Genomic DNA, 55,034 nt, shown 5'->3' on the forward strand with positions numbered 1-55,034 from the left:
TTCGAACTGGCGCATCCGACGGGGTGGGCGACGCACGGCAAGCTGATGGAACTGGCTAGCGACGACAGCGCCTGTTTCGCGGCCTTCGATCGCGCGGAAGCGGGCTATCTGCGGCGGCCGGCGATCGGCAGCGGTTCGTGCCGCGCGAGCCAGCGCATGATCCTGACCAGCAACCGGTTCGCGCCGACGATGCGTCCCGCGGGCGCCGCGCCCGGGTGCGCGGTGACGGCGGGCCTGATTCTGTGGGACCGCGACGTCGTCCAGCCGCTCGCGCAGGAATATTTCGGGCAAAAGGTCGTCGAGATCGAAAATCTCGGCGCCTATAATTGTCGCAAGATCGCCGGGCAGCAGGGGCAGAGCCAGCATTCGACCGCCAATGCGATCGACATTTCGGCGTTCGTGCTTGCCGACGGCACGCGCATCACGCTGGTCAACGACTGGACGCCGGGCGACCGGCGCAGCGAGTTCCTGCACGCGGTCCGCGACGAAACATGCGGGCTGTTCAGCACCGTGCTGTCGCCCGACCATAATGCCGCGCACGCCAATCATTTCCATTTCGATATGGCGGCCCGAACGGCGGGCTGGACGGTCTGTCGCTAGACGGTAAAGCTCTCGCCGCAGCCGCACGCGCCCTTGGCATTCGGATTTTCGAACACGAAGCCCGCGGCGAAATCATCCTCGACCCAGTCCATCGTGCTGCCGATCAGATAGAGCACCGACGCGCCGTCGATGTAGAAGATGCCGCCGGGGGTCTCGATCTTCTCGTCGAACTTCTGCTCTTCGGTGACATAGTCGACCGAGTAAGCGAGGCCCGAGCAGCCGCGGCGCGGGGTCGACAGGCGCACGCCGATCGCGCCCTCGGGCGCCGACATCATCAGCTTCGCGATGCGCTCCTCGGCGTTCGGCGTCAGTGCGACGGCCGCGGGGCGGGCGCGGGTTTTCGTTTCGGTCATCACAGCATTCCCAGTTCGAGGCGCGCTTCGTCGCTCATATTCTGCGGCGACCACGGCGGATCCCAGACGAGATTGACCTCGGCATCGCCGACGCCGGGGACCGCGCCGACGCGCAGTTCGACCTCGGCGGGCATCGATTCGGCGACCGGGCAGTGCGGCGTGGTCAGCGTCATCGTGACCATGACATGGCCTTCGTCGATCTCGACATTGTAGATGAGGCCGAGGTCGTAGATGTTCACGGGGATTTCGGGGTCGAAAATCTCCTTGAGCGCGTCGATCACGGCTTCGTAGAGGTCACCGCCGACCGCGCCGGGCGCAACCTCGGCAGGCTTGGCCGCGAGGAAGCCTTCGAGATAGTCGCGCTTGCGCTCGAGCTTTTCGGGCGCGCTTTCCACGTCCTCGACGCGCGCCTTGGGCGGCGCTTCGACGCTCGTGACTTCTTCCACCTTGATCATGCGATCCTCGCTCATCCGAAAATCCTCTCGACACGGGCGAGGCCGTCGATCAGCGCCGCCACATCGTCGTCATTGTTGTACACACCGAAGCTCGCGCGCGCGGTCGCGGGTACGCCCAGATGCTCCATCAGCGGCTGTGCGCAATGGTGCCCGGCGCGGATCGCGACCCCGCTTTCGTCCAAGATAGTGCCGATGTCGTGCGGATGAACCCCCGCCATCGAAAAGCTTACGATTCCGGCACTGTTTTCAGGGCCATAGAGCGTGATGCTGTTCTTGCGGGCAAGGGCGTCGCGTAAGGTGCTGACCAGTGCGACCTCGTGCGCGTGGATCGCGTCGATGCCGATGTGGTCGACATAATCGACTGCCGCGGCGAGCCCGATCGCCTCGATGATCGCGGGCGTGCCCGCCTCGAAGCGGGTGGGGGCGGGGGCGTAGGTCGTGCGCTCGAAGGTCACGCGGTCGATCATCGATCCGCCGCCCTGCCACGGGGGCAGCAGATCGAGCTTGTCGCTCCACAGCACGCCGATCCCGGTGGGGCCATAGAGTTTGTGGCCCGAGAAGGCGTAATAGTCGCAGCCGAGTGCCGCGACATCGACGGGCAGGCGCGGCACCGCCTGACAGCCGTCGATCAGCAGTTCGGCGCCGACGCGGTGCGCGATCTCGGCGGCGCGCGCGACGTCGAGCGGGCTGCCGAGCACGTTCGAGACGTGGGCGAAGGCGACCATCCTGTGTTCGGGGGTGAGCAGCTTTTCGGCGGCGTCGAGATCGATGCAGCCGTCGGCGGTCAGCGGGCAGACATCGACCTGCCAGCCTGCAAGCTGCCAGGGCACGATATTGCTGTGATGTTCGAGCATCGACAGCAGCACGCGGCCTTTCTTCGGATGCGAGTAGGCGACAAGGTTGATCGCCTCGGTCGCGCCGCGCACGAAGGTCACGTCATTCTCACGCGCGCCGATGAAGGCCGCGATCCGCCGCCGCGCGGCCTCATAGGCGAGCGTCATGTCGGCCGAGCGCGCATAGACGCCGCGGTGCACGGTCGCATAATCGCGGCCCATCGCGTTCACCGTCGCATCGATCACCGCCTGCGGCTTCTGCGCCGTCGCGGCGGTGTCGAGATAGTGCCAGCCGGGGGTGAGACCGGGGAAATCGGCGCGTACGTCGGGGAAAGTGCGGAGGGCGGTCGCGGTGCTCACACCAGCTCTCCGAGCTTCGCGAGCGCGAGTGCTTGGAGCTTTTCCTCATCCTCGGCGCCGTCGAAGACGCCCGCGACGAAGGCCTGCAGCAGGATCTTCTTCGCCTCGGCGGGCGGCAGCCCGCGCGACTGGAGGTAATAGAGGCTCATCGCGTCGAGCTCGCCGATCGCGCAGCCGTGTGCGCATTTGACGTCGTCGGCGAAGATTTCGAGCTCGGGCTTGGCGTTGGCGGTCGCGCTGCGGTCGAGCAGCATCGCCTTCACATCCTGCTCGCTGTCGGTCTGCTGCGCATCGCGCGCGACGGCAACCTTGCCGAGATAGGTGCCCGTGGCCGTGCCGCCGAGGACCGAACGCACCATCTGCCGCGACGTCGCGCCGGGTTCGGCGTGGGTGACCGTGGTGACGATCTCGAGATTTTGTTCGCCGCCGCCGATCTGCGCCGCGCCGAGGGTGAAGTCGGCGCCTTCGTGGAGCGTCACGGCGAGTTCGATGCGGCCATAGGCGCCGCCGATGTTGAGGACGTGCAGCGATGCGGTCGCGCCCTTGCCGATGCTCATCTCGATCTGATGGATGGCGCCTGCATCCTGCACGATCGCGCGCTTGAAGTCGCCGCCCGCGGGTACGACGATGCTCTCGGGCGCGGGCAACGGCCACGCCGCGGTCACCGCGTCGATGTCGCTATAGCGCCACGCTTCGTCGCGCCGGGTAGGGAGGGTGGCGGTATTCACGCCGCAGCCTCCCCCATTTCGTCACCCCGGACTTGATCCGGGGTCCATGCGGTCATGGATGCCGGATCAAGTCCGGCATGACGAGGAAAGGGAAGGCGTGTGGGAATGCTCACGCCGCGATCTCCGCATAGCCTTCGCGTTCGAGTTCGAGCGCGAGTTCGGGGCCGCCCGACTTGACGATGCGACCGGCGGCGAGGACGTGGACGAAATCGGGCTGCACATAGTCGAGCAGGCGCTGATAGTGGGTGATCAGCAGCACCGCCTTGTCGGGGCGGCGCATGATGCTGTTGATCCCGTCGCCGACGACGCGCAGCGCGTCGATATCGAGCCCCGAGTCCGTCTCGTCGAGGATCGCGAGCTTGGGATCGAGGATGCCCATCTGCACCATCTCGTTGCGCTTCTTCTCGCCGCCCGAAAAGCCGACGTTCACCGGGCGCTTGAGCATGTCCATGTCGAGCTTCAGCAGCCCGGCCTTCTCGCGCGCCAATTTCAGGAAATCGCCGCCCGACAGCGGCTCTTCGCCGCGCGCCTTGCGCTGGGCGTTGAGGCTTTCGCGCAGGAACTGGACGTTCGACACGCCGGGAATCTCGACCGGATATTGGAAGCCGAGGAACAGGCCCGCCGCGGCGCGCTCGTGCGGGTCCATGTCGAGCAAATCCTGCCCGTCGAACGTCGCCGAACCCTCGGTGACCTCATAGCCGGGCCGTCCGCCGAGGACATAGGAGAGCGTCGACTTGCCCGCACCGTTGGGCCCCATGATCGCATGGATCTCGCCCGCATTGATGCTGAGCGACAGGCCCTTCAGGATCGGCTTGTCGGCGACGGTGGCGTGGAGGTTATTGATTTGGAGCACGATGCCCTCCGTCAAGAAATGATGTGTGAAGCGTTCTGAATCCCTGTTCCTTTTTTTCCTTCGTAAGGTCCAAGTGATGCATTCCCGCAAACGACGTTTTGTTGTTTTCGACCGACGCGTGAAGCTCCGTCATCAGCGCGCGTTCCTCGGCAAATTGAGGGTCAATCTCATAGAGATAGTCTCTGAGGCCGCTGAAATTTTCTAGGACAAGATCGAGCTTCTCGTGGACCCGCTTTAGTCGCTCATTGAGATACCATCCGGTCGCGAACCAGAGCGTGACCGCAATCCCAATGGCTCCCCAGAACGTAATCATCCCACGCTCCCCTCAAGGCTGATGCCAAGCAATTTCTGCGCCTCGACCGCAAATTCCATCGGCAATTGCTGCAGCACTTCCTTGGCGAACCCGTTGACGATCAGCGCCACCGCTTCTTCCTGCCCCAGCCCGCGCTGCATCGCGTAGAAAAGCTGGTCGTCGCTGATCTTGCTCGTCGTCGCTTCATGCTCGACGGTCGCACTCGGGTTGCGGACCTCGATATAGGGGACGGTGTGCGCACCGCAGGTGCTGCCCAGCAGCAGGCTGTCGCATTGGGTGAAGTTGCGCACGCCCTCGGCATTGGGCGCGACGCGGACGATGCCGCGATAGGTGTTGTTCGACTTGCCCGCGCTGATCCCCTTCGAAACGATGGTTGAGCGCGTGCGCTTGCCATTGTGGATCATCTTGGTGCCGGTGTCGGCCTGCTGGTAATTGTTCGTCACCGCGACCGAATAGAATTCGCCGACGCTGTCGTCGCCGTTGAGCACGCAGCTCGGATATTTCCACGTGATCGCCGAGCCGGTCTCGACCTGCGTCCAAGATACCTTGCTGCGCTTGCCCTGGCAGAGCGCGCGCTTGGTCACGAAATTATAGATGCCGCCGAGACCCTCTGCATTGCCGGGATACCAGTTCTGGACCGTCGAATATTTGATCTCGGCATCGTCCAAGGCGACGAGCTCGACCACCGCAGCGTGGAGCTGGTTCTCGTCGCGCATCGGCGCGGTGCAGCCTTCGAGGTAGCTGACATAGGCGCCCTTGTCGGCGACGATCAAAGTGCGTTCGAACTGTCCCGTATTTTCGGCATTGATGCGGAAATAGGTGCTGAGCTCCATCGGGCAGCGCACGCCCTCGGGCACGTAGACGAAGGTGCCGTCGGAGAAGACCGCGCAGTTCAAGGTCGCGAAATAATTGTCGTGCATCGGCACGACCTTGCCGAGCCACTTCTTCACCAGCTCGGGATATTCGCGGATCGCCTCCGAAATCGAGAGGAAGATCACACCCGCGCGCTTCAATTCCTCGCGGAAGGTCGTCGCGACGCTGACGCTGTCGAACACCGCGTCGACCGCGACCTTGCGCGCGCCTTCGACCCCCGCGAGCACCTTCTGCTCCTCGATCGGGATGCCGAGCTTCTTATAGACTTCGAGGATCTCGGGATCGACCTCGTCGAGGCTGCCGAGCTTCGGCTTCGCCTTCGGCGCCGCGTAATAGTACGCGTCTTGGTAATCGATCGGCGGCACGTTGAGCTTCGCCCAGTCGGGCGTCTCCATCGTCTGCCAGTGGCGAAAGGCCTTCAGCCGCCAGTCGAGCATCCATTCGGGCTCGTTTTTCTTGGCGCTGATGAAGCGGACCGTATCCTCGGTCAGCCCCTTGGGCGCGAAGTCGGTCTCGATGGCGGAAGACCAGCCATGCTCATAATCGGCGACCTTGGCAGCGGCGTCGTGCGCGGCCTGATCCTTGACGGGGGCTTGGGTATTGTCGGTCATAATCTGATCTCGTCGCCGGCGAGCGCCGGGGCAGGCCGGGTGAAGGAAGGTTTGGGGGCGGCCGCAAGGCTCGCGAGGCTGATGTCCGCGAGCGCGCCGCGCACTGCGCCGTTCACGACGCCCCAGTGCGGCTGCACCTTGCAGCTGCCTTCGAGCGAGCAATCATGGCGCCCTTCCGACACGCAGGCGGTGAGGGCGATCGGGCCTTCGACCGCTTCGATGATGTCGGCGACGTTGATCGCTGCCGCGGGGCGCGCGAGCCGCACACCGCCGCCGCTGCCGCGCGAGGCGACGAGCAGGCCGGCGCGCGCGAGGCTGCTCACCAGCTTCTGCGCGGTGGGGCCGGGGATGCCGGTCTGTTCGGCGAGCATGCCGGCGTGAATCGGCACCGACCCGCACTGGCGGGCGGCGGCGCTCATCAGCACCACGGCATAGTCGGCAAGGTTGGACAGGCGCATATAATTTTCCGTCGCAATTGCGAACGATTCTTAACTGGAGTAAATCACTCCACTTACATAGGCGCGCGATCGCTGCGGCGCAAGCAAGCCGTGGTTGGGCGGGGTAAAGAAGAGGGTGGGGTGACGGGTTGCGGCCGGAAGCGGCCGTCAGGCAATTATAAGTTTCGCGCAGAGGCGCAGAGAACGCAGAGAGTATCGCGCTGGCTCTCTGCGTTCTCTGGGCCTCTGCGCGAAATCTTAGAACTGCGGCATCCGACCGGTTGCGGACGCTCATTCTCCCCTCCCGCTTGCGGGAGGGGTCGGGGGTGGGCAGCAACACCGCGATCAGCCCACCCCGCTGCGGCTAGCGAGCAAGCTCGCAAGCCTCGCTGCCCCTCCCGCAAGCGGGAGGGGAAATCAGTTCACAATCTTAACGTCCGCTCCTCACCCCAAAGCGGCTGCCCGATACGCGCAAAAAAAGGCACCCATCCGGCCGGAGCCAAATGAGTGCCAAGATGAAGGTCTCAAGTCCTCGTCAGAGGATGAGCTCTTCTGGGTCGCAGGGACGGATTATGCCCCCGCGACGATTCGCGATTGGACGAAAACGCCAAAACGACGCGGCGGCCGATTTTTGATGGTTAACCGGCGTCTCAGGTTTCGGAGACGAGCGGGCTGACCTTGCCGGCAAGCTGTTTGCGGCCCTTGGTGGTCGCCTCGGTGTAGGTGGTCGGCTTGCCGAGCTGGCCGGGGGTCGCCCCGGCAAAACGCTTGATCTCGCGGATCAGGTGCGACTGATCGTAAAAGGCGTCGCCAAGCTGTGCCGCATCTAGCCCTTCGCCGCGTGCGAGCGCCGAGGCGGCGCGCACCGCGCGATATTTGCGCGCGAGCATCCGCGGCGAGAGCCCGTAATAATGCTTGGTCATGCGCTCGACCGAGCGGATCGACATGCCGGTCGCCTCGACCAGCTCGGGCACCTGCGGCGATGGCGATTCGGTCAGCCAGCCGTCGACGGTACGGATGAACCACATCGGTGCGGGCTCGTTGCGTTTCAGCACTTCGCGCGCGAAATTATTGCCGATGACCAGCTTTTCTTCGACGGTCGCGGCCTTTTCCAGCGCGATCGCGACCTCGTTGATCCACGGGCCGAACAGGTCGGCGGCGTCCATCGCGCGGTCGGTCAGCTTGTCGGCGTCGTCGCCCATCAGCGTCGCCCAGCCCGCGGGCAGCATGCCGAAACCGAACAATTGCGCCGGACAGTTGCTGATCGCGCGAACGCGCGCGCTTGTCGGGCCGATGATGTTGGCGCGGCACACCGTCGAGCGATGGCCGTCCTCGAAAACATATTCGCCGTCGGCGTCGGTCACGAAACGGAATTGCGGGCGGTCGGCGCGCTCATATTCGTCGAAACGCGGCATGTTGAGTCGCGCGAAATAGAAGCTCGACACCATCTCCGCCAGATCGGGATCGGGCGGAAAATAATGTAGTTCGAACGGCGCATTGCCGTCCACGCCAGCCGGCGAGGAAGATGGTTGCGACATGAGACCCAGACCCCAACAGCCTTTTGCGGCTGCCTTCTTATGGGCCTGTCATTTGCCTTTCGGCGGCGTGCGTCAAGCCGTAATCGTCAATTTGCTTAACCCTTTTGCGCCGCGATCCACGCATCGACGCGGCGTTCCAATATGTCGAGCGGCACCGGGCCCGTTTCGAGCACGACGTCGTGGAAGCTGCGGAAATCGAATTTATCGCCGAGCGCGGCCTGCGCGCGGCCGCGCAATTCCATGATCTTGAGCTTGCCGATCAGATAGGCGGTCGCCTGTCCGGGATAGACCACATAGCGCTCGATCGCCTTTTCGATGTCGCCCTGCGGGTTCGGCGTATTGTCCTTGAGATACTGGATCGCCTGTTCGCGGGTCCAGCGCTTGTCGTGGATGCCCGTGTCGACGACGAGGCGGCACGCGCGCCAGAGTTCCATGCCGAGCCGTCCGAAATCGCTGTAGGGGTCGGTATAGAAGCCCATGTCCTTGCCAAGTTCCTCGGTATAGAGGCCCCAGCCTTCGGTATAGGCGGTGAAGCCGCCGAAGCGGCGGAAGGGCGGCAAGCCGGTGAGCTCGGTCTGCACCGCGCGCTGGAGGTGATGCCCCGGGACGCCCTCGTGATAGGCGAGCGCCTCGAGTTCGGTCTTCGACATGTCCCTGAGGTCGTAGAGATTCACATAATAGATGCCGGGGCGCGACCCGTCGGGCGAGGGCGAAGAGTAAAAGGCCTTGCCCGCCGATTTCTCACGGAACGCCTCGACCGCCTTCACCTGCAACGCGGCCTTGGGCAGCGTGTTGAAGAAGGCGGGCAGGCGTGCCTCCATCGCCTTCACCTTCGCATCGACGTCGGCGAGATAGGCAGCGCGGGTGGTATAATAATATTGCGGGCCGGAGCGCAGGTGCGCGAAAAACTGCTGCAGCGTGCCCTTGAAACCGACCTTTGCCATGATCGCCTTCATCTCGCCATGGATGCGCGCGACTTCGGCGAGGCCGAGGTCGTGGATCTGGGCCGCGGTCATGTCGGTCGTCGTATAATTGGCGAGCAGCGCTTCATAATAGGCCTTGCCGTCGGGCAGGCGCCAGACGCCGTCCTGCGTCGGCGCAGTCGCCTGCTGGCGCTTCATTTCGGTCAGCAGGCGGCCATAGGCGGGGCCGGCGCTCTCGGCCCAGGCGGCTTTCGCGGCCGCGATCAGCCGCGCCTTTTCGGCCGGGTCGACGTCGAGCTTGCCGACCTTGGCGACGATATCCTCGACCACGGCATTGTCGGGCCCCTGAAGGTTTCCGATGTCGGAGATCAGATAGGGATAGACCCACTTCGGCGGCTGGATGCCTTTGCGCGCGCGCTCCGCGGACTGCGCCGACAGCGCATCGAGGACGGGGCCGAGCCCGCGCATACGCTCGATATAGGCTTCGGCTTCGGCGACGTTGGCGACGCGGTGCATGTTGATCAGAAAGGCGGGCATCTGGCTCTGCGCGCCGTTCATCTGGTCGAAGATATAGCCATGGTCGCGGAACGGGAACAGGCGTTCGGCACGCGCCGCCTGTGTGTTGAAGAGCTCGAACGAGAGGGCTTCGTCGGGGGTCAGTTTTGCGGGATCATAGCTGCCGCGCATCGCGGCGGCGGTCGCCTGTTGCAGCTTGTGGCTCGCGACCGCGGTCTCGTCCGACACATCGTTCCACTTGCCGTAATCGCCGTCGCGAATCCCGCGGCGCGCCTTGGTCTCGGGCGAGAGCGACAATTGCGCCGCGTCATAATTGTCGAAGAATTGCCCGAGGTTCGCGCCGGCGGGCGCGGCTTCGGGCGCGGGCGCCGCCGCGACGGTGGCGGGGGCGTCCTGCACCGCGGCCGGGGCGCAACCGGCGGCGGCGAGAAGCACGAGGCCGGTCGACAGGCGAGCGAGGATGCGAAGGTGCGACACGTTTTTCTCCCGGATTTTCCGATGGCTTTTGCCGATGGCGGGGGGCTTGCCATAGCGCCCCGGCGCGCGCAATGGCGTGGGGCATGTCGCTCTTCGCCTCCCTGACCGACGCCGCCTATGCGCTCGTCCGCCCGATCGTCCACGCCACCGATGGCGAGGCGGCGCATAATCTGACGCTGAGCGCGCTCGAACCGCTGCCGCGCGCGCGCCACGCGCTGACCAGCCCGATCCTCGCGACCGAGCTGGCGGGCATAAGCTTTCCCAATCCCGTCGGACTCGCGCCCGGCTTCGACAAGGATGCGCGCGTCGCCGCGGTGATGCCGCGCTTCGGCTTCGGCTTCGTCGAGGTCGGGACGCTGACGCCGCTGCCGCAGGACGGCAATCCGCGTCCCCGCCTGTTCCGGCTGGTCGAGGATGGCGCGGTGATCAACCGCATGGGGTTCAACAATGGCGGGCAGGCGGCCGCGGCCGAACGGATCGCACGGCTGCGCGCGTGCGGGATCGCGGTGCCGCTGGGCATCAACATCGGCGCGAACAAGGACAGCGCCGACCGCATCGCCGATTATGCCAAGGGCACGGCGGCGATGGCGCCGCTCGCCGATTATCTGACGGTCAATATCAGTTCGCCCAACACGCCGGGCCTGCGCGCATTGCAGGACAAGGGCGCACTGGAAGCGTTGCTCGATGGCGTGGCCGCGGCGCAGCCGGCGGGGGCGGCCAAGCCCGTCTTCCTGAAGGTCGCGCCCGACCTCGAACCCGCCGACATCGACGATATCGTCGCGGTGGCGATCGACAAGGCGCTGGCGGCGGTGATCGTGTCGAACACGACGATCGTGCGTCCCGCGCTCGCGTCGCGCCACGCGGGCGAGGCTGGCGGCCTGTCGGGTGCGCCGCTTGCCGATCTCGCGCTCCAGCGGGTCCGCGATTTCCATGGTGCGAGCGGCGGCAAGGTGCCGTTGATCGCCGCGGGCGGGATCGCGTCGGCGACCCAAGCGTGGGAGCGCATCCGTGCAGGCGCCAGCCTGATCCAGATCTATTCGGCGATGGTCTATGCCGGGCCGGGTCTTGCCGCCCGGATCGCGCGCGGGCTGGAGGACCTTGCGGTCCGCGACGGCTTCACGCGCGTCGCCGATGCGGTGGGGACCGCGCACTGACAGGGTTGCGCTGGCCCGAGGCGCGGGCCACAGTCGGCGCATGTTGAAAAGATTCCTCCCGTTTGCCGCTGTCCTCGTCCTCACCCTGCCGGCGCCGGCATTTGCGCAGGGCGTCACTTCTTCGGCGGATTCGCGGGCGACCGAGGCAGGACGCGAGATATTGCATCAGGGCGGAACTGCCGCCGATGCCGCGGTCGCGATGGTCGCGGTGCTCACGCTGGTCGAACCGCAATCGAGCGGGATCGGCGGCGGCGGCTTTATGGTCCATCACAATGCGGGCGACGGCAGCATTTCGACGATCGACGGCCGCGAAACCGCGCCGGCCGCGGCCAAGCCCGAGCGCTTCCTCGGCGCCGACGGAAAGCCGCGCGGCTATATGGAAGTCATTCCCGGCGGCCTGTCGGTCGGGGTCCCCGGTAATATGCGCCTGATGGAGATGGCGCACAAGAAATGGGGCAAGCTCGAATGGAAGGCGCTGTTCCAGCCCGCGATCAAGCTCGCCGAAGAAGGGTTCGAGGTCACCCCCGCGCTCTATAACTGGCTCGACCGGTTCCAGGGGATGTGGAAGGATTTCCCGGCCGCGCGTGCAATCTATTATGTCGACGGCAAGCCGGCCCCCGTGGGAACGCGGCTGAAGAACCCGGCCTATGCCGCGCTGCTGCGCGATGTTGCCGCACGCGGACCCGAAGCGTTTTACAGTGGTGCCAATGCCCGCGCGATCGGCGAAGCGGTCGCGAAGGCGCCGCGCAATGCGACGACGCTGACGGCGAAGGACCTCGCTGCCTATAGGGCGAGGGAGCGCCCTGCGGTTTGCACCACCTATCGCATCTACAAGGTCTGCGGCATGGGGCCGCCCTCGTCGGGCGCGACCACCGTCTTCGGTATCCTCGGCATGGTCGAGGGCTGGGACATGAAGGCGATGGGCAAGGATAATCCGATGAGCTGGCACTTGCTCTCGGAAGCGATGCAGCTGTCCTACGCCGATCGCGCCGCCTATCTGGGCGATGGCGATTTCGTCGAGGTTCCGGTGCAGGGACTGCTCGACAAGGCCTATCTCGCCGAACGCCGCCAGCTCATTTCGCCCTATGGCGCGGCGGGCCGCTACGAACCCGGTACGCCGCCCGGCGCGAAGCCGCGCGCCGCCGCGCCGCCGGTCGAGGAACAGGGGACGACGCATTTCGTCGTCGCCGACCAGGCGGGCAATGTCGTGTCGATGACCTCGACCGTCGAGAGCATTTTCGGCAGCCAGCTGATCGCGAACGGCTATTTCCTCAACAACGAACTCACCGACTTCGACCTCGCGCCGACGAAGGACGGGGTGCCGACCGCGAACCGGGTACAGGCGGGCAAGCGTCCTTTGTCATCGATGTCGCCGACGATCGTCTACGGCCCCGATGGCAAGGTCGTGCTTGCCGTCGGCTCGGCGGGTGGCAAGCGTATCATCATGCATGTGACGAAAGTGCTGGTTGGCGTGCTCGACTGGGGGCTGACCGCCAAGGAGGCGATGGAATTGCCCAATCTCTATTTCGGCCAGTCGGGCGTGATCATAGAGGACAATGATGCGGGCAAGGCGATTGCCGCAAAGATGCAACCCTTTGGCTACAGCATCACGCCGACCGATCTCGGCTCGAAGCTCAACGCGATCGAGCGCGTCGGCGACGGCTGGCGCGGCGCAGCCGACCCGCGCGGTCCCGGCACCTCGGCCGTGGATGGCGCGCCGCCGCAGGGCTAAAGCGACGAACAACGATAAAAATATGCAGTGAACACTCCCTGGAGAGAGGCAGAATGAAGCTCGTAAATCCCCATCTCGACCATTTTCCGAGTCTGGTCGCGATGTTCTTTGACCGCGCGGGGCGCGGCGGCGAAGATCCTTTCCTGTGGCGCAAGGCCGACCGGGCATGGCAACCGCTGAGCTGGCGGCAGGTCGCGAACCAGGTGTCGGCGCTCGCGCACGGCCTGCGCGAACTCGGCCTCAAGCCAGGCGACCGCGTGGTGCTGGTCAGCGAGAACCGGCCCGAATGGTGCATCGCCGACCTCGGCATCATGGCCGCAGGCTGCATCACCGTGCCGACCTACACGACCAACACCGAACGCGATCATCAGCATATCCTCGACAACAGCGGCGCGAAGGCGGTGATCGTATCGACCGCCAAGCTTGCGCGCACACTGATGCCCGCCGTGATGCGCTCCGACGCGAATATCGTGATCAGCATGGAAAGCCTGCGCGTCGGCCAGCAGGGCGATGTCGCGGTCCACGACTGGGAGCCGCTCGTCACCGGCGGCGAAGCGTATCTGGAGGAAGCGAAGACGCGGGCCGCCGCGATGACGCGCGAAGACACTGCCTGCCTCATCTACACCAGCGGCACCGGCGGCGCGCCGCGCGGGGTGATGCAGCATCATGGCGCGATCCTGCACAATGCGGCGGGCGCGGCCGAAGTGCTCGTCAATGATTTCGGCATCGGCGACGAGGAGGTGTTCCTGTCGTTCCTGCCGCTCAGCCATGCTTACGAACATTCGGGGGGCCAGTTCCTGCCGATCATGGTCGGCGCGCAAATCTATTATAGCGAGGGTCTCGAAAAGCTCGTCTCGAACATCGAGGAGACGCGCCCGACGATCATGGTCGTCGTGCCGCGCCTGTTCGAGGTGATCCGCGCGCGGATGATCAAGTCGGTCGAAAAGCAGGGCAAGCTTGCCAACTGGATGCTGCGGCAGGCGCTGCGCGTCGGCGAGAAGGATTATGAGCGCCGCATGGGCGTGCTCGACCGCCCAGTCGACCTGATCCTCGACAAATTGTTCCGGCCCAAGATCGGCAAGCGTTTCGGCGGCCGGATGAAGGCGCTGGTGTCGGGCGGCGCGCCGCTCAACCCGGAAATCGGCGTCTTTTTCCACTCGATCGGGCTGACGCTGCTGCAAGGCTATGGCCAGACCGAGGCGGGGCCGGTGATCAGTTGCAATCGTCCGGGCGCGGGGATCAAGATGGACACCGTCGGCCCGCCGCTGATGAACACCGAGGTCCGCATCGCCGACGATGGCGAAATCCTCGTGCGCGGCGAACTCGTCATGAAGGGCTATTGGCGCAACAAGGCCGAGACCGAGCGCGTGCTCGTCCCGAATCCGGCGGAGCCGGACAAGGGCCCGTGGCTCCACACCGGCGATATCGGGCATATCGACGACAAGGGCCGCATCGTCATCACCGACCGCAAGAAGGACCTGATCGTCAACGACAAGGGCGACAATGTCTCGCCGCAGCGCGTCGAGGGCATGCTGACGCTCCAGCCCGAAATCCTGCAGGCGATGGTCTATGGCGACAAGCGTCCGCACCTTGTCGGGATCATCGTCCCCGATCCCGAATGGGCGGCCGAATGGGCCGAAGCCGAAGGGCTTCCCAAGGATATCAAGCTGCTGCGCGAGCATGAAAAATTCCGCGCGGCGCTGCGCGCGGCGATCGACCGCGTGAACGGCCAGCTTTCGGTGATTGAAAAGGTGCGCAAGTTCGACTTCGCCGACGAAGCCTTCACCATCGAGAATGAGCAGATGACGCCGTCGATGAAGATCCGGCGCCATATCCTGCGGCAGGTTTACGAGGACAAGATCGCGGCCCTCTACAAGGGCTGATCGTCATAGCAGGCGGGGGTGCGACCCGAAGAGCTCGGCGCAAACCGGACCCCGCCTGCGGCTGAACCCCTGGGTTCAGCCCTTGTCCCCCGCCGGTTTGCGATAGGGGACAAATTCGCCGAACACGCACGTCGGCCCACGAATACCGCTCGACCGGTCGACCAGATGGAAGAAATCGCCTTCGCAGGTCGACGATCCGAATTGCCGCACGACCATGATGTCGCTGTCGCGGGCGAGGCCGGGGCAACTGCTCTTGAGGTCGTTGCGGTAAACGAGACTGCCGCCCGAACGATAGAGCAGGATGCTGTCCGACACGCGGATCGTGTCGGAGGCGCGATAATTGGGCAGGCATTTCATCGGTGCGCCGGGCACTTTGCCCGCGAGCTGCTTGTCGAGCCTTTCCATCTGCTTTGGCGTGAGCGCGGCGGCGCCGGGTTCGCTCGACCCCGCAGGCGTGCAGCTGACGACCAGCGGCGCGGCTGCGATCGACAGCGCGGCCCCCATCAGGTTCAGCTTGGCCATGAAATTGCTCCTTGAGATTGTCGGGATAAGGGACGGCGTATGAATAGGCGCTGAAGCATCGGCGTCAGGCCGCGTCCTTCAATGCGCGGATGCGGCCCAGCTCGGCCGCGCTCGGCGCGCGGAGGAAGGGATTGGTCGCGCGTTCTTCGCCGATGCTCGTCGGCACAGTCGCCTCACCCGCAGCGCGCGCCGCCTCGACCGCCGCGAGACGCGTGGCCAGCGCTTGATTGTCGGGGTCGACGGTCACCGCGAAGCGCGCGTTCGACAGCGTATATTCGTGCGCGCAATAGACGCGCGTCGCGTCGTCGAGCGTCGCGAGCTTCTGCATATTGGCGAACATCTGGTCCGCCGTGCCCTCGAACAACCGGCCGCAGCCCATCGCGAACATCGTGTCGCCGACGAAGATCGCGGCGTCCGCCGCGAAATGATAGGCGATGTGCCCCGCGGTATGCGCGGGCACGTCCCATACGTCGGCCTGTATATTGCCGAGCCGGACCGTGTCGCCGCCCTTCACCTGGACGTCGAGCGTCGGAATGCGCGCAAATTCTGCGGCCGGGCCGGTGATCGTGCAGCCCGTCGCTTCCTTGATCGCGGCATTGCCGCCGGTATGATCGGGGTGCCAGTGGGTGTTCCAGATATCGGTGATCGTCCAGCCGCGTTCCGCCGCCGCCGCCAGCACGGGATCGGCGACCGCCGGGTCGACCACCATCGTCGCCTTGCTGGCGGGTTCGTGCACCAGCCAGACATAATTGTCGCTGAGGACGGGGATGCGAATGATTTCCAGCGCGGTCACCTTGTCTCCTTTCCAGCGTCCAGCCCCTTCAAGACGGAGCGGGAGCCAGCGGGCCTTGGTCGCAGGGTCAACGCGCAAGGGCGTCATAGCCCTGTTCGTTGAACTCGATCAGGCAGAATCCGTTGCCGAAGGGATCGGCGAACATCGCCTGTCTGCCATAGGGCAGGTCCAATGTCTCGCCCTCCTGCACCGCGCCGGCCGCAATCGCCCGCCGGATCGCGGCGTCGAGGTCGTCGACCGAAAAGTCGGGGTGGACTGGCGTCCAGTGCCGATTGTAGCGGCGGAAATCGCCGCCGCCGGGGCCGATCGCGGAGCCCGCGGGCTTGACGATCAGGTAGAGGGGAACCTCGCAGCCGGTCAGTTCGACGATATCGTCGTCGAACCGCCGCGCGGCGGTCAGTCCCAGCGCATGGGTATAGAAGCGCTCGCCAGCGGCGAGGTCGGGCACGTCGATATTGATCAACAGGCCCGGCATCGCGCGGCTCCTACCAGGCGCCGGTGTTGGGCATCGATGCCCAGGGTTCCTGCGGCGGAAGATGGCCTTCCTGCAGCAGCTCGACCGAAATGCCGTCGGGCGAACGCACGAACGCCATATGGCCGTCGCGCGGCGGGCGGTTGATCGTGACGCCGGCGTCCATCAGCCGCTGGCACGTCGCATAGATATCGTCGACCCTGTAGGCGAGATGTCCGAAATTGCGGCCGCCGCCATATTCCTCGGGCGCGCTGCCGTCGGCGGGCGGCCAGTTATAGGTCAGTTCGACCTCGGCGACGTCGCCCTGTCCGGGGGCCGCCAGGAAGATAAGGGTGAAGCGGCCGCCCTCATTATCGAAACGGCGCGTTTCTTCGAGCCCGATCAGCTTGAAGAAGTCGACGGTCGCGTCGGGGTTCGACACGCGGATCATCGTGTGAAGATATTTGGTCATCCGCCCATATTAGGCGCGAAGGGACCGATCTTCAAACGCTTCGAACAGGAATAGGAATTCGTCGGGCACTGGAGCCGGCGCGCCCTGCGCCTCGGCAACATGGACGTTGATGAGCTGCCCGTCCGCACGCAGGTCGTCCTTGCCCGCGCCATGCAGTTCGAACAGGAAGGTCATCGAACTTTTGCCGACGCGCGAAGCGCGCACGCAGATGTCGATTTCCTCGTCGAGCAGGATCGGCACCTTGTAATCGACCTCGGCGCGCGCGACGTGAAATTCGGGGCTGTCGTTCGCGGACCAGCGATCGTAAACCCCCGCAGCGCGCCAATATTCGGTGATGCCGATATCGAAATATTCGAGGTAACGGCTGTTGAACACCACCGCCTGCGCGTCGATCTCGGCATAGCGGACACGCTTTTTGACGCTGAATTTGAAATCGCTGCGAGCCATGATGATCCTCTAGTTGGTCGCGAGCCGCGCGACGGTATCGATCAGCAGCGCGATATCGGTATCGCGCGACAGGCGGTGGTCGCCGCCCTTGACCAGTGTCACCTGCACATCGTCGCTCGCGAGTGCGGCCGACAGGCGCAGGCTGATGTCGGGCGGCACATCGCCGTCCTTTTCGCCGTGGAGCAGGCGAACGGGGCAGGTGAGGGGGATTTCGGTATCGAGTAGCCGGTTCGCCTCACCCGACTGGAAAAAGCCGCGCGTCGTCACATAGGGCTGGTCGCTGTAGGGTGTCTCTTCGACCAGCGCGCCCTCGGCAAGGATGATCGCCTTTTCGGCTTCGCTGAAACCCCAGTCGGTGAAATCGGGCGCTGCCGCGATCCCGACGAGCCCCGCGACGCGGCCCGGCCCGTCGCGCTTGGCAAGCGCCAACGCGGTCAGCAGCATCAGCCAGCCGCCCATCGACGATCCGACGATCACGACTGGCCCCTCGGTCTTCGCATCGATCAGGTCGAGCACATCGCCGCGCCAGTCGAGCAAGGTCTGATCGGCGAACGATCCGTCCGACAGTCCGCACCCGGCATAGTCGAGCAGCAGGCAGGCTTGCCCTTCCGCCGCCGCCCAGTCGAACAGCGCGGTCGCCTTGCCGCCGGCCATGTCGGACATATAGCCGGGCAGGAAGGCGATCGTCGGGCCCGCGCCCAGCGTATAGCGGTAGGCGAGCCGGGGGCGGCCGGTGCGTTCGAGGAAATCGGGAGCGGCGTCCACCGAGGTCAGATGACCCAGTCGATCGTGCTCATCTGCATGACGGCCTGCCCCTTGGCGCGCCGCTTTTCGACCATGATATGGTTGAGCCGCTGGATCGTGTCGCTGCCCGTGGTGATGCACCAGCCGGGGACGACCGCGTGCACGAGCGCGCACAGGCCGCCATAGATCATCGTCACACCGAATTTCGACGCGACGCCGAAATGCTCGATGTAATTTTCATCGACGCTCTTCGGATGGTCGACGAACAGGCGCTTGAACATGGTGACGGCTCCTTTCCGGCTGCCGTCGCCCTAGCGGGCGACCGTATCTCCCGCAACCCCGCCGCGCCGTCCCGCGCCTATTCGGCGAGGAAGTCGTCGACGGCTTTCGCGAAAACCTCGGGCTGGTCGAGCATGATGAAATGGCGGCTTCCGGCTATCATTTGCGCCTTGAAGTGCGGGGTGCCGGCATATTGGGGCTCAAACGTCGCCCTTGCACGCTCCGCCGGCATCGCACTGTCGTCCTGCGCATAGAGCAAGGTCACGGGTGCCGACACCTTGGGTAACGCGGGGCGCATGTCGGTGGTCATCACGTCGTGCAGCACCTGTGCGGTCACGCGCGGATCGGCGCTTCGCATCCAGCCGGCGATGGCGATCCGGCCAGCGGGCGTGTTCGACATCGAGCCGACCATGCCGGCCGGACCCGGATCGGTCACCGGGCCTTCGGGGTGCGGCTGGCCATATTGCGCGCGCAGCATGGCCGCCATGCCGTCCGCTTGTGGCCGGATGGCATCGACGCCGGCGGCGCCGAACAAGGTCCCTATGAAGGGCAGGGCGTCGACGATCATCAGCCTGCCGACGCGGTCGGGCGCCTCGGCCGCGACCATCAGCCCGGTCAGGCCGCCCATCGAATGGCCGATGATCGCTGGTGCGGGGCGATCCCGCGCGACGATGCAATCTTCGATGAAGCCGCGCACATCCTCGACCGCCGCGGGCAGCACCGGCCTTTCGGCATTGGGACCGGCATCGTCGCCGAAGCCGCGGATCTGGACGATATGGAGGCGATATTTGGTCTTCAGGCGCGCCGCGGTCGCCTCCCACACCGCGCTCGGCGTCGACAGGCCGGGGATCAGGATGACGTCGGGTCCCTGTCCTTCGTTCAGGATGGTCGCGGCGGTCCCCGGCGTCAGGTCGGCCGAACAGGCGCCTTCGCTGCGCGGAGCGGCGGCGGCATCGGCGCGGCCCGCGACCAAGGCGGCGGTCAGGATGAAGATGGCGGCGACAGAGATGCGGTTTTTCACGTTGCTCAATCTCTCAGGAAAATCGCTTCGATCGGCAGGCCGAACAGGTCGGCGATGCGAAAGGCGAGGGGGAGGGAGGGATCGTATTTGCCGGTCTCGATCGCATTGACCGACTGGCGCGACACTTCGAGCCGTTCGGCTAGATCCTGCTGGCTCCAGTCGCGTTCGGCGCGCAGCACCTTCAGCCGGTTCTTCATGCGCGGTCCGTGCGCCGTTCGGCCGACGTCATGATCATCTGGCCCAGCCCGAGGCCGATCGCCCAGACCGGCACCACCCACCAGGCGGGCACATGCGGGGCGACGCCGAAGGTTTCCAGAAAACCCCAGAGCGTTCCGGCCAGCAATACGAGCGCGAGGCCGATCAGCGCGGCGCTGGTCTGGCGATAGCGCAGATATTCATCCTCTTCCTCGACCGCATAACGGGCCAGCACCCAGACGAAGAAGATCATCGGCAACGACGGCAGGATCGCGATCCCCCACAATAGGGCGCCTTCCGGGGCGAGATAGTTGCGAACGGTCATCGCCGTCCCCAAGCACAGGACATAGGCGAGCGACCAGATCAGCATGCGCCGATTATATCGCCGTGTCGCCGGCGACAGGGCGCCGGCCGCAGCCTGCCGATTGTTCGCGGCCTTCGTTAGTGGAATGAGAAGTAGCGCCGCCGCTGCGACAAATGGCAGCGAACGCCAGCCGCCCAGAAAGCCGCGATACTCGCCATAGGCGATGGCGCACATCGCTACCGCAAAGGCGGCTGCCCACAAGCCCGGGTGGCGACCCGAGAAGCCGGTTTCAATTTTTGCAGCCTTCTCGGGCATGTCAAACTTCCTTATCTGATAGACAAGGAAGCTTTACATTGCTCGCAATCGGAGAGTCAAGTTTCATTTACATAATGACAAGGGAGCTATTTGGCCGGGCAATCGGTCGGCTGGCCAGCCGATGCGGAACCAGCGTCTCGTCGGGATCGGCCATGCTGGTAACTCCATTGGGGGAGGCTTATCTATGCAGGGCGGCGTCCCCGAAGACAAACAAACCCCGCTTCGCGCCCCTTGCGGCGGCGCAACATGGCTGGCAAAGGGGCGCGGCGATTTTGCGCAAGAAAGGCCGATTTTTCGATGTCCCAGATGATCCGTGTCACCCTTCCCGATGGCTCTGCCCGTGAAGTCGTGCGCGGCACTACCGCGGCCGAGATTGCGGCCGACATCGGACCCGGCCTCGCGAAGGCCGCGCTCGCCGCAAAGATCGACGGCGAACTGCGCGACATCATGCGTCCGCTCGAGGAAGATACGAACCTCGCGCTGGTGACGAGCCGCGACGAGGCCGACGCGCTCGAACTCTTCCGCCACGACTATGCGCATGTCCTCGCCGAGGCGGTGCAGAACCTGTTTCCGGGCACGCAGATCACCTTTGGCCCGTCGACGGGCGACGGCTTCTATTATGACTTCGCGCCGACCGCCGAACATGGCCCGTTCCGCGACGACGAACTGCCGCTGATCGAGGAGGAGATGCGAAAGATCATCGCCGCCGATTTGCCGCTCACGCGCGAGGTCTGGGAGCGCGACAAGCTGATCGCCAAATGGCAGGCCGAGGGAGAGGCCTTCAAGGCCGAATGGGCCGCCGAACTGCCGCAGGGCGAAGAACTCACCGTCTATCGCAGCGGTGAGGGCTGGATGGACATGTGCCGCGGCCCGCATCTGGCCTCGACGGGCAAGCTCGACCCCGCTGCGTTCAAGCTGACGCGCGTGTCGGGTGCCTATTGGCGCGGCGACCAGAAGAATGCGCAGTTGTCGCGCATCTACGGCACCGGCTGGCTCAACAAGAAGCAGCTCGCCGAGCATCTCGTCCGGCTGGAGGAAGCCGCGAAGCGCGACCACCGCAAGATCGGCCGCGAGATGGACCTGTTCCATTTGCAGGAAGAGGCGCATGGCAGCGTCTTCTGGCACCCCAAGGGTTATCGCATCTACCGCGAGCTCGAGGCCTATATGCGCCGCGCGATCGACGGCGGCGGCTATGTCGAGGTCAAGACCCCGCAGGTGATGGACGCCAAGCAGTGGGAGCAGTCAGGCCACTGGGGCAAATATCGCGAGAATATGTTCGTCATCCCCGACGAGGTGCCGAACATCGAGGACGAAGGCCCGATCGTGTCCGACGGTGCCGAGTGGATGGCATTGAAGCCGATGAACTGTCCCGCGCATGTCCTGATCTTCCGCCAGGGGATGAAGTCGTATCGCGACCTGCCGCTGCGCATGGCCGAAATGGGCTGCTGCCACCGCAACGAGCCGCATGGCGCGCTGCACGGCATCATGCGCGTGCGCCAGTTCACGCAGGACGACGGCCATATCTTCTGCCGCGAGGACCAGATCGTCGAGGAAGTGCGTGCCTTCTGTCAGCTGCTCGACCGCGTCTACCGTGAACTCGGCTTCGAGAAATATGCGGTGAAGCTTGCGCTGCGACCCGAAAAGCGTTTCGGCACCGAAGAGATGTGGGACAAGGCCGAGGCGGAACTGCGCGAAGCCGTCCAGCGCGCGGGCATGGCGAACGACGATTATGGCTGGGAAGAATTGCCGGGCGAAGGTGCTTTCTATGCGCCCAAGCTCGAATTCCACCTGACCGACGCGATCGGCCGCACTTGGCAGTGCGGGACGATCCAGTCCGACCGCGTGATGCCCGAACGGCTAGACGCGAGCTATATCGGCGAGGATGGGGAGCGCCACCGCCCGGTGATGCTCCACCGCGCGATCCTCGGCACCTATGAGCGCTTCATCGGCATATTGATCGAGCATTTCGCGGGTCGTTTCCCGACCTGGCTCGCGCCGGTGCAGGCGGTCGTCGCCACAATCGTCAGCGATGCTGACGCTTATGCCAAGGACGCGGTGGCGCAGCTCACGGCGGCGGGCATTCGCGCCGAAAGCGACGTTCGCAACGAGAAGATCAACTACAAGGTTCGCGAACACAGCCTCGCCAAGGTTCCGTACCTGCTCGTCGTAGGCAATCGCGAGGCCGAAGAAGGCACCGTCGCGATCCGTACCCTCGGGCAGGACGGCCAGCGGATCATGCCGCTCGCCGAAGCGATCGCGATGCTGAAGGGTGAGGCGACCCCGCCCGACCTGCGCAGTTGATCGCGTCCGAGAAGCGTCGCCCGCGCCGATGGGGTCGCTGGCTGTTGTTGCTGGCGCTCGCCGGTGCGGCGCTTCTCGCCAGGGGCTATTGGAACGCGACGCGCGATCCGCTGATCCGCAGCGCAAGCGTCGAGGTTGGTGACTGGCCCGCGGGACAGGCGCCGCTCAAACTTCTGCTGCTGTCGGATATCCACGTCGCGGGCCCCGACATGCCGCCCGAGAGGCTCGAACGCATTGTTCGCAACCTCAACCGGCTGAAGCCTGACCTCGTCCTGATCGCGGGCGACCTCGTCAGCGAAAAGCGCAGCGCGACGCATATCTATACGCCGGCAGAGGTCGTCGCGCCGCTGGGCGGGCTGAAGGCGCCGCTCGGCGTCGTCGTCGCGCCGGGCAATCACGATCATTGGTTCCGGCCCGACGCGCTGCGCGGCGAACTTGAAAAGCGCGGACTTCGCGTCCTGCAAAATGAGGCCGTGAAGCTCGGCCCGCTCGTCGTCGGCGGGGTCGACGACGATTATTCGGGGCATGACGATGTTCCCGCGACCTTCGCCGCGATGGACCGGCTCGGCCCCGGCGTGCCGCTGCTCCTGACGCACAGCCCCGATGTCGTGCCCGACCTGCCGCGGCCGGTCGCGGCGGTGTTCGCAGGGCACACGCATTGCGGCCAGATCCGCTTTCCCTTCCTTGGCGCGCTGACCTATGTTTCGCGCTACGGCGACCGCTTCGCTTGCGGCGATATCGCCGACGAAGGCCAGCGCGTCTTCGTCGGAGCGGGGCTCGGGACAAGCATCCTGCCGCTGCGTTTCAACACGCCGCCCGATGCCTGGCTGATCACCCTGAAACCGAAGGTCGCAGCGAGATGACCAGCCTCCAGCAACTCGTCGGCCTCGCGCCGCTGACCGTCGCGGGCGCGGCGGCGATGACCTTCGGCGCGGCCTATGTGCGGGGGCTCACCGGCTTCGGCATGGCGATCATTCTCGTGCCGCTGCTCGGGCTGATCATCGCTCCCGGCGAGGCGGTGGTGCTTGGCATCCTGCTGCAACTGCTGATCGGCCCGGTCGGGCTCAAGGTCATTTTGGCCGACGCCGATCGCAGCACCGCGATCCCGATCGCGCTGCTTGCGATGCTCGCGACGCCGGCCGGCATGGTGGCGCTGCACGCGACGACGCCCGATGTCGCGCGGCTGCTGATCACGCTGATCGCGGTCGGCGCCTTCGTCGCGGTACTGCTGCCCAAACAGCCCGAGGGCCATCGCCCCGGCCGCGTCGCGGTTGCGGGGACGGGAATCGTGTCGGGCATATTGACGGGCTTCGCGGCAATGCCGGGACCGCCGGTTGTGCCCTTCTACCTCCGCCGCCATCTCGAGCCCAAGGTCGCGCGCGCGTCGATGATGCTCATCTTTTTCGCCACCGCGATCGCGGGGACGCTCGCCGCGCTCTGGGTCGGGATCGCGACGGCGAGGCTCTTCATCCTGTCGCTGATCCTCTTCCTGCCGATGTGGTTCGGCAACCGGATCGGCGGGCGCCATTTCGGCAGCGTCGCGCCGCATGTTTGGCAGGCGATGGTCGCGGTCGTTCTTGGCGTCGCGGCGGTCTCGGCGGTGATCCGGATCCTGACCTAAAGGCTGCGCAGCGCCTGCGCGGGTTTCGCCGAGAGCAGGGGCCAGCTGCCTGCAATCCCGATCAGGAAGGACAGACCCGCGCCGCCGAGCAGGGTCAGCCCGACGATCAGCGGATCGGGAGCGAAGTCGAACTCGAACAGCTGCGTCACGACATACCAGGCGCCCGCGAGCCCCAGCCCGAGCGCGAGCACCGCAAGAATGCCCGCGAGCACCGCATATTCCATGCCCTGCGCGCCCAAAATCTGTCCGCGCGTCGCGCCGAGCAATTTCAGGATGACGCTGTCGTACACGCGCCGCTCGCGGCTCGCGGCGATCGCACCGATCAGCACGGCGATCCCGGCGAGGATCGCGATGCTGGCGGCGGCCGCGATCGCCTGGCTCATCTGCGTCAGCAAGGTCGTGACCTGCGACACCACGTCGCGCACCGCGATCAGCGACGCCGACGGGAAGGCGCGCGGAATGCTGCGTGACAGGGCAGTTTCGGCTTCGGGGCCGACCGCGACCGTCGCGACCATGTTATGCGGCGCCGCGTCGAAGGTTCCGGGCGAAAAGACGAGCACATAGTTGAGCCCGAAATTGTCCCAGTTGACGGTACGGAACGAGGCGACCTTCGCCTGCACCTCGACCCCCAGCACATTGACCGACAGCGTGTCGCCCAGTTTCAGGCCGAGCGAGGTTGCGACCTCCTGCTCGACGCTCACCAGCGGCGGCCCCTTGTAATCGGCCGCCCACCACTGGCCGCTGACGAGTTCGCTGCCGTTCGGCAACACTGGGCTGTACGTCAGCCCGCGGTCGCCGCGCAGCACCCATGCGCCCTCGGGCAGTTCGGCCAACTCGTCGACGCGCTGGCCGGCAAATTCGGTGACGCTGCCGCGCAATGCGGGGATCATGTTGATCTCGGCTTTTGCGTCGGCGCCTTTCACCATTGTCTGGAAGCGCGTGCTCTCGGTGCGCGGCACGTCGAGCACGAAGAAACTCGGCGCGCGCTGTGGCACGGTCGAACGGATTTCGGCGGTGATGCTCGTCTGGATCGCCGCAAGCGTCACGAACAGCGTCAGGCCCAACCCGAGCGCGACGACGAGCGCACCCGTCGCAGCGCCGGGACGGTGGAGGTTCGCGAGCGCGAGACGGAAGAGGGGACGCTTGGGGCGCGGCAAGCGGCTCGCGGTGCGGCGGACCAGCCAGCCGAGCCCGACGAGGATGAGCAGCAGGCCGATCGCGGCCCCGATGAAGCCGAGCGCGAACAAGGGCTCGCGCGCGGTGCCGACCGCGAGCGCGATGATCGCGGCGAGTGCGGCGGCGACTGCGAGCACGGTCTGGCGGTCGACCCGTGCCGCGCCGCTCACCGTCGCGCGATAGAGCCCGGCGGCGGGAACATGGCGTGTCGCGGCGAGCGGTGGCAGGGCGAAGGCGATGGCGATCAGCAGGCCATAGGCGGCGCTGACCGCCAGCGGCAGCGGATAGATGGACACGCCGGGTTTGACGGGCAGAACATCGCCCGCAATTGCGCCGATGATCGCGGGCGCGAGCGCGCCGACGATCAGGCCTGCGATAATGGACACCGCTGCGACCGGGAGAATTTGCAGGCCATAGATGCGCGCCACCGTGGCGCTGTCGGCACCGAGCACCTTCAGCGTCGCAAGGCCGGGGCGCTTGCCCGCGAGATAGCTTGCGACGCCGTTGCCGACGCCGATGCCGGCGATCACCAGGGCCGCGAGCCCGACGAGCGACAGGAACTGCCCCATCCGCTCGATGAAGCGCCGCGTGCCGGGCGCGCCGTTGCTGCTGTCGGTGATGTCCCAGCCGGCTTCGGGGAATTCGGCGGTCAGCGCCTTGCCGACGGCTTCGGGGTTCGCGCTTTCGGGCAGGCGGACGCGATATTTGCTTTCGTACAGGCTGCCCGGCTGGATCAGCTGCGTCGCGGGCAGGTCGGCAAGGCCGATGATCGCGACGGGGCCGAGCGTGAAGCCTTCGCCGAGCCGGTCGGGTTCCTCGGCGATCACGCCGTCGATCAGGAAGCTTTTTTCGCCGAACTTTACGCGCTCGCCGACCTTCAGCTCGAGCCGCGAGGCAAGGTCCTTGCCGATCCAGATGCTGCCCGGCGGCGGCGGGCCTTGGCGCGCGCCGCTCTCCAGCCGCATTGTGCCATAGAGGGGGTAGGCGCCATCGACGGCCTTCAGCTCGGACAGCAGAGCCTCGCCGTCGGGATCGTTCGCCATCGCGCGCAGCCGCACGGTGGCCGAGGGCGCGCCGACGCGGCGAAAGCCCGCCATCTCCTCGGCGGTCGCCTCGCGCTGCGGCAGGCTGAATTCGATATCGCCGCCGAGGATCGTCTGCCCGCGCACTTCGAGTTCGGAGGTGATCCCGCGCGTCAGGCTGCCGATCGCGGCGAGCGTCGCGACGCCGAGGAACAGGCAGACCGCGAGCAGGCGCAGGCCCCGGATCCGCGTCGCAAGGTCGCGGCGCGCGATCCGCCAGAGGGAGGCGAGCGGCAGCACCTAGGCGGCCCGCTCTTCGATCTTGCCGTCGTGCATCACGACGACGCGGTCGCAATGTTCGGCGAGTTCGGGGTCGTGGGTGATGATCAAGAGCGTCGCGCCGAGCGCGGCACGGCGTGCGAAGATCAGCTCGATGATCGACTGGCCGGTCGCGGTGTCGAGATTGCCCGTCGGCTCATCGGCAAAGATGATCGCGGGCGAGCTTGCCATCGCGCGGGCGATCGCGACGCGTTGCTGCTCGCCGCCCGAAAGCTGCGCGGGGTAATGCGTCAGGCGGTGCCCGAGCCCGACGGCTTCGAGTTCGGCGGCGGCGCGGCCGAAGGGATCGGCGATCCCGGCGAGTTCGAGCGGCACCGCGACATTTTCGAGGGCGGTCATCGTGGGGAGCAGGTGGAAGGCCTGCAGCACGATACCGATGCGGCCGCGACGCGCGCGCGCCAGATCATCCTCGTCCATCGTGGCGAAATCGAGCCCCGCGACGTTGATGCTGCCGCCATTGGCGCGTTCGAGCCCGGCGAGCACCGCCATCAGCGAGCTTTTGCCCGAACCCGAGGGGCCGAGCAGCGCGACCGAGGTGCCGGCTTCGACTTCGAGGTCGACGCCGCGTAAAATTTCAACCGGGGCCTTGTCGCTTCCGAGCGTGAGCGTCACATTATGGGCGGCGATCGCCACGTTCGGCGATTGTCGTTGGGCGTCGGGCAAGGAGAGGACCCTTTGAAATGAGAACGGCCGGATGGCGCTCTTTCCTGATATATGGTTGCGCAATCGCGCTTTGCCAACCGCTCGCCGCGTGCGGATCGGCGGAAAACCAATCGGCTTCGACCAATGACAAGGTCGCTGCGAAGGTGGCGCCGGCGATCCCCGCAGACGCGCCGCTGGTGATCGCCTTTGGCGACAGCCTTTATGCCGGCTACCAGCTCGGTCCGAAGGAAGGCCTTGCCCCGCAATTGCAGGCCGCGCTTGGTGAAGACGGCGTCGTCGCACGCGTCCAGAATGCCGGCGTCTCGGGCGATACCACCGCCGCGGGGCGCCAGCGCCTGACCTATGTGCTCGACAACGCCAAGGTGAAGCCCGCGCTCGTCGTGCTCGGGCTTGGCGGGAACGACATGCTGCGCGGTATCGGCCCCGACCAGACGCGCGCCAATCTCGATGCGATGCTCGCCGAACTGAAGAAGCGCGAAATCCCCGTGCTGCTGACCGGCATGATGGCGGCACCCAATCTCGGCAGCGACTATGCGGGCAAGTTCAACCCCATCTATCCCGAACTCGCGTCGAAATATGAGGTGAGCTTCTATCCCTTCATCCTCGACAATGTGATCACCGACAAGGCGCTGATGCTCGGCGACAACCTGCACCCCAATGCCGAGGGGGTGAAAGTCGTTGCGGAAGGGTTGGCGCCGCTCGTCGAACAGGCGCTGCCCGGTGCGGGCTAGTTCCCGCGCGGCCCGAAGAGGATGATCGCCGCGCCGCCGAGGCACACCGCGGCGCCGATCAGGTCCCAGCGGTCGGGCTTCGCCCCCTCGACCGCCCACAGCCACACGAGCGCCGAGGCGATATAGACCCCGCCATAGGCCGCGTAGGTGCGCCCCGCATGCTCGGCATCGACGAGGGTGAGCAGATACGCGAACAGCGCGAGCGCTGCCATGCCGGGCACGATCCACCAGATCGGCTTGTCGAGCCGGAGCCATGCCCAGAAGGCGAAGCAACCTGCGATTTCGGCCAGCGCGGCCCCGATATAGGCGAAGGCGGTCATGCCGCCACCGTGGCGGGCGTGCGGCCGAAAGGGAAGGGGCGTTCTAGCCCTTGTCGAATTTCGGCGCGCGATCGGTCAGTGCGGCATCGACCAGTTCGTCGAGCATCGCGTTGCGTTCGCTGCTGAACACGCCTGCGCACTGGTTGACGACGCGGCTCCGTTTGCCGTCTTCGCTCGCGGCCTCGAAGGCCATCGGGCACCACCAGCCATTCTTGTTCGCTTCGTCGAGCACGGTCCATTCGACCACGCCGTCGTGGTTGGTCCACACACGCGGTTTCAGCTTTTCGTTGCCCGGTAGCACGCCGCGTTCGAATTCGGCCGACAGGAGGATGCGGCGCGCATCGTCCGGCGTCATCGCATAGCCGTCCTCGGCGGGCGCCGCGGCGTCCGTGCCCCCGGCCGAGCAGGCGCCCAGCGCCGAAGCCGCGATCAATCCCCAAATCAGTTTCGTCATACCCCACCTCCGTCGAGCCGGGTTTAGCGCCGAGTGGTAAATATCGGCTCAATGACGAAAGGCGGGTGATGTGGGCGAGAAAAAAGGGGCGACCCGCAGGCCGCCCCTCTCTTTTCGTTTCGCTGGTCCGAATGGATCAGAAAGCGAAGCCGACGCCGACCGCGAAGGTGTCGAAATCGCTGAAGTTACCGATGAACTGGTGGCGATATTCGGCCTTGGCATAGACGTTCTGGCCCAGCTTGTGCTGGTAGCCGGCGCCGATGTACGGGTCGTCGATGTCGGTGAAGGTGTAACCGCCGGTCACATAGGCCTTGCCGGCCGCGCCGACCTTGGCACCGAGGCGGCCACCGGCCGAGAACTGGACGTCGGCGCCGTCGACGAGCACCTTGTCGCCGGCGACTTCGGCGCCAGCGAATGCGGTCGAGCCGAGGTCGAAATCATAGCCGGCCGCGACACCGAGGGTGGCGTCGTCGAGGCCGCTGCCCGTGACGTAGCCGCCGCGCAGTTCGACGCGGGCTTCGCCGCCTTCGGCAGCCATGGCGGGGGTTGCAACGATGGCCGTCAGGAGAGCGGCTGCAACTGCGAATTTCTTCATTTTTCTTTTCCTTCTTTTACTCGGGTCGTCCCGTTCGGGTTACGGCCCGCCCCCTAAATGGCGTTCGCGGCTGTCGCTTCAATGAACGGATCGTTCAGAATGTGACAATTTTCTTACCTGTGTTATTTTTACCACACAGTATAGAATAGCTATGCAATATCGCGCCCGGAAACGGACCGATTTCTGCGGCTTTCGGGAGGGTGGTGAAGCGCCCGGCGGCGATCGTCAGCCGAGCGCAGCCTGCTTTTCCTCGGCGATGCGGTCGAGTTCGGCGCGCGTCGGCTTGGTCGCGGCGCTTTTCAATTGTCCGCACGCCGCCATGATGTCGCGCCCGCGCGGGGTGCGCACCGGCGCCGAAATGCCGGCCTTGAAAATCAGGTTGCTGAACGCGCGCACGCGCTCGGGCGTCGAACATTCATAGGGCGCGCCGGGCCAGGGGTTGAAGGGGATCAGGTTGACCTTCGCCGGCAGCTTATATTGCTTGATCAGCCGGACGAGTTCGCGCGCGTCGTCGTCGCTGTCATTCTTGTCCTTGAGCATCACATATTCGAAGGTGATGCGGCGCGCATTGTTTGCGCCGGGATAATCGGCGCACGCCTGCAGCAGTTCCTCGATGCCATATTTGCGGTTGAGCGGGACGATCTCGTCGCGGATTTCCTTGTTCACCGCGTGGAGCGAGACGGCGAGGTTGACGCCGATCTCTTCGCCCGCGCGCGCCATCATTGGGACGACGCCGCTGGTCGACAGCGTGATGCGGCGCTTCGACAGCGCAAGCCCGTCGCCGTCCATTACGATCTTGAGCGCGCCCTTGACCTCGTCGAAATTATAGAGCGGCTCGCCCATGCCCATCATCACGATATTGGTGAGCATCCGGCCGTCGGCGGTATAATGGCCCGCCTCGTCGTCAAAATCCTCGTCCTCGGGATCGGCCCCGAAACCAGCCATCGTCCCTTTCGGCCATTCGCCGAGCGCGTCGCGCGCCAGCAGCACCTGCCCGACGATCTCGCCCGCGCCGAGATTGCGGACAAGGCGCATCGTGCCGGTGTGGCAGAAGCGGCAGTTCAATGTGCAGCCGACCTGGCTCGAGACACACAATGTCCCCCGATCGGCGTCGGGGATGAACACCATCTCATATTCCTGGCCGTCGGCGGCGGCGAGCAGCCATTTGCGCGTGCCGTCGCTCGACACCTGCGCCTCACGCACCGTCGGGCGGCCGATGATATAGCGGTCGGTCAGCCAGGGGCGCATCGTCTTCGCGATGTCGGTCATCGCCTCGAAATCGGTGACCCCGCGGTGATAGATCCAATGCCAGATCTGCTTGGCGCGCAGCTTTGCCGCTTTCGCGTCCAGCCCGGCCTCGACCAGTTCGGCGCGGATCGCGTCGCGCGTCAGCCCGACGAGGTCGATGCGGTTGCCGCCACGCAAGGGAACGGTGCCCGTCGTGACGGGGTCGATATGGCCGGGAATCTGCATGATGCGCGGCCATATAGTGGCAAAGGGCCGTTTGCGCCAGTCCCGGCGACAAGCGGCCCTTTGTCGTCGATTACAGCGACTTCAGCATCGCCAGCATCTGCGGCACCGTCCCGTTCGCCTCGGCGTTGCGCAGCGGCAGGACATTCTGCACGAGGATTTCCGCCGGCGTCGGCTCTACCGCGAACAGCGCCATCACCTCGTCGGCAAAGTCGCCCAGCGGCATATAGCCCTCGCGCGTCGACTGGCCGGGGGTCAGGTCGGTACGCACCGCGGGGGGCGCCAACTCGATCACCTCGACCCTGCCTTCCAGCTGGATGCGCAGCGCGACCGAGTAGCTGTGCATCGCCGCCTTGGTCGCCGAATAGGTCGGCGCCTTGGGGAAGGGGACGAAGGCGAGGCCCGAGGTGACGTTGACGATCGCGCTGTCCGCTTGCGCCGCCAGATGATCGACGAGCGCGTCGGTCAGCCGGATCGGGCCGAGGATGTTGGTGATGACGGTGGCCTCTGCCTGCGTCAGGTCGCGTTTCGTACCGGCATCCTCGGCGTTCATGATACCGGCATTGTTGACCAGCACGTTGAGGTCCGGGAATCGCGCGACGATGTCCTTGGCGAAAGCCGCGATCGCGTCGGCATCGGTGACGTCGAGCGACACCGCCGACATGTTCGGCCGCCCGGCGATCGCCGCCTGCAGCTTGTCGGCGTTGCGGCCGGTGACGATCACCTTGTTGCCCGCGTCGTGCCAGCGCTGCGCGAGCGCCAGCCCGATGCCCGAACCGCCGCCGGTGACGAGGATGGTGTTGCCTGTGGTTTTCATGATTTGCCTCCTTTGGGGGTGGTGAGAAGGCCCAGATATTCCTATACTCTCCAAAAGGAAGAAGGCACCCGAAAGTGCCATAGTTACCAAAAAGAGAGATTTGGATTTTCCGCCATGCCCACGCCCGAAAAAATATCCTACGATCCGAATGCGCCGGTCGATCCGCGCGTCGAAACGCTGGTCAACGAACTGATCGGCCGAGTCGCCGACAAATGGACTTTACTCGTTCTCGAGGAACTGGAGGATCATGGAACCTGCCGCTTCACCGAATTGTCGCGCCGCGTGCCCGGAATCAGCCAGAAAATGCTGACGCAGACGCTGCGCCAGATGGAGCGCGACGGACTGCTGGTGCGCACGGTGCATCCGGTCGTTCCGCCCAAGGTCGAATATTGCCTGACCGACCTTGGTCACAGCTTGGGCGAGGCTTTCTGCGGCGTGTGGGTGTGGGCGGAGGCCAATCTGGAACGCGTGGCGCGGGCAAGGATGGCGTTCGACGCTCGGGGGTGAGCCTGCTCCAGGTCTGCGCAGGGGTTTTGTATTTCGGTGAAAAGCGAAAGCAGAAAATGATTCTCGGCGACATCAGTAGATTATCGCTTCCTCATGTGAATTGCGGTATGTTTTTCGTTCAGGAAAATGCGAAGGAAGATAACGACCAAGGAGAGCGAGATGAAAGCATGGTTCGCTTTGATGCTGTTGCCGTTGCTTGGCGGTCAGGCATCTCCGGTTACGACAAGCTGTTCCATGAGGATATCCCAAGAACAGGACGTCAGTACTGTCTTTCACGGCCGTAATTTACATGTCGGTGATAACGTCCTTTCCTATGTATCGGGTCTGGAAATAGACTATGATGGTGCGCCGGACGCCTATCATCGTGGCGGGGTCGGGACCGAAACGGATCCGGGGCTTGATCACATCTGCAACGGCGGCGATGTGATGGAAGTAAAGGACGGCAAGCTCGTCGCAAAATATTACCGCGATGGTTCGATGCGTACGCTGAGCGGAGGCAATTCCGCGCTGTGCAAGGCGGACTATATTGCGCTTCGCGAAGCCGGCTTTCCCGCGTGCGGCCCCGAACAACGCGAATGCATGCGCTTTTTCGGGATCAAGACAAAGCCGCGATCATGTGGCTATGACCGGGCGGCGGATAAGGGATGCGGCGAGCCGATCCTCCAGACGATTGATGGCAAGAAGACGGATTTCTACGTAACGACCAATCGGCTGCTGCGTCCGGGGGCTCCGCGAGACAGCGATGTTCAACGCGACTATGCGGACGCGATGCAGGTGCCCTTTGTCGTTCTCCCCGGAGGAGCGCGATACCCCGGCAACATGCGGCCAGAACCCGGCGATCTCGTCCTCCTCGCATTTGGGCAACACAAGGCCTGGGGTGTCGTCGGCGACACCGGCCCCTCGACGAAGCTGGGCGAAGCGTCGCCCGCCATGCGCGAGCGGCTGGGAATAATGCACAAGCGAGGAATTGAAACCGGCGCAACGACCTTCGTATTTCCGGGGTCGGCAGGTCGGTTGTCGGCGGTCTGGCCGCTGACGGGCGAAGCGATCGACAAGGCCGGCGCGGAACTCCTCGCCGCGCGCGGCGATGCTGCGGCCATTGCTGCCTGTTTCAACAACCGCATTTCGAAAAAGAAGGGTGGGAAATGATGGTGCACAAACTGTGTCGGCCAAGTCGTGCGGGGATTTGGGCCGCTGCGTTCCTGACGATGATTCCATCGGCAGCGTACGCCGATCCGGCCACGCACACGATGACCCTTACGTCGAAGGAGGTTACACATGACGGGCTCAAGTCATGCATGGTCACGGCCGAACTCACCAACATCGGCGGTGCTTCGACAGGGGGATTTACGATCCGATTGGGTTTCCTTGGACATCCGGGCATCGAAGAAGGCACGATGACCTATTTCCGCTTTGGATGGCCCGGACTGGCGCCGGGTAAATCGGAGAGGACGAGTGATCATGCCGAAGGGATGCAGTGCAGCGACATAGAGGTTGTCGCGGCGACCGGTGAGAAGGACGAGGCGTCAGCGGAATTTATCAAGGTCAATGCAGAAGCTCTCGCGGCGCCGTCGTTCAAGGCGCAGGCGATCTTTGCAGAAGATCCGGAGCGCTAGGGGCTCGCGTTGTTGGGCCCTCTTCGAGGGCGACTTCGACATACGGGGCTTTTCGGAACAAGCCGGGACCATGATCGTGCCCGAATCATGGCCCCGGCTTTGACGAACCCTGCAACTTGGGTTCGCCGGTCAGTTGCGGATCGAGCTGATCCGGATCGGCGCCTCGCGCGTCGCATCGGCGACGACGACATCGGCCTGTGCGGAGGCGACGCGTTTGGTATCGCGGCGGCATTGCCGCACGTCATTCTTGCCGGCGATGTCGAAATCGGGCGCGGTGCCACACACTTCGACGACAGCGCGCCAGATGCGGCGGTCGAGCGCCTTGGTGCCGGCCTCGGTCCGAAGGTCGAGGTCCTTGTGTGCCACGGCGACGCTCGGGTTCGCTGGGGCGGTTTGTGCCGATGCGGGCTGGCCGATCGATACGGCAGCGAGGGCGGCGAGGATCAGAAGCTTTTGCATCTTGTTTCTCCATCGTCCGGCTGAGGAGGGGAGGAAGCCGGTAAAACAGAGATAAGGGAATGGCTGGAGCGGCGGGAGCAACGATGTTGCGCACCTATTCTGCAAAATTGCAGAATGAGCGGCGGGCGATTATGTCGCACAAGACGTCATGTATGATTGGAACGACCTGAAGGCCTTTCTGGCCGTGGCCGAAACCGGCAGCACGCTGTCGGCGGCGCAATCGATGCGCGTCAGCCAGACGACCGTCGCGCGCCGCATCGCGGCGCTCGAGGAAGCGACCGGGCTCAACCTGTTCGAACGGCGGCAAGCGGGTTATGCGCTGACCCCGGTGGGCGAGGCGATGCTGGCGAGCGCGCTGGCGGTGAAGGACGCCGCCGACCGTTTCGGCGAGGCCGCGGGGGCGCGATCGCGCGATGCCGGCGGGACGGTCAGCCTGACGACGATGGAAATCTTTGCGGTGACGATCCTGCCGCCGATCCTGCGCGACCTGCGCGCCGCGCATCCGGGCATCCACATCCAGCTCGATACGGCGGACGAACCGCGCGATCTGGCCGCAGGCGCGGCGGACATCGCGATCCGCAGCAGCAAGCAGCCGAGCGGCGGCGGCCTCGTCGGGCGGCGCATAGCCGACAATCCGTGGACCGTTTATTGCAGCCGCGACTATGCCGATTTGCACGGCATCCCGCACACGCGTGAGGAACTCGCCACGCACCCTTTCATCGGCGGCGGCGGCTATGTCTGGGAACCCTATCAGGCGTGGCTGCGGCAATATCGGCTCGAGGAGTCGGTGGTGATGAAATATGACACCGGTACCGGGCTGCTCGCGGGCGTGCGTTCGGGCATGGGGCTCACGATCCTGCCCGCCTTCATCGCCGACCGCGAACCCGATTTGATCCGCTGTATTCCGCCAAAGAATGAGGACACGACGGGGCTGTGGTTGCTGACGCACGAACGGCTGCGTCATGTCCCGCGCGTGCGGCTGGTCCTCGATTTTCTCGCGGCCGAACTGACGAAGCTCGCGCGGACCTAGAACAAGGGAGCAGGTTTTACCGCAGCTTCGCGCATCCCAGCGCCGCCGCGTCGATCGCGGTTGCTGCGCCGCGCAGGCGGTAGGTGTCGGCGATTGCGCCGCCCGTCGCGGTGCCGCTCTCGACGCTCATGCTGGGTGCCGATCGCATCGCCGCGACGATCGCCGCATCCATGCGTGCGTCGCTCGCCCAGCCATGCGCCCCGTTGCCGGTCAGGATGAAGCGGCGGCTGCCGATCGTCAGGCGGAGCTCGCGGCCCGGCGCACGCGCTTTCGACAGCCGGACGTAGAATTGGCCGCGGATACGCGATTTCGGCCAGTAGCCGACGCTGGCATAGCCCCTGACCTGCGGCGTGCCGATCGTTGCAGAGGGGGCGGCGAGGGCATAGCATCGCGGGCTTGCGGGATCGCGGAACGCGCCCCAGCCGTCGAAAATGCCGAGCGCGGTCGGGGCAGCCGCAAGCGTCGCGGCGGGCGCCGCCGCCAGCATCAGGAAAAGGGTGGCCCAGCGCCGCATCGCTCCTCGTTTGCGCGATTGGGGATGCTTTGCAAGCATGGCTTGCGCGTTGCGGTGCGTGCGTTAAGGAAGGTGGACATTTTCAGGGGCCAGAATCGGGGCACGAATCGCCTCCGATGGTCTGTCCCTCAGGGACTTTTCCCGCGGCATATACAGGGATGGCGGATTTAGAATGAAAGCGACGATCGAACGCGCAGTGTTGTTGAAGAGCCTCGGCCACGTCCAGTCGGTGGTCGAACGGCGCAATACGATCCCGATCCTTTCCAACGTGCTGATCGAAGCCGATGCGTCGGGCCAGTTGAAATTGATGGCGACCGACCTCGACCTGCAGGTGGTCGAAACGATCGCGGCCAAGGTCGAAACGCCGGGAACCACCACCGTGTCGGCGCACACGCTGTTCGAAATCGCCCGCAAGCTGCCCGAAGGATCGGAAGTCAGCCTTGCCGCTGCCGAGGGCAAGATGCAGGTCAAGGCCGGCCGCTCGAACTTCAACCTGCCGACGCTGCCGCGCGACGATTTCCCGGTGATCGCCGAGGGCGACCTGCCGACCAATTTCGAGCTGCCCGTCGCCGAGCTGATCCAGATCATCGACAAGACGCGCTTCGCGATCTCGACCGAAGAAACGCGCTATTATCTCAACGGCATCTTCCTGCACGTCGCCGAGGATGCATCGGGGCCGGTGCTGAAGGCGGCGGCAACCGACGGCCACCGCCTCGCGCGCTACACGGTGACGCGTCCTGACGGCGCTGCTTCGATGCCCGACGTCATCGTGCCGCGCAAATGCGTCACCGAGATCCGCAAGCTGCTCGACGAGGCCGAAGGCAATGTCGAAATCAGCCTGTCGGCGAGCAAGGTCCGTTTCCAGCTCGGTAACGCGATCCTGACCTCGAAGCTGATCGACGGTACCTTCCCCGATTACAGCCGCGTGATCCCGACCGCGAACGACAAGCTGCTCAAGGTCGATCCGAAGAGCCTGTACCAAGGCGTCGACCGCGTCTCGACGATCGCCAGCGAAAAGACGCGCGCGGTCAAGGTCGGGCTCGACAAGGACCGCATCACGCTTTCGGTGACCAGCCCCGAGAACGGCACCGCCGCCGAAGAACTGGCCGCGGGCTATGACAGCGATTCGATGGAGATCGGCTTCAACGCCCGCTACCTCAGCGACATCCTCGGCCAGGTCGACGGCGACAGCGTCGAACTCCACCTTGCCGACGCGAACGCGCCGACGCTGATCCGCGAAAGCGAAAAGAGCCCGGCGCTCTACGTGCTGATGCCGATGCGGGTCTGACGACCTTCCCGAACGCGAAATGAAAAAGGCCCCGCAATTGCGGGGCCTTTTCTTTTGGCTATTATGTAGTTCTCAAACCCGATGAATAGTTCGAGATGCGGAGCGATGCCGGATTTGATCAAAGAGGAGGTCGAGGGAATTCTCGGCCGTCGCCAGTGGTGGTCCGTGGGGTCCATCAAGGCATTAGTGTCATACGGATCAGGCGATTGCGGAGTTTGGTTCTACGATTTGCGTAGCGGCCGTAGTGAAGACATCGGGCGCGCCTTGATCGCGGCGGGCCATCCGATCAGCTTGCAGCCGTCAATAGATTGCGAAGTCATTGCCTGCCCCGAAGCGCATTTGGGCCGGTTGCTAGAGGCGGCTGCTGACCTCAGCCGCTAGCTGGGTTTGCTAACTATATAATCGCCTTTTCTTTTATCCGGCCTTCGCGACCCGCCAGATCACCCCGCCCGTGTCATCCGCAACCAGCGCGCTGCCGTCCTTCGCGACCTTGACGTCGGCCGGGCGGCCGCGCGTGGTCTTGCCGTCCTTGGCCAAGAACTGGTCTAGCAGGGTGACGGGCAGGGCGTCGACGGGTTTGCCGTTGGCGCCGAACTTGACGAACACGACGCTGTAGCCCGCAACCGGTTCGCGGTTCCACGACCCGTGCAGCGCGATCAGCGCGCCGTTCGCCCAGCGATCGCCAAGGTCGAGACCCTCGGAGAAGGTGAAGCCGAGCGGCGCGGTGTGGGCGCCGAGGCCATATTCAGGGCGCTTGACATATTGGCGGCGATCCTCGGCTTCGGGCTCGACGCGCGGGTCGATGTAGCCGCCCCAATAATACCAGGGCCAGCCGTAGAAATCGCCCTCGGCGACGTCGGTCATATAGTCGGGGACGAGGTCGCTGCCGAGCATGTCGCGTTCGTTGACCACGGTCCACAGCCGGTCGCTGCCGGGATAGAAGCCGAGGCCCACCGGGTTGCGGATGCCTGCGGCGAAGGTGCGCATATATTTATTCTCGGGCCGGACTTCGAGCACGCTGGCGCGGCGGAATTCGCGGTTCATGCCCTTTTCGCCGATATTGGAGTCGGCGCCGACGCCGATATAAAGCCAGCCGTTCGGCGCGACCGCGAGGCTCTTGGTCCAGTGCCGGTTGGTGCCCTTTGCCGGCAGGTCGACGATCTTCGCGGGCTTGCCGCTCATCTTCGTTTCGCCCGCGACATAGGGAAAGGCGAGCAGCGCGTCTGTGTTGGCGACATAGAGCGTGCTGCCGACCAGCGCCATGCCATAGGGCGAGTTGAGCCCCGTGATATAGGCGGTCTTGACCTCGGCCTTGCCGTCGCCGTCGGCGTCGCGGAGCAGGGTGATCCGGTTCGCGGACGGGCGGCGGCCGGTGCCGCCCTTGCCCATCAGGCTGCTCATGATCTTGCCCTCGACCCCCGACGTGTCGCGCGGCGGGCTTTGCGATTCGGCGACGAGCACGTCGCCGTTCGGGAGCACCAATATCGTGCGCGGATGATCGAGCCCTTCGGCAAAGCGCTCGACGGCCAGCCCCTGCGCGGCGCGCGGCGCCTGTCCGGCGGGCCAGCTTGTCGCCTCGGGGACGTTGATCGTCGGAAAGCTCTCGGTCCGCTGCGACGCCATCACCGGCACCCGGCCGCTGAGTTCGGCGGTCGAGAAGCGCGCCACGTCGGGCCGCGACATGACATAATAGGTGATGCCGCCGGCAATCAGCAGCAGCAACAGGGCGAGGGCGGCATATTTCAGGATCTTGCGCATGACGCCTGTCTACACGGGCAATGCGCGGCGTCAAAGGGGTTGGGTGCGGGCCCGAAAGGTTAACGGCGAGGCCGGCATGATTAACCTTACCCGCTTGTTCATCACGGTTGGGAACGTGACGGTGAGGGGCCCCGGACTAGGAAGCTGGCACACCCAACGGACCAGGAACCCGATGCACCTGCCAGCCCCCTTCCTTACCGATCGCGCCGCGGTCGAGGATGCCCATGCGCTTATCAACCTGCATGGCGAAGAAGCGGGCTTCGCTGCGGCAGCGCGCGCCGAACAATATCGCGTGCTCGGCAATCACGTTCATTTCGCGCGCTGGCGCCAGATCGAACGGCTCATCACCTATCTGTCGGTCGAGGATATCCTCGACACGGTGCATTAGGCGCTAGAGCCGCAGGCCCGCGGTTTCGGGCAGGCCTGCCATGATATTGAGGTTCTGGACGCAGGCGCCGCTTGCGCCCTTGCCCAGATTGTCGAGCCGCGCGACGAGGCGGAGCTGGCGGCCGGCGGGGTCGGCGAAGACGGTCAATTCCATCCGGTCGGTCGCCGCATCCTTCTGGCTCAGCAGCAATTCACTTTCGTCGCCGCGCCGCACACCGACCAGCGGCGACCCATCGAAATGCGCCGCGAGCGTGTCGACGACCGCATCGGCCATCGGCGTATCGAAGCTGAGCGGCACCTCGACGAGCATCCCGCGATAGACGGGCACCACCGCTGGCGCGAACAGCGGCGGGTGCGCGAGGCCGGCGCCTTGCTGCATTTCGGGCACATGCTTGTGGTTCAGCGACAGGCCATAGCTGCGAAAGCCGATATCGGGCTCGGCTTCGAAGCGCGCAATCAACTCCTTGCCGCCGCCCGAATAGCCCGACACCGCGTTGACGCTGAGCCGCGTGTCCACCGCGACGATCCCCGCAGCGACCAGCGGCGCGACGAGCGCAAGGAAGCCGGTCGGATAGCAGCCCGGATTGCTGACGCGGGCCGAGGCGGCGATCGCTTCGCGCTGCGCCGCGCTCAGTTCGGGGAAGCCATAGGCCCAGTCCGGGGCGACGCGGTGCGCGGTCGACGCGTCGATCACCTTGGTGCGATCGTTGCGGATCATCGCGACCGCTTCGATCGCCGCGGCATCGGGAAGGCAGAGGATGACGAAATCGGCGCCGTTGAGTGCCTCGGCACGCCGCGCGGCATCCTTGCGTTCGGCATCGGGCAGCGTGACGAGCGCAAATTCGCTCCGTCCGGAAAGCCGTTCGGCGATTTCGAGGCCCGTCGTTCCCGCCGCGCCGTCGATGAATACCGTCTGTGTCATGATGTTATCGCAGTCTTTTATATCCGCTCACCGGCGGATCGTGTTCCTTTGCGGCCGAACGCGCGATGACGTCGGCCAGCGGCTCAACCTTCACCGCCATCCATCGTCGGCTGGCATGGATGATATTCCGGTCGTCAGCCATGATGCCGACGTGGCCGGGGAAAAAGACGAGGTCGCCGCGCGCAAGGGCGGCCGGATCGACATCCTTGTCCGCGCCGAGCGCGGCGAATTGCAGGTCGCTGTCGCGTGGCAGCTGGACGCCGGCGGCGCCCCAGGCCAGCTGGACGAGCCCCGAACAATCGATGCCCTTCATCGTCCGTCCGCCCCACAGATAAGGCGCGTCGATCATCTGTTCGGCAACCCCGGCGGGGTCGTTGTCGTCGGCGCCGACCTCGGCGAGCGCGGCGAGCGGCAGATAGCCGTGCGAGGTGGCGAGCCATTCGCCTTCGGGCTCGCCCATCACGAGCGCGCCGCGCGGCAGCACGGCGGGGCCGCCGCTCGCGGCATCGGGCGCGCTGTGCAGCATCGCCTCGATCATCGCGACGCGGTGCGTCGGCGCGATCGGCGCGCCCAGCGCTTCGGCCGCAAGATAGCCGACGTAATGGTCGGCAAGGCAATAGCCCCATGCCCAGCCGCCGGTCAGGTCGAGCAGGGCAAAGCCCTCACCGAACAGCAGTTCGCTCGTCTGGTCGGCATCGACCGAGGGCGAGGCACGCAGCACTGCGGCCGGCAGCACGCCGCTCTGCATCATCGGTGCGGCATAATGCGGCGCGAAATGCGTTCCCGCGACGGCGATATCGGCAAGATCGGGGCGGATCGCGACGGTGCGCGGATCGAACGTCTGCGACGTTCCGGTCAGGCCAAAGCGGTCGCGGCCCGCGCCGGCGGCGCCGGGGCGCCCCATACGCACGCGATTGGTCGCTGAATTCTCGCCGCTTTCTGCTGTCACTTGCCGTCCTGTTGAAACCCGGGGTCCGCACGGTGCGGACAATCGCGCGCCATTAGACCAGCAAGGCCTGCTTTATCAAGAATGTTCAGTTTTTCCCGCGGCGGTCGTAGCGCGACTGGAGCATCGCCCAGGCCGCACGCAGCCCCAGCGCCGCGCCGCCCTTGGGGCGGCCGGGCTTCGCCGACGGGCGCCAGGCAAAGGTGTCGAGATGCGCCCATGCGGTGCCGTCGGGAATGAAGCGCTTGAGGAACAGCGCTGCGGTGATCGAGCCGGCGAACGGCGAACTGCCTGCATTGCCGAGGTCGGCAATGTCGGTTTCGAGCAGGTCGGCATAGCCGTCCCATAGCGGCATCCGCCACAGCGGATCGTCGCGCTCGATCCCGCCCGCGAGCATCGCGTCGGCGAGCGCGTCGTCGTTGGCGAAGAGCGGCGGGAGGTCGGGGCCGAGCGCGACGCGCGCCGCGCCCGTCAGCGTCGCGAAATCGACGATCAGCTCGGGCTTGGCTTCGCCCGCCTTCGCGAGCGCGTCGCCCAGCACCAGCCGGCCCTCGGCGTCGGTGTTGCCGATCTCGACCGTCAGGCCGAGCCGGCTCTTGAGCACGTCGCCCGGGCGGAAGGCATCGGCCGAGATTGCATTTTCGGCGGCGGCAACGAGGCAGTGGAGGCGAACCGGCAGCCCGCTCGCCATCACGAGCTCGGCGAGCGCGAGGACATGTGCGGCGCCGCCCATGTCCTTCTTCATCAACCGCATGCCCGCCGCGGGCTTGATATCGAGCCCGCCGCTATCGAAGCTGATCCCCTTGCCGACCAGCGCGATCCGCGGATGATCGTCCTTGCCCCATTCGATTTCGATCAGTCGCGGCGCATGATGCTTGGCGGCGGCGCGGCCGACGGCGTGGATCATCGGATAACCCTGTTCGAGCGCTTCGCCCTTGGTGACGCTGAGCTTGCCGCCATGCGCCTTGGCGATGCGTTCGGCCGCCTTTTCGATCGCGGCGGGGCCCATGTCGGCGGCGGGCGTGTTGACGAGATCGCGCACGAGCGCGGCGGCGCGGACTTCGGCGACCATCGGCGCGATGACCCCGACATCGCTCGTCAGCAGGACGCGCGGGCCCTTGGTCGGCGGGTTCGATTTATAGGTGTCGAAGCGATATTGCGCGCTCATCCAGCCGAACAGGGCCTTGCCCGGCTGCTGGCCCTCGACCCGATAGCGGCCTTCGGGCAGGATCTGCCCCAGTTTCGCAAGGCACCAGGCCGACAGGCTGTCGACATTGGCGACGGTCGTGACGACCGCCCATTTTTCCGGATCGTCGCCGGGCAGGATCGCGTGGACGAAGGTGTCGGGTTTGAAACCGACCGCGGCGAGATGTCCGCGTTCGCGCGCGCTGCGGCCCTTCAGCCATTCGTCATAGCTTTTTTTGTCGACGAGGTGGATCGGGCGGGCGTCCTGCCCCTTGTCGGGCTGGATCATGTCGGAATAGTCGATCATGCGCCGGTGCTAGGCCCCCGGGGATATTTTGTCGATTCCCCGCGTTATTCCAGCATGACGAACGAGAAGATCTGGCGAAACGCCATCGCGATCCTTGCCGGCACGATGCTGGTAACGGGATGTTCCGAAGACAGGCCGACGACCGAAGAGAAGGTCGCGGCTGCGTCGGTTCGCGGTGCGCCGCCCGACGGGCCCGCCGATATCGCGGCCAGGAATGCGCCCGCATCGAAGGTGAGCGAGGATAATGATCTGGTCGAATTCGCCTATGCCTATCCGCGCGACGCCGCCTCGCTTCCCGAACTTGCGGCCTTTCTGGACAGCGACCGGGCGACCAAACGCGACGCCCTGATCGCCGCTGCGACGCGCGACAAGGAGGCGGCGGAGAAGGGTGGCTTTCCCTATCGTCGCCACAGCCATCTCCAGAAATGGCAGCGCATCACCAGCACGCCGCGCCTCCTCAGCCTCTCGGCCGAAATCGAAACCTATATGGGCGGTGCGCACGGCATGACGAGTTTCGACACGCTGATCTGGGATCGCAACCATCGCAAGCAGCGCAAACCGCTCGACCTGTTCAAGAGCGGCGAGGCGTTCGACGCCGCGATCCGCGACGCCTTCTGTGCGGGCATCAAGCGCGCCAAGGCCGCCAAGGGGATCGTCGCCGACGAGGCTCCCGATAGCCCCTTTGCCAAATGCCCGCCGGCATCGGCGCAGACTGTGTGGCTGGGCTCGTCCGACGGCCGCTATCTCGATCGCCTGACCATCGCGATCGCGCCATACGAGGTCGGGCCGTTCGCCGAGGGCAGCTACAAGATCAACCTTCCCGTCACCGCCGGGCTGGTCGGCGCCGTCAAAGAGGAGTTTGCGCGCGATTTCCGTGTCGAGAAAGCCCGACGGAGTCCGGCGTCCCCCACGGGTTGACCATCGTCCTTAGCGCTGGATTGTCGTACCCAAATCCGTCATTCTGCGACGAGATCATCGGCAGGGGGAAGGCGATGCGCAATTTTTTCCGGGGCGGCTGCGCGGCGGCGATGCTGGTCGCATTGGGCGGGTGCAGTTTTCAGGCGGCGCTCGACAAGATGGTGGAGCCCGCGCGACAGAAGGAATTGCTCGCGATCGGTGAGCGCTTCTGCACCGATCCCGCGAGCACGACGAGCCTGCTGCACCCCGAAATCGCCTCGACGGTCGTCGATGCCGCGGCGGTGCTGCCCCGCGAATGCCCCGATGGCAAGGCAAGCTGGCAGATCGCCAACTATAGCTGGAAAACCAACGTCACACCCGGCCTCAAGGAGCGGCAGGAGGAGGTCGTGCTGGTCGGAACCGGTCCGCGCAAATGGACGACCGTATCGCTGCGTTTCTATGCGCAGAATGATGCGCCGCTTCAGATCACCGAATGGAACGTCGTCGGCAGTGCGACCCGGCCCGACGCGCTGCTGTTCATCGACCAGTATGAATCGACCGTCCGGACGATGCGGATCGTCATCGCAGTCGTCCTGCTCGCGGTCGGCGGATTGATTGTCTGGCTGATCAGGCGGCGGCGCGCAAAACGCGCCGCCTGACCGTCATTCGGCGGCTTCGAGCTGGGCGGGCGCCGCTGCGGGCACGGCGCGTGCGTTGCCGAACGTCAGCACGCCGTCGGCAATCGCGCCGGTGCGCATGTCGACCCGGTCCTGCACATAATTCTGGCTGAGCCGCCAGGGCAGCGCGACCGTGCTTTTCGGCATGATGTGCAGCGACCGCTGGATATAGCCCGACGAGAAGTCGAAGACATTTTCCTCGACGAGGCTCGACGGATCGGCGAGCGCGGGCGTCGCAACGCTGGTACCCGTATCGCGCATATGGTTGAGCACGCGGCACACATATTCGGACACGATATCGGCGCGCAGCGTCCAGCTGGCGTTGAGATAACCGAACACCGCAGAGAAGTTGGGGACGTTCGAGAACATGCACGCCTTGTAATAGAAATGGTCGTGCCAATCGATCGGCGCGCCGTCGACCCGCACCGGGATCTTGCCCGCGACCGCGAGCTTCAGGCCCGTCGCAGTCACGATGATGTCGGCGTCGAGATGCTGGCCCGACTTGAGCTGGATGCCGGTCGCGTCGAATTTTTCGATATGATCGGTCACGACCGACGCCCTGTCGGCCTTCATCGCTTCGAAGAAATCGGCGTCGGGGACAAGGCAGAGGCGCTGGTCCCACGGGTCATAGGGCGGGGTGAACGCCTTCTCGTCGTAGCGCTCGCCGAGCGCGGCCTTCAGTTTCTTGGTCAGGAAATCCTTGACCTTCTGCGGCTGGGTACGCGCGCGACGGAAGCTGATGTCCTGCAACTTCACATTCTTGTAGCGCGTGATCTTGTAGGCAAGTTCCTCGGGCAGGAATTTGCGGAGGAAATTGGCGAACCCGTCCTTGGCCGGGCGGATGAAATACCAGGTCGGCGTGCGCTGGAGCATCGTGACGTGCGCCGCTTCCTTCATCGACGGCACGATCGTCACTGCGGTCGCGCCCGATCCGATCACGACGACCTTCTTGTCTTTGTAATCGAGATCCTTCGGCCAGAATTGCGGGTGGATGATCTGGCCCTGGAAATCCTCGCGGCCCGCAAACTGCGCGTCGAAAGGTTCGTCATAATCATAATAGCCCGACCCGAGATAAAGCCAGCGTGCGGTCGTGGTCGACGTCGCGCCCTTGCTGTCCTCCATCGTCACCGTCCAGCGCGCGGCACTGCTGTCCCAGTCGGCGCCGACGACCTTGCTGTCGAAACGGATGCGCTCGCGGATATGGCGTTCGTCGACGATGCGGTTCAGATATTCGAGAATCGACGGGCCGTCGGCGATCGATTTTTCATGCTTCCACGGTTCGAAGACGAAGCCGAGCGTGTGCATGTCGCTGTCCGAACGAATGCCGGGATAGCGGAACAGGTCCCAGGTACCGCCGAGCTGTTCGCGGCGTTCGACGAGGGCGAAGCTGCGATCGGGGCAATTCATCTGGAGATGCACCGCCATTCCGATGCCCGAAATGCCGGCGCCGACGATCAGCACATCCTGATCGACCGGTGCAGCCTTAGCGTCCGCCGTACCTGCCATCGTCTCGTCTCCCATCTGTCTTTGGCGCCAGCTTACGCACCGCGTTGCTTTTTGCAATCGAATTGACAGGCGTGAAAGTATCGGCGCGAAGGACGGGCTTCCCTTGTGGCTGTCACATTATTGTCATAGGGGCGAAACCCGATTGTCATCATTCTGCCATCGCGCCGCATCAACTATAGGAAAGGATTGATCTTCATGCGCCAGATCGCGGTTCTTCCCTATCGATTCGGCGGCCCGGCGCAGGATGGTCCGACCGAAATCCTGCTGATTACCTCGCGCGAGACGAAGCGCTGGGTGGTGCCGAAGGGCAATCCGCTGAACGGCATCACGCGGCACGCCGCCGCGGCGATCGAAGCCGAGGAAGAAGCCGGGGTGATCGGCGCGGTCTGCCCGACGCCGATTGGCAGCTATGAATATCGCAAGCGCCGCGCGAATGGCGCGTCGATCATGTATAATGTCGAAGTGTTCCCGCTCGCGGTGACCAACGAACTCGACGACTGGAAGGAAATGGACGAACGCGACCGCAAATGGTTCTCGTTCCGCGATGCCGCATCGGCGGTGGAAGAGCCCGATTTGCAGGCGCTGATCCGCTCGTTCGGCGATGGCGGCTTCCGCGCCGTCGCGCAGCCGCGGAGCGTCGTCCACAATGTAGCAGACAAGACAGGGGTTAGCTGGATGTTCGCATGGTTTCAGCGTTTGCTGCCGCGACAGGGAAATTTCTTCGAATTGTTCGAAAGCCACGCCGCGACGCTGGTCGCCGGGGCGAATGCCTTGTCGCGTATGCTGCAGGGCGGCGAGGGCATGGCCGACCATGTCCAGGAGATCATCGAGCGCGAGCATGATGCCGACGCGATCACGCGCGAAGTGCTGCAGACGGTTCGCCGCACCTTCCTGACGCCGTTCGACCGCAGCGCGATCACCGACCTCATCGCCTCGATGGACGATGCGATTGACGAGATGCAGAAGACCGCGGGGGCCGTCGACCTGTACGACGTCACCGAATTCGAGCCCGAGATGCGCGACATCGGCGGCATCATCGTCGATGCAGCGCGCCTGACTGCCGAGGCACTCCCGCTGCTGCGCAACATTTCGGCGAATGCGGTGCGCCTTCACGAACTGACCGAGCGGCTGGTGCGGATGGAGGGCCATGCCGACGAAATCCACGCGGCGGGCCTCAAGCGCCTGTTCAAGGAGCATGGCGAGGCAAACCCGACGCGCTTCCTGATCGCGCGCGAACTGTTCCGCCACCTCGAACGCGTCACCGACAGTTTCGAGGATGTCGCGAACGAGATCGACGGCCTGGTCATCGACCACGCCTAAGCGGGGGCGCCTCTCATGCACGAACTCGCGTTCCCCCTTCTCGTCGGCCTCGTCATCCTCGCGCTGGCGTTCGACTTCCTGAACGGGCTGCACGACGCCGCGAACAGCATCGCGACGGTTGTCGCAACGCGCCTGCTTCGCCCGGTGCAGGCAGTACTTTTCGCCGCCTTCTTCAACTTCGCCGCCTACTTCCTGTCGATCATCTTTCCCGAACTGCACAAGGTCGCCGAAACGATCGGCAAGGGGATCATCGACAAGGATCTGGTGACGCCTGCCGTCGTGTTTGGTGCGCTCGTGGGCGCGATGTTCTGGAACGTCGTGACCTGGCTCAAGGGTATTCCCTCGTCGTCGAGCCATGCGCTCGTCGGCGGGATTGTCGGTGCGGGCGTCGCGCATGCCGGGTTCGAAGGCATCGAGTGGACGGGCCTCAACAAGACGGTCGTCGCGATCTTCCTTTCGCCGCTGCTCGGCATGCTGCTTGCCATGCTGGTGATGCTGATCAGCAGCTGGGCGCTGCACCGCTCGACCGCCAAATTCGCGGAAAAGACCTTCCGCCACCTGCACCTTCTTTCATCCGCGGCCTATTCGATCAGCCATGGCCTCAACGATGCGCAAAAGACGATGGGGATCATCACCGTCCTTCTCTATTCGACCGGCTATCTCGGTGGCGAATTCCATGTGCCGCACTGGGTCGCGTTCAGCTGTTATATCGCGATCGCGCTCGGCACGCTGTCGGGCGGGTGGAAGATCATCGAGACGATGGGCGGGCGCATCACCAAGCTGTCGCATCATCAGGGTTTCGCCGCCTCGACCGGCGGATCGATCATGGTGTTCACCGCGAGCCTGCTCGGCATCCCGGTGTCGACGACGCACACGATCACCGGCAGCATCATTGGTGCGGGCGTTGCACGCCGCGCCAGCGCGGTGCGCTGGGGCGTCGCGGGCAATGTCGTCGCAGCCTGGTTCATCACCATTCCGGCGAGCGCGATCGTCGCGGCTGCTTTCTACGGGATTACGCGTCTTTTCTGACATCGGACGGTCTTTTCCGTCCGCCGATGAAATGATAGCCACTGACCTGCACCGCAAACTGCGCGGCTGCAGGGAGGGGGCATGAAGGGATACGGCTGGGTTTTGCTGCTCGTCGGGATGGCGGGATGCTCTGGATCGCAGGAATTGCCAAGCGGCGCCACGTCATTGACGGCGCCACAGGATGCAGGCGCAGAGATTGCCCTTCCGGAAGATCCGGAGGGCGTAGGGTTGCCCATCGCGCCGGGCAACATCAAGAAGAGCGGCGGGCCGCAGGGCCCGAATATTGTGGTTGGTCCGGGGTGGTCCGATCGCGATCGGCAGGACATGGATGCGCTTGTTCGCGCTGCCATCACCGAAATGACATCGGACACCTTTCGCGGCAGCCTCCCGCAATTGCCCGAAAAATACTCGAAAATATGGCTGACAGAGGCCCTGGGCTTCGACGGCAGCGAACGCGTCGCGGCTATCGTCAGCCCGGGAGATGCCACGATGCCCTATGTCGAGGCCCTGGTAATTCCCCGGCGTTCCGGCTGGGCGTCGACGGGAATGGCGCGGGACGGCAAGCTGCGCATACGCCTTCGCCGCGCGTTGCTCGACCGCTGGCGGTCGGCGGACCCGGTGGTCAAGGGCTGTGCCATCAACACGATGGCGCACGAAATCTCGCATACGATCAGCCGCGACCCGCAGCGCTATTATCCTGCGTTCACCGATACCGGGGAAGCGAATGCCGAGGCACGCAACGGCGTCGTTGCCTCCTATTTTGTGGGGGACCTCGCGCTCTGCACATCGCTGGTGCGATCGGGCCGGATCGCGCCGCAGGACGTCGCGCAATGCGTGCCCATTTGGTATGCGCCAGGCGGGTTGCAGTCGGGGCGATGTTACGCCTTCGGTCCCGATGACGCGGTTAAATGGCCCAAGGATCGCACGGCGCGCTGACACGCCGAACGGTTCGGCGGTACCTCCGCCTTCCGTTTCCGATCAGCTTGCAGGACGATAATCGACACGGGCGCCGCCGACCATCCGGACCGGCAGATACAGGCCGTTGCCATAGGCCTTGATCTCGCCGATTTCGAAGCCGTCGACGCGCGTATGAATGACGAAGGCGCCTTCGCGCCGCTGGTCGACGGCGCGCCTGATCTTGCCTTGAAGTTCGCCGAGGTCGCGGGTGAAGTTCTGGGTCAGCGCTTCGGCGATCAACGGCGCGAAACCCTCGCTGCGGCCGAGCAATATGAGCAGGTCGCCGCCGACGCCGTCGGTGTCGCCGTTGATCGCAAGGTCGGTGAAATGAACCTCGGCCGATCCCGGCCGGTTTGCCGGGACTGCGGTCATCCAGATGCGCCCGCGCGTCGGTTCGCCCGATCGCATTTCGAGCTTGGCATCGACATCGACGCCGACCGCGATCCGGCCGCCCTCGGCGCCATAGATGGTCGACTTGCCGAACTTGACCTTCATCGGCCCGACCTTCGGCAGTTCGAAAGGCCGCAGCGACCGTTTGGCGAGCGCGCGGTCGACGACGGGCTGGAGCTGCGCATAGTCGGCGATAACGGGAACGCGGACGTCGAGATGCGGTTTCGGCGCTTGCCGGACGAGGCGCGGAAGCGGGGTGGGGGCGGGATCGGCCGGGCGGCTCGCCACGAAGGTTTCGGTGATCGCTTCCAGTCCGAGATCCAGATTGATCCGCTGCCCGTCGATGCGATAGCCGCCGTAGAGGATGCGCTGCGGTGTCACGCGCATCCACACCGGCGGATTTTCACGATTGAGCTCGAGCGAGGTGAAGCTCTGTCGCCATATATCGGCCGCCTGCTTGCGGATATCGATCTTTGCGATCTCGCGGTTCACCTCGCGTTCGACGCCCGCCACCACGGGTTTCAGCTTCGCGTCAGCCTCATCGGTGAAGGTGATCCGGCGCCCGAGGAAGTCGATTCCCGGCGCCCTGGTCCAGCCATAGGTGATGCGCGCCTTGCCCTGCGTCCGCCAGTCGGGGGTGAGGTCGATGCGAACGCGGGCATGTGCCATCGCCGCCCCGGTTGCGGTCTCGCCCTTCAAGACGCCGCCGACGTCGCGCGCGCTGATCGTCGCATGGATCGGGACATCGACGACGATCTCGCTGCCTTCGCCGCGCAGCCGCAGCGGCCCGCGCGTGACCTGTCCGACGATCGTGCAGGCGATCGGCGGGGTGACCTTGACCTTCTTGCCGAAGACCTTGACCCGCTGCGGCTGGACGCAGGCGCTCTCGCGCTGGTTGATCGTCCACAATGTCCGCGGCACCGCGCGTTCGAGCGCCTGTTTGAGCGATGCGGTACTCGCGTTGATCGGGACCGCGATCAGCGATTTTTGGGTCGGGGACGGCGCCTTGTCGGTCGCGCGGGGAGGGGCTTCGACCTCGGTCTTGCGATCGCAGGCGGATACGGCGACCGCCAGCGGCAATGTTGCAAAGACCAGTCTGGCGAGACGCATATGTTGCCCCCGATTCGATATGCCTATTATAACATCGCAGTCGCCAAGCCGTTCCTCGATGCCGGGATAAGGCGTGGATTTGTCCGCACCACTTATCCGCTTGCGCACGCCCGCGTCTTTGCTAGCCCTCTTTCGACGCGGCGAAAAAGGGGGAGAAAAGGGATGCGGCAGGCGGGGGTGGCGCTCGGCATGTTGGCTTTGGTCACAAGTGCTGCGGCGCAGGAAGCTGCGCCCGCAAAGCCGCGTTTCGATTTCACCGGGGCGAGCGATGCAGAGTTGTGGGCCGCCTATAATGCGGCAGTCGAGCGGCAGGATGACGACTATTGCGGCTTTTTCGTTCCGCTGTTGTCGCAGATCGAAACGCGCGGCGGCGCCGACAAGCGGGTGTCCATATCGCGTTCGGGCGCCGAGCTCGAATGTGCCATCCAGCAACGACATTGGGATGTCGCTTATCGGCAGATAAAATATCTCGAACGCGCGAGCGCGAAGCTTCCTCCGCTTTTTGCCGCGTCGATCGCACGATTGGCGGGGGCGCTCCCCGACGCCTCGGGCCGGTTGCTCGAACATATCGACGCGATCGAACCGGGCGCTTCGTTCAAAGAGGAGTCCCGCGAGCTGTGGGCGCTCGGCCGTGCCTTCGCGGTTGCAGGGCGGTCCGCCGAGCGATTGCAATTGCTTCGCAAGCTGGCCGAAGAACGGCGGCTGGACAAGATGGCCGAGGACGACCGGCAAGGGATATTGTCGGCGCTGTTCGCGGCCGAGGTCGAGGAAGGAAATCTCGATACGGCGAGGGGATTGGTCGGGAATGTCCGCAGCCCTTACACGATGCTCTCCGCATTGGGCGACCGGCGCTACGCCTCGCTCTGGCCGCAACTCGAAGCGCAGGCCGGTGACAATCTGCATCTGATCCTGAATGCCGCAGTGGCAGAGGCGCTCGCGAAATATGAAGACGCGCCCGGCGATAGCGAACTGCTCCAGAAACTGGCGCATGCCTATCTTCGTGCCGGACGGTTCAGCGAAGTCGTCGAGCTGGTCGAGGCGAAGCGACCGCCGCCGGAGAAGATGTCCGGGATCGATCAGGATATGGCGTGGGCGCTCAATGTGGAGGCCTATGCGCTCGATGCGCTGGGACGGCCGGGCGATGCCGATGCCATATTCGACCAGCTGGCAGCCATTCCCTTCGATGCGAGGGAGAATGGCTGGCTGGTCAACTTCGTGATCAATCGCGGCTCGCGACTGGTCGATCTTGGCCGGTTCGAGAGCGGGCTGGCAGCCGCCGAACTGGCCGGAAAGATCGCCGAAAGAAGTGGCAGCGGCTACGCGAGGATGCTCGTGCGGCGCGACCGGATATGCGCCCTCACCGCACTCGGACGGGCAGCCGAGGCCGCCCCGATCCTGCTGGAGGTCGATGCCCATATCGACGAATCGCCACGCGTTGCAGCCGAGGCGCTGCTCTGCGCGAAGGAGGAGGGCAAGGTCGCGGCGCTGGTGATCGCCGAATTGAACGACCCGGCCAAAGCCGGGGATATGGTCGAAGCCCTGCAGGGGCAGGAATTCGACCCGTTCTACACCGTATCTGTGCTGCCGAGCCTCAAGGTGCGCATGCGCGCGCGCAAGGATGTCGATGTCGCATTCCGGAAGGTCGCGCGCGACCTTCCGGCACGCTTCGCTCCCTTGTTCGGGAAGCGGCGCGCCGAATCGGCGGCCGGTGCTGGGGCTGCGACCGACTAGGCGGAGACCACTCCGAACAGGTCATGCTCGTCGGCGTCCTCGATCTCGACATCGACGATATCGCCGGCTTTCAGCGTTGCCGCGACGTCGCGGAGATAGACATGGCCGTCGATCTCGGGCGCGTCGGCCTGTGAGCGGCCCGTGGCGCCGATGCTGCCGTCTTCGTCGGCCTCGCCGACCTCGTCGATGATCACGGAGAGCGTGCGGCCGATCTTGGCTTCGAGCTTTGCGGCGCTGATCGCGGCGGTTTTTGCCATGATGCGCTGGTAGCGCTCTTCCTTGACCTCTTCGGGAACCGGATTGTCGAGCGCATTCGCCTGCGCGCCCGCGACGGGTTCGAAGCGGAAGGCACCGACGCGGTCGAGCTGCGCTTCATCGAGCCAGTCGAGGAGATATTGGAAATCCTCCTCGGTCTCGCCGGGGAAGCCGACGACGAAGCTCGAACGGATCGAGATGTCGGGGGCGATCGCACGCCAGCTCTTCAGCCGTTCGAGCACTTTCGCCTCGTTCGCGGGGCGCTTCATGCGCTTGAGGACGCTCGGCGCCGCATGCTGGAAGGGGATGTCGAGATAAGGCGTCAGCAGCCCTTCGGCCATCAGCGGGATCACCGCGTCGACGTGCGGATAGGGATAGACATAGTGGAGGCGCACCCACGGCGCGCGGCCTTCGCCCGTCTTGAGCTGACCGAGTTCGCGGGCGAGGTCGGTCATATGCGCGCGGACCTCGCGGCCATGCCACTGGCGCGGGTCGTGGCGGATGTCGACGCCATAGGCCGAGGTGTCCTGGCTGATCACCAGCAGTTCCTTCGTCCCTGCGGCGACGAGCTTTTCGGCCTCGCGCAGCACCGCGTCGATGCGGCGGCTGACGAGTTTGCCGCGCAGGTCGGGGATGATGCAGAAGGAGCAGCTGTGGTTGCAACCTTCGCTGATCTTCAGATAGCTGTAGTGGCGCGGCGTGAGCTTCAGCCCGCCCTCGGGAACGAGATCGATGAACGGCCCCTGCGTCGGCGGCGCGGCGTCGTGGACGGCGTCGACCACCTGTTCGTACTGATGCGCGCCGGTGACGGCGAGCACGTTCGGGAAGCGCGCGCGGATGACCTCGGCCTCATTCCCCATGCAGCCGGTGACGATGACGCGGCCGTTTTCGGCCATCGCTTCGCCGATCGCCTCGAGGCTCTCTTCCTTCGCCGAGTCGAGGAAGCCGCAGGTGTTGACGAGCACGACATCGGCGCCCGCATAATCGGGCGACAGGCCATAGCCGTCGGCGCGCAGCTTGGTCAGAATCCGTTCGCTGTCGACCAGCGCCTTGGGGCAGCCGAGCGAAACCATGCCGACCTTCGGCTGGGTGGGGAGCGTTTTGACTGTCATGATTGGCGGCGCCCATAGGGCATTTTGCCCGGCTTGTCACGCGCCGCGCGCTGGCGCATGGATTGCAGCGACTTGGACAGGAAGGAAAGCCACGGATGATCGGCGTATGGGCAGCGATTTCGGCAGCGGTAGCGGTGGCGGCGGGCGCTTTCGGTGCGCATGGCGCATCGGGGCCGCAGGAGGCCGAATGGCTGCGCACCGGCGGGCTTTACCAGCTGATCCATGCGGTGGCCGCGCTCGCGATCATGGGTGTGGCGCGCGGGCCGGCGGTCATGCTGCTGGCCGGCGGCGCCATATTTTCCGTCACCCTCTATGCGATGGCGTTCGGCGCGCCGCGCTGGTTCGGGGCGATCACGCCGATCGGCGGGACGCTGCTGATCGTCGGCTGGCTGTGGGCTGGCTGGCTTTACTGGCGCGGTTAACCGCCCGGCACGCTCGCTTCGCACTCTTCGCAGCGAACGACCTCCACGATCATGTCGCCATGTTCGAGCCGCTGCGCCTCTGGTTCCCAGAAACCATAAGGCTTGCCCGCGCGATAGATGCGCAGCCCGCGGCCGCCGCCGGCAAGCCGGTCGATGCTGTTGCCGACTTCCTCGCCACTGACGGTGCGTTCGCGGAGCTGGACGCGGCCGCCAACGCTGGCAAGGTCGGCCATATAATCGGCGACATGTTCGCCCTGCGCCGATCCAGCGAGCAGCAGCCCGGTGAAGCTCACGGGGTTGATGACATTGTTCGCGCCCGCCTGCCGCGCGAGCAGCTCGTTATCCTGCGCGCGGATCACGACGCTGATCGGTACGTGCGGGGCGAGGTGGCGGACGGTGAGTACGATGAGGATCGAGGCGTCGTCGCGCCCTGCCGACACGAGCACCGACTGCGCCTCGCCGATCCGCACGTCGACCAGCGTATCGTCGTTCGACGCGTCGCCTTCCAGCACGTTGCAGCCCGCCGCTTCGGCGGCATTGATCCGATTTCGCGCTTGGTCGATCACGACGATGCACGACGGGTCGGTGCCGCGCGCGATCAGTTCGCGGACCGCCTCGGCGCCGCTGGTGCCGTAGCCGAGCACGACGATATGGTTGGTGAGCTTTGCCTGGATACGGGCCATACGCCATTTTTCCCATGTGCGCTTGATGACGAAATTATAGGCGGTGCCGACGAAGATGAAGAGCACCATGATGCGGATCGGTGTCACGATCACCGCCTCGATCAGCCGCGAACGGTCGGACACCGGCGCGATGTCGCCGAACCCCGTCGTCGTGACCGAGATCATCGTGAAATAGACGACGTCGAGGAAGCTGATGTGGCCGTCGTGACTGTCCTTCAGCCCCGCGCGGTCGATCCAGTGGACGAGCACGACGATGCCAATCAGCGCAAAGGCGACGCTGAGCCGCGTGATGACATCGGCCCAGATCGGCCATTTGCTCGCGCGCTTCAGCAACT

General features: G+C 65.1%; 59 protein-coding genes (2 of these 59 only partly in view). 22 read left to right on the top strand and 37 right to left on the bottom strand.

Translation table 11 applies throughout. The features are described from left to right. A protein-coding gene (locus VGU00_RS09110) for an extensin family protein (RefSeq protein ID WP_327467702.1) crosses the window boundary here: on the top strand, positions 1–600 show its 3' portion. The gene continues 117 nt to the left of window position 1, outside the view; 600 of the gene's 717 nt are visible here — the last part of the coding sequence; its start codon lies beyond the left edge, outside the window; the stop codon is at positions 598–600. On the opposite strand, the gene VGU00_RS09115 is transcribed toward VGU00_RS09110, so the two are convergent. From VGU00_RS09115 to VGU00_RS09160, 10 genes are all read right to left on the bottom strand, one after another. After that, on the bottom strand, positions 597–953 hold the full coding sequence (locus tag VGU00_RS09115; RefSeq protein ID WP_327467704.1) for an iron-sulfur cluster assembly accessory protein: 357 nt from the start codon (positions 951–953) through the stop codon (positions 597–599). The two genes, VGU00_RS09110 and VGU00_RS09115, sit on opposite strands and share 4 nt — an antisense overlap. Beyond that, positions 953–1,423 (bottom strand): SUF system Fe-S cluster assembly protein, encoded by a 471-nt coding sequence (locus VGU00_RS09120; RefSeq protein WP_327467706.1) that lies wholly within the window; start codon positions 1,421–1,423, stop codon positions 953–955. The genes VGU00_RS09115 and VGU00_RS09120 overlap by 1 nt, the downstream gene beginning before the upstream one ends. Then, a complete protein-coding gene (locus VGU00_RS09125) occupies positions 1,420–2,601 on the bottom strand; it encodes a cysteine desulfurase (RefSeq protein ID WP_327467708.1) in 1,182 nt (393 codons plus the stop codon). Before VGU00_RS09125 ends, VGU00_RS09120 begins: the two co-directional genes overlap by 4 nt. Beyond that, positions 2,598–3,329 (bottom strand): SufD family Fe-S cluster assembly protein, encoded by a 732-nt coding sequence (locus VGU00_RS09130; protein WP_327467710.1) that lies wholly within the window; start codon positions 3,327–3,329, stop codon positions 2,598–2,600. The genes VGU00_RS09125 and VGU00_RS09130 overlap by 4 nt, the downstream gene beginning before the upstream one ends. A gap of 109 nt (positions 3,330–3,438) precedes the next feature. Beyond that, on the bottom strand, positions 3,439–4,182 hold the full coding sequence (gene sufC / locus VGU00_RS09135) for a Fe-S cluster assembly ATPase SufC (RefSeq protein ID WP_327467712.1): 744 nt from the start codon (positions 4,180–4,182) through the stop codon (positions 3,439–3,441). After that, the gene (locus VGU00_RS09140) at positions 4,166–4,495 is read right to left on the bottom strand and encodes a hypothetical protein (RefSeq protein WP_327467714.1); all 330 of its coding nucleotides are present in this window, start codon (positions 4,493–4,495) and stop codon (positions 4,166–4,168) included. Before VGU00_RS09140 ends, sufC begins: the two co-directional genes overlap by 17 nt. Beyond that, entirely contained in the window at positions 4,492–5,979 is a 1,488-nt protein-coding gene (gene sufB / locus VGU00_RS09145; protein WP_327467716.1) for a Fe-S cluster assembly protein SufB, read from the bottom strand. The genes VGU00_RS09140 and sufB overlap by 4 nt, the downstream gene beginning before the upstream one ends. Beyond that, positions 5,976–6,437, bottom strand: a complete 462-nt coding sequence (locus tag VGU00_RS09150) for an Rrf2 family transcriptional regulator (protein WP_327467718.1) — start codon at positions 6,435–6,437, stop codon at positions 5,976–5,978. The genes sufB and VGU00_RS09150 overlap by 4 nt, the downstream gene beginning before the upstream one ends. Positions 6,438–7,066: 629 nt before the next feature. Next, the gene (locus tag VGU00_RS09155; protein ID WP_327467720.1) at positions 7,067–7,954 is read right to left on the bottom strand and encodes a helix-turn-helix domain-containing protein; all 888 of its coding nucleotides are present in this window, start codon (positions 7,952–7,954) and stop codon (positions 7,067–7,069) included. A gap of 95 nt (positions 7,955–8,049) precedes the next feature. Then, positions 8,050–9,870 carry a DUF885 domain-containing protein gene (locus VGU00_RS09160; protein WP_327467722.1) on the bottom strand — a complete coding sequence of 607 codons (1,821 nt, stop codon included), beginning with the start codon at positions 9,868–9,870 and terminating at the stop codon, positions 8,050–8,052. Between the two features lie 83 nt (positions 9,871–9,953). Between VGU00_RS09160 and VGU00_RS09165 the strand changes: the two genes are divergently transcribed. The 3 genes from VGU00_RS09165 to VGU00_RS09175 are packed head-to-tail and all read left to right on the top strand — an operon-like array spanning position 9,954 to position 14,639. Continuing rightward, positions 9,954–11,024, top strand: a complete 1,071-nt coding sequence (locus VGU00_RS09165) for a quinone-dependent dihydroorotate dehydrogenase (RefSeq protein ID WP_327467724.1) — start codon at positions 9,954–9,956, stop codon at positions 11,022–11,024. A 40-nt stretch (positions 11,025–11,064) separates the two neighbouring features. Beyond that, a complete protein-coding gene (ggt, locus tag VGU00_RS09170; protein WP_327467726.1) occupies positions 11,065–12,756 on the top strand; it encodes a gamma-glutamyltransferase in 1,692 nt (563 codons plus the stop codon). A gap of 53 nt (positions 12,757–12,809) precedes the next feature. Further along, on the top strand, positions 12,810–14,639 hold the full coding sequence (locus VGU00_RS09175) for an AMP-dependent synthetase/ligase (protein ID WP_327467728.1): 1,830 nt from the start codon (positions 12,810–12,812) through the stop codon (positions 14,637–14,639). Positions 14,640–14,714: 75 nt separating this feature from the next. Here VGU00_RS09175 and VGU00_RS09180 read toward each other — a convergent pair whose 3' ends face one another. From VGU00_RS09180 to VGU00_RS09225, 10 genes are all read right to left on the bottom strand, one after another. Next, the gene (locus VGU00_RS09180) at positions 14,715–15,161 is read right to left on the bottom strand and encodes a hypothetical protein (RefSeq protein WP_327467730.1); all 447 of its coding nucleotides are present in this window, start codon (positions 15,159–15,161) and stop codon (positions 14,715–14,717) included. A gap of 64 nt (positions 15,162–15,225) precedes the next feature. Continuing rightward, positions 15,226–15,954, bottom strand: coding sequence for a hydroxyacylglutathione hydrolase (gene gloB / locus VGU00_RS09185; protein ID WP_327467732.1), 729 nt, complete (start codon positions 15,952–15,954; stop codon positions 15,226–15,228). A 67-nt stretch (positions 15,955–16,021) separates the two neighbouring features. Further along, positions 16,022–16,429, bottom strand: coding sequence for a VOC family protein (locus VGU00_RS09190; protein WP_327467734.1), 408 nt, complete (start codon positions 16,427–16,429; stop codon positions 16,022–16,024). A 10-nt stretch (positions 16,430–16,439) separates the two neighbouring features. Then, complete coding sequence (locus tag VGU00_RS09195; protein ID WP_327467737.1) at positions 16,440–16,877, bottom strand: VOC family protein; 438 nt, start codon at positions 16,875–16,877, stop codon at positions 16,440–16,442. A gap of 9 nt (positions 16,878–16,886) precedes the next feature. Next, positions 16,887–17,324 carry a thioesterase family protein gene (locus VGU00_RS09200; protein ID WP_327467739.1) on the bottom strand — a complete coding sequence of 146 codons (438 nt, stop codon included), beginning with the start codon at positions 17,322–17,324 and terminating at the stop codon, positions 16,887–16,889. A 9-nt stretch (positions 17,325–17,333) separates the two neighbouring features. Next, positions 17,334–18,098, bottom strand: coding sequence for an alpha/beta hydrolase (locus VGU00_RS09205; RefSeq protein ID WP_327467941.1), 765 nt, complete (start codon positions 18,096–18,098; stop codon positions 17,334–17,336). Further along, entirely contained in the window at positions 18,095–18,349 is a 255-nt protein-coding gene (locus VGU00_RS09210) for a DUF6356 family protein (protein WP_037511175.1), read from the bottom strand. The genes VGU00_RS09205 and VGU00_RS09210 overlap by 4 nt, the downstream gene beginning before the upstream one ends. A 77-nt stretch (positions 18,350–18,426) precedes the next feature. Next, on the bottom strand, positions 18,427–19,368 hold the full coding sequence (locus VGU00_RS09215; protein WP_327467943.1) for an alpha/beta hydrolase: 942 nt from the start codon (positions 19,366–19,368) through the stop codon (positions 18,427–18,429). Between the two features lie 5 nt (positions 19,369–19,373). After that, complete coding sequence (locus VGU00_RS09220; protein ID WP_327467741.1) at positions 19,374–19,565, bottom strand: helix-turn-helix transcriptional regulator; 192 nt, start codon at positions 19,563–19,565, stop codon at positions 19,374–19,376. Beyond that, entirely contained in the window at positions 19,562–20,182 is a 621-nt protein-coding gene (locus tag VGU00_RS09225; protein ID WP_327467743.1) for a hypothetical protein, read from the bottom strand. The genes VGU00_RS09220 and VGU00_RS09225 overlap by 4 nt, the downstream gene beginning before the upstream one ends. A gap of 297 nt (positions 20,183–20,479) precedes the next feature. Between VGU00_RS09225 and thrS the strand changes: the two genes are divergently transcribed. Genes thrS through VGU00_RS09240 form a run of 3 tightly spaced genes read left to right on the top strand, consistent with a single transcriptional unit; the run spans position 20,480 to position 24,104 of the window. After that, a complete protein-coding gene (gene thrS / locus VGU00_RS09230) occupies positions 20,480–22,483 on the top strand; it encodes a threonine--tRNA ligase (RefSeq protein ID WP_327467745.1) in 2,004 nt (667 codons plus the stop codon). A gap of 44 nt (positions 22,484–22,527) precedes the next feature. Continuing rightward, positions 22,528–23,346: a metallophosphoesterase gene (locus VGU00_RS09235; RefSeq protein WP_327467747.1), complete on the top strand. Its 819-nt coding sequence runs from the start codon at positions 22,528–22,530 to the stop codon at positions 23,344–23,346. After that, entirely contained in the window at positions 23,343–24,104 is a 762-nt protein-coding gene (locus VGU00_RS09240; protein ID WP_327467749.1) for a sulfite exporter TauE/SafE family protein, read from the top strand. Before VGU00_RS09235 ends, VGU00_RS09240 begins: the two co-directional genes overlap by 4 nt. Here VGU00_RS09240 and VGU00_RS09245 read toward each other — a convergent pair. Together VGU00_RS09245 and VGU00_RS09250 are read right to left on the bottom strand one after the other, a co-directional pair. Beyond that, positions 24,101–26,602, bottom strand: coding sequence for an ABC transporter permease (locus VGU00_RS09245; protein ID WP_327467751.1), 2,502 nt, complete (start codon positions 26,600–26,602; stop codon positions 24,101–24,103). The two genes, VGU00_RS09240 and VGU00_RS09245, sit on opposite strands and share 4 nt — an antisense overlap. Then, on the bottom strand, positions 26,603–27,274 hold the full coding sequence (locus VGU00_RS09250) for an ABC transporter ATP-binding protein (RefSeq protein WP_318780195.1): 672 nt from the start codon (positions 27,272–27,274) through the stop codon (positions 26,603–26,605). Positions 27,275–27,321: 47 nt separating this feature from the next. Between VGU00_RS09250 and VGU00_RS09255 the strand changes: the two genes are divergently transcribed. Beyond that, the gene (locus tag VGU00_RS09255; protein ID WP_327467753.1) at positions 27,322–28,035 is read left to right on the top strand and encodes an arylesterase; all 714 of its coding nucleotides are present in this window, start codon (positions 27,322–27,324) and stop codon (positions 28,033–28,035) included. On the opposite strand, the gene VGU00_RS09260 is transcribed toward VGU00_RS09255, so the two are convergent. The 5 genes from VGU00_RS09260 to VGU00_RS09280 all read right to left on the bottom strand — a co-directional run bounded on the left by VGU00_RS09260 (position 28,032) and on the right by VGU00_RS09280 (position 31,691). Then, the gene (locus VGU00_RS09260) at positions 28,032–28,355 is read right to left on the bottom strand and encodes a YnfA family protein (RefSeq protein WP_327467755.1); all 324 of its coding nucleotides are present in this window, start codon (positions 28,353–28,355) and stop codon (positions 28,032–28,034) included. The genes VGU00_RS09255 and VGU00_RS09260 overlap by 4 nt on opposite strands. A gap of 43 nt (positions 28,356–28,398) precedes the next feature. Continuing rightward, entirely contained in the window at positions 28,399–28,809 is a 411-nt protein-coding gene (locus VGU00_RS09265) for a hypothetical protein (RefSeq protein WP_327467757.1), read from the bottom strand. Positions 28,810–28,945: 136 nt separating this feature from the next. After that, positions 28,946–29,404 (bottom strand): hypothetical protein, encoded by a 459-nt coding sequence (locus VGU00_RS09270; RefSeq protein WP_327467759.1) that lies wholly within the window; start codon positions 29,402–29,404, stop codon positions 28,946–28,948. A 225-nt stretch (positions 29,405–29,629) separates the two neighbouring features. After that, a complete protein-coding gene (rlmN, locus tag VGU00_RS09275) occupies positions 29,630–30,877 on the bottom strand; it encodes a 23S rRNA (adenine(2503)-C(2))-methyltransferase RlmN (protein ID WP_327467761.1) in 1,248 nt (415 codons plus the stop codon). Between the two features lie 70 nt (positions 30,878–30,947). After that, a complete protein-coding gene (locus tag VGU00_RS09280) occupies positions 30,948–31,691 on the bottom strand; it encodes an SDR family oxidoreductase (protein WP_327467763.1) in 744 nt (247 codons plus the stop codon). Positions 31,692–31,805: 114 nt separating this feature from the next. Between VGU00_RS09280 and VGU00_RS09285 the strand changes: the two genes are divergently transcribed. From VGU00_RS09285 to VGU00_RS09295, 3 genes are all read left to right on the top strand, one after another. Continuing rightward, entirely contained in the window at positions 31,806–32,198 is a 393-nt protein-coding gene (locus tag VGU00_RS09285; RefSeq protein ID WP_327467765.1) for a helix-turn-helix domain-containing protein, read from the top strand. A gap of 159 nt (positions 32,199–32,357) precedes the next feature. After that, positions 32,358–33,347 carry a hypothetical protein gene (locus VGU00_RS09290; RefSeq protein WP_327467767.1) on the top strand — a complete coding sequence of 330 codons (990 nt, stop codon included), beginning with the start codon at positions 32,358–32,360 and terminating at the stop codon, positions 33,345–33,347. Then, entirely contained in the window at positions 33,344–33,814 is a 471-nt protein-coding gene (locus tag VGU00_RS09295) for a hypothetical protein (RefSeq protein WP_327467769.1), read from the top strand. The genes VGU00_RS09290 and VGU00_RS09295 overlap by 4 nt, the downstream gene beginning before the upstream one ends. A 129-nt stretch (positions 33,815–33,943) precedes the next feature. Here the strand turns inward: VGU00_RS09295 and VGU00_RS09300 are convergent, their stop codons facing one another. Next, positions 33,944–34,273: a UrcA family protein gene (locus VGU00_RS09300; RefSeq protein ID WP_327467771.1), complete on the bottom strand. Its 330-nt coding sequence runs from the start codon at positions 34,271–34,273 to the stop codon at positions 33,944–33,946. A 148-nt stretch (positions 34,274–34,421) separates the two neighbouring features. Between VGU00_RS09300 and VGU00_RS09305 the strand changes: the two genes are divergently transcribed. Beyond that, positions 34,422–35,303, top strand: coding sequence for a LysR family transcriptional regulator (locus VGU00_RS09305; RefSeq protein WP_327467773.1), 882 nt, complete (start codon positions 34,422–34,424; stop codon positions 35,301–35,303). A gap of 16 nt (positions 35,304–35,319) precedes the next feature. Here the strand turns inward: VGU00_RS09305 and VGU00_RS09310 are convergent, their stop codons facing one another. Further along, complete coding sequence (locus VGU00_RS09310; RefSeq protein WP_327467775.1) at positions 35,320–35,817, bottom strand: hypothetical protein; 498 nt, start codon at positions 35,815–35,817, stop codon at positions 35,320–35,322. Between the two features lie 172 nt (positions 35,818–35,989). Here VGU00_RS09310 and dnaN point away from each other — a divergent pair, with 172 nt between their 5' ends. Together dnaN and VGU00_RS09320 are read left to right on the top strand one after the other, a co-directional pair. Continuing rightward, positions 35,990–37,105 carry a DNA polymerase III subunit beta gene (gene dnaN / locus VGU00_RS09315; RefSeq protein ID WP_327467777.1) on the top strand — a complete coding sequence of 372 codons (1,116 nt, stop codon included), beginning with the start codon at positions 35,990–35,992 and terminating at the stop codon, positions 37,103–37,105. 105 nt (positions 37,106–37,210) lie between these two features. Next, positions 37,211–37,486 carry a hypothetical protein gene (locus tag VGU00_RS09320; RefSeq protein WP_327467779.1) on the top strand — a complete coding sequence of 92 codons (276 nt, stop codon included), beginning with the start codon at positions 37,211–37,213 and terminating at the stop codon, positions 37,484–37,486. Positions 37,487–37,519: 33 nt separating this feature from the next. On the opposite strand, the gene VGU00_RS09325 is transcribed toward VGU00_RS09320, so the two are convergent. After that, the gene (locus VGU00_RS09325) at positions 37,520–38,863 is read right to left on the bottom strand and encodes a sorbosone dehydrogenase family protein (RefSeq protein ID WP_327467781.1); all 1,344 of its coding nucleotides are present in this window, start codon (positions 38,861–38,863) and stop codon (positions 37,520–37,522) included. 172 nt (positions 38,864–39,035) lie between these two features. On the opposite strand from VGU00_RS09325, the gene VGU00_RS09330 reads away from it, so the two are divergent. Next, positions 39,036–39,251, top strand: coding sequence for a hypothetical protein (locus VGU00_RS09330; RefSeq protein ID WP_327467783.1), 216 nt, complete (start codon positions 39,036–39,038; stop codon positions 39,249–39,251). 3 nt (positions 39,252–39,254) lie between these two features. Here VGU00_RS09330 and argC read toward each other — a convergent pair whose 3' ends face one another. The 3 genes from argC to VGU00_RS09345 all read right to left on the bottom strand — a co-directional run bounded on the left by argC (position 39,255) and on the right by VGU00_RS09345 (position 42,610). Then, a complete protein-coding gene (gene argC, locus VGU00_RS09335; RefSeq protein WP_327467785.1) occupies positions 39,255–40,172 on the bottom strand; it encodes an N-acetyl-gamma-glutamyl-phosphate reductase in 918 nt (305 codons plus the stop codon). A 4-nt stretch (positions 40,173–40,176) separates the two neighbouring features. Beyond that, on the bottom strand, positions 40,177–41,121 hold the full coding sequence (locus VGU00_RS09340; RefSeq protein ID WP_327467787.1) for a C40 family peptidase: 945 nt from the start codon (positions 41,119–41,121) through the stop codon (positions 40,177–40,179). A gap of 85 nt (positions 41,122–41,206) precedes the next feature. Next, the gene (locus tag VGU00_RS09345; protein ID WP_327467789.1) at positions 41,207–42,610 is read right to left on the bottom strand and encodes a leucyl aminopeptidase family protein; all 1,404 of its coding nucleotides are present in this window, start codon (positions 42,608–42,610) and stop codon (positions 41,207–41,209) included. A 54-nt stretch (positions 42,611–42,664) separates the two neighbouring features. Between VGU00_RS09345 and VGU00_RS09350 the strand changes: the two genes are divergently transcribed. After that, on the top strand, positions 42,665–43,528 hold the full coding sequence (locus tag VGU00_RS09350; protein WP_327467791.1) for a DUF3298 and DUF4163 domain-containing protein: 864 nt from the start codon (positions 42,665–42,667) through the stop codon (positions 43,526–43,528). A 74-nt stretch (positions 43,529–43,602) separates the two neighbouring features. After that, a complete protein-coding gene (locus VGU00_RS09355; RefSeq protein ID WP_327467793.1) occupies positions 43,603–44,166 on the top strand; it encodes a hypothetical protein in 564 nt (187 codons plus the stop codon). 3 nt (positions 44,167–44,169) lie between these two features. Here VGU00_RS09355 and VGU00_RS09360 read toward each other — a convergent pair whose 3' ends face one another. After that, positions 44,170–45,690, bottom strand: coding sequence for an NAD(P)/FAD-dependent oxidoreductase (locus tag VGU00_RS09360; RefSeq protein WP_327467795.1), 1,521 nt, complete (start codon positions 45,688–45,690; stop codon positions 44,170–44,172). Positions 45,691–45,885: 195 nt separating this feature from the next. Here VGU00_RS09360 and VGU00_RS09365 point away from each other — a divergent pair, with 195 nt between their 5' ends. The 3 genes from VGU00_RS09365 to VGU00_RS09375 all read left to right on the top strand — a co-directional run bounded on the left by VGU00_RS09365 (position 45,886) and on the right by VGU00_RS09375 (position 48,975). Beyond that, positions 45,886–47,010 (top strand): DUF47 family protein, encoded by a 1,125-nt coding sequence (locus VGU00_RS09365; RefSeq protein WP_327467797.1) that lies wholly within the window; start codon positions 45,886–45,888, stop codon positions 47,008–47,010. A 15-nt stretch (positions 47,011–47,025) separates the two neighbouring features. Continuing rightward, positions 47,026–48,039 carry an inorganic phosphate transporter gene (locus VGU00_RS09370; RefSeq protein ID WP_327467798.1) on the top strand — a complete coding sequence of 338 codons (1,014 nt, stop codon included), beginning with the start codon at positions 47,026–47,028 and terminating at the stop codon, positions 48,037–48,039. An 81-nt stretch (positions 48,040–48,120) separates the two neighbouring features. Further along, positions 48,121–48,975: a hypothetical protein gene (locus VGU00_RS09375; protein ID WP_327467799.1), complete on the top strand. Its 855-nt coding sequence runs from the start codon at positions 48,121–48,123 to the stop codon at positions 48,973–48,975. A 42-nt stretch (positions 48,976–49,017) separates the two neighbouring features. Here the strand turns inward: VGU00_RS09375 and VGU00_RS09380 are convergent, their stop codons facing one another. Further along, positions 49,018–50,496: a DUF4403 family protein gene (locus tag VGU00_RS09380; protein WP_327467801.1), complete on the bottom strand. Its 1,479-nt coding sequence runs from the start codon at positions 50,494–50,496 to the stop codon at positions 49,018–49,020. A gap of 162 nt (positions 50,497–50,658) precedes the next feature. Here VGU00_RS09380 and VGU00_RS09385 point away from each other — a divergent pair, with 162 nt between their 5' ends. Then, positions 50,659–52,227, top strand: coding sequence for a hypothetical protein (locus tag VGU00_RS09385; protein ID WP_327467803.1), 1,569 nt, complete (start codon positions 50,659–50,661; stop codon positions 52,225–52,227). On the opposite strand, the gene rimO is transcribed toward VGU00_RS09385, so the two are convergent. After that, a complete protein-coding gene (gene rimO, locus VGU00_RS09390; protein ID WP_327467805.1) occupies positions 52,224–53,594 on the bottom strand; it encodes a 30S ribosomal protein S12 methylthiotransferase RimO in 1,371 nt (456 codons plus the stop codon). The two genes, VGU00_RS09385 and rimO, sit on opposite strands and share 4 nt — an antisense overlap. Positions 53,595–53,689: 95 nt before the next feature. Here rimO and VGU00_RS09395 point away from each other — a divergent pair, with 95 nt between their 5' ends. Then, positions 53,690–54,016, top strand: coding sequence for a DUF423 domain-containing protein (locus VGU00_RS09395; protein ID WP_327467807.1), 327 nt, complete (start codon positions 53,690–53,692; stop codon positions 54,014–54,016). Here VGU00_RS09395 and VGU00_RS09400 read toward each other — a convergent pair. Beyond that, a protein-coding gene (locus VGU00_RS09400; RefSeq protein WP_327467809.1) for a potassium channel family protein crosses the window boundary here: on the bottom strand, positions 54,013–55,034 show its 3' portion. 46 nt of this gene lie beyond the right edge of the window; the window shows 1,022 of its 1,068 coding nt (coding positions 47–1,068); the start codon falls outside the window, past its right edge — the gene reads right to left on this strand; it ends in the stop codon at positions 54,013–54,015. The genes VGU00_RS09395 and VGU00_RS09400 overlap by 4 nt on opposite strands.

Source organism: Sphingopyxis sp. (assembly GCF_035944815.1).
Taxonomy (GTDB): domain Bacteria; phylum Pseudomonadota; class Alphaproteobacteria; order Sphingomonadales; family Sphingomonadaceae; genus Sphingopyxis.

Excerpts from the sequence above, each read along its gene's own strand:
- VGU00_RS09350 (WP_327467791.1), top strand. The coding sequence starts at position 42,665 with ATGACGAACGAGAAGATCTGGCGAAACGCCATCGCGATCCTTGCCGGC.
- dnaN (WP_327467777.1), top strand. The coding sequence starts at position 35,990 with ATGAAAGCGACGATCGAACGCGCAGTGTTGTTGAAGAGCCTCGGCCAC.
- VGU00_RS09175 (WP_327467728.1), top strand. The coding sequence starts at position 12,810 with ATGAAGCTCGTAAATCCCCATCTCGACCATTTTCCGAGTCTGGTCGCG.
- VGU00_RS09225 (WP_327467743.1), bottom strand. The coding sequence starts at position 20,182 with ATGCCCGAGAAGGCTGCAAAAATTGAAACCGGCTTCTCGGGTCGCCAC.
- VGU00_RS09300 (WP_327467771.1), bottom strand. The coding sequence starts at position 34,273 with ATGCAAAAGCTTCTGATCCTCGCCGCCCTCGCTGCCGTATCGATCGGC.
- ggt (WP_327467726.1), top strand. The coding sequence starts at position 11,065 with ATGTTGAAAAGATTCCTCCCGTTTGCCGCTGTCCTCGTCCTCACCCTG.
- VGU00_RS09165 (WP_327467724.1), top strand. The coding sequence starts at position 9,954 with ATGTCGCTCTTCGCCTCCCTGACCGACGCCGCCTATGCGCTCGTCCGC.
- rlmN (WP_327467761.1), bottom strand. The coding sequence starts at position 30,877 with ATGCAGATTCCCGGCCATATCGACCCCGTCACGACGGGCACCGTTCCC.
- VGU00_RS09255 (WP_327467753.1), top strand. The coding sequence starts at position 27,322 with ATGAGAACGGCCGGATGGCGCTCTTTCCTGATATATGGTTGCGCAATC.
- VGU00_RS09155 (WP_327467720.1), bottom strand. The coding sequence starts at position 7,954 with ATGTCGCAACCATCTTCCTCGCCGGCTGGCGTGGACGGCAATGCGCCG.
- VGU00_RS09270 (WP_327467759.1), bottom strand. The coding sequence starts at position 29,404 with ATGAAGAAATTCGCAGTTGCAGCCGCTCTCCTGACGGCCATCGTTGCA.
- VGU00_RS09140 (WP_327467714.1), bottom strand. The coding sequence starts at position 4,495 with ATGATTACGTTCTGGGGAGCCATTGGGATTGCGGTCACGCTCTGGTTC.
- VGU00_RS09385 (WP_327467803.1), top strand. The coding sequence starts at position 50,659 with ATGCGGCAGGCGGGGGTGGCGCTCGGCATGTTGGCTTTGGTCACAAGT.
- sufB (WP_327467716.1), bottom strand. The coding sequence starts at position 5,979 with ATGACCGACAATACCCAAGCCCCCGTCAAGGATCAGGCCGCGCACGAC.
- VGU00_RS09330 (WP_327467783.1), top strand. The coding sequence starts at position 39,036 with ATGCACCTGCCAGCCCCCTTCCTTACCGATCGCGCCGCGGTCGAGGAT.
- VGU00_RS09360 (WP_327467795.1), bottom strand. The coding sequence starts at position 45,690 with ATGGCAGGTACGGCGGACGCTAAGGCTGCACCGGTCGATCAGGATGTG.
- VGU00_RS09355 (WP_327467793.1), top strand. The coding sequence starts at position 43,603 with ATGCGCAATTTTTTCCGGGGCGGCTGCGCGGCGGCGATGCTGGTCGCA.
- VGU00_RS09220 (WP_327467741.1), bottom strand. The coding sequence starts at position 19,565 with ATGAAGAACCGGCTGAAGGTGCTGCGCGCCGAACGCGACTGGAGCCAG.
- thrS (WP_327467745.1), top strand. The coding sequence starts at position 20,480 with ATGTCCCAGATGATCCGTGTCACCCTTCCCGATGGCTCTGCCCGTGAA.
- VGU00_RS09380 (WP_327467801.1), bottom strand. The coding sequence starts at position 50,496 with ATGCGTCTCGCCAGACTGGTCTTTGCAACATTGCCGCTGGCGGTCGCC.
- VGU00_RS09260 (WP_327467755.1), bottom strand. The coding sequence starts at position 28,355 with ATGACCGCCTTCGCCTATATCGGGGCCGCGCTGGCCGAAATCGCAGGT.
- VGU00_RS09395 (WP_327467807.1), top strand. The coding sequence starts at position 53,690 with ATGATCGGCGTATGGGCAGCGATTTCGGCAGCGGTAGCGGTGGCGGCG.
- VGU00_RS09365 (WP_327467797.1), top strand. The coding sequence starts at position 45,886 with ATGCGCCAGATCGCGGTTCTTCCCTATCGATTCGGCGGCCCGGCGCAG.
- VGU00_RS09290 (WP_327467767.1), top strand. The coding sequence starts at position 32,358 with ATGAAAGCATGGTTCGCTTTGATGCTGTTGCCGTTGCTTGGCGGTCAG.
- VGU00_RS09320 (WP_327467779.1), top strand. The coding sequence starts at position 37,211 with ATGCCGGATTTGATCAAAGAGGAGGTCGAGGGAATTCTCGGCCGTCGC.
- VGU00_RS09190 (WP_327467734.1), bottom strand. The coding sequence starts at position 16,429 with ATGCCGGGCCTGTTGATCAATATCGACGTGCCCGACCTCGCCGCTGGC.
- argC (WP_327467785.1), bottom strand. The coding sequence starts at position 40,172 with ATGACACAGACGGTATTCATCGACGGCGCGGCGGGAACGACGGGCCTC.
- VGU00_RS09120 (WP_327467706.1), bottom strand. The coding sequence starts at position 1,423 with ATGAGCGAGGATCGCATGATCAAGGTGGAAGAAGTCACGAGCGTCGAA.
- VGU00_RS09200 (WP_327467739.1), bottom strand. The coding sequence starts at position 17,324 with ATGGCTCGCAGCGATTTCAAATTCAGCGTCAAAAAGCGTGTCCGCTAT.
- VGU00_RS09240 (WP_327467749.1), top strand. The coding sequence starts at position 23,343 with ATGACCAGCCTCCAGCAACTCGTCGGCCTCGCGCCGCTGACCGTCGCG.
- VGU00_RS09285 (WP_327467765.1), top strand. The coding sequence starts at position 31,806 with ATGCCCACGCCCGAAAAAATATCCTACGATCCGAATGCGCCGGTCGAT.
- VGU00_RS09210 (WP_037511175.1), bottom strand. The coding sequence starts at position 18,349 with ATGTTCAAGCGCCTGTTCGTCGACCATCCGAAGAGCGTCGATGAAAAT.
- VGU00_RS09370 (WP_327467798.1), top strand. The coding sequence starts at position 47,026 with ATGCACGAACTCGCGTTCCCCCTTCTCGTCGGCCTCGTCATCCTCGCG.
- VGU00_RS09265 (WP_327467757.1), bottom strand. The coding sequence starts at position 28,809 with ATGACGAAACTGATTTGGGGATTGATCGCGGCTTCGGCGCTGGGCGCC.
- VGU00_RS09375 (WP_327467799.1), top strand. The coding sequence starts at position 48,121 with ATGAAGGGATACGGCTGGGTTTTGCTGCTCGTCGGGATGGCGGGATGC.
- VGU00_RS09345 (WP_327467789.1), bottom strand. The coding sequence starts at position 42,610 with ATGATCGACTATTCCGACATGATCCAGCCCGACAAGGGGCAGGACGCC.
- VGU00_RS09115 (WP_327467704.1), bottom strand. The coding sequence starts at position 953 with ATGACCGAAACGAAAACCCGCGCCCGCCCCGCGGCCGTCGCACTGACG.
- VGU00_RS09310 (WP_327467775.1), bottom strand. The coding sequence starts at position 35,817 with ATGCGGCGCTGGGCCACCCTTTTCCTGATGCTGGCGGCGGCGCCCGCC.
- VGU00_RS09325 (WP_327467781.1), bottom strand. The coding sequence starts at position 38,863 with ATGCGCAAGATCCTGAAATATGCCGCCCTCGCCCTGTTGCTGCTGCTG.
- VGU00_RS09150 (WP_327467718.1), bottom strand. The coding sequence starts at position 6,437 with ATGCGCCTGTCCAACCTTGCCGACTATGCCGTGGTGCTGATGAGCGCC.
- VGU00_RS09180 (WP_327467730.1), bottom strand. The coding sequence starts at position 15,161 with ATGGCCAAGCTGAACCTGATGGGGGCCGCGCTGTCGATCGCAGCCGCG.
- VGU00_RS09280 (WP_327467763.1), bottom strand. The coding sequence starts at position 31,691 with ATGAAAACCACAGGCAACACCATCCTCGTCACCGGCGGCGGTTCGGGC.
- VGU00_RS09305 (WP_327467773.1), top strand. The coding sequence starts at position 34,422 with ATGTATGATTGGAACGACCTGAAGGCCTTTCTGGCCGTGGCCGAAACC.
- VGU00_RS09195 (WP_327467737.1), bottom strand. The coding sequence starts at position 16,877 with ATGACCAAATATCTTCACACGATGATCCGCGTGTCGAACCCCGACGCG.
- VGU00_RS09295 (WP_327467769.1), top strand. The coding sequence starts at position 33,344 with ATGATGGTGCACAAACTGTGTCGGCCAAGTCGTGCGGGGATTTGGGCC.
- rimO (WP_327467805.1), bottom strand. The coding sequence starts at position 53,594 with ATGACAGTCAAAACGCTCCCCACCCAGCCGAAGGTCGGCATGGTTTCG.